The sequence below is a fragment of the Xenorhabdus bharatensis genome (assembly GCF_037996705.1).
GTDB classification, from domain to species: Bacteria; Pseudomonadota; Gammaproteobacteria; order Enterobacterales; family Enterobacteriaceae; genus Xenorhabdus; species Xenorhabdus bharatensis.
Genome location: NZ_JBBMXG010000019.1, coordinates 1 through 57,671, shown reverse-complemented (window position 1 = coordinate 57,671; position 57,671 = coordinate 1). Strand labels below are relative to the sequence as shown.

Below are 57,671 nucleotides of genomic sequence, written 5' to 3'. Positions count from 1 at the left end.
CTTCCCGGGAGTTAAAGCAAATGAGCGAGTTGATTATGCCTTGTTTTGTCAGGGTGTTCCTGTGATGTTTATCGAGGCGAAGGGATATAGCGAAAAACTGGATAATCATTGTCCTCAACTATCTAGATACTTTAACTCCACTCCAGAAGTAACCATTTCAGCAATTACGAATGGTTTAGAATGGCGTTTTTTCACTGATTTAAAACAAAAAAACGTAATGGATCCTACTCCGTTTTTACGCATCAAAATGGATGAAGTTAGTGATGCCGATGCAAGTCAGCTTTTTCGTTTTAGGCACGATAAATTCAAGCCAGAAGCATTAAGGACTCTTGCAGAAGAAAGCGTTTATTTATCTGCCTTTACGAAAACGATTAGTGCTAGTTTGAGAGATATAGATAGTGAATTCGTGAGATATGTTGCAAGCAGATCTAACGTAGAACGCCAGCTAAATCAGAGATTTATTGAATCAATTACCCCTTTAGTAAAGCAGGCTGTTGAAAAATCTGTTAGTGCCATGGTGGTTTCCGGTCTTTCAAATAAACATACCCCAATTGATGGAGTTCAAGATGGGGTAGAGCCTCAAGAAATACTGAAAGAACCAGATGAAATAGTAGATCCAGACAATCCAAATATTGTGACTACGAAAAACGAGTTAACGCTATTTGAGAGAGCAAAATCAATTGTTGGTGAGCCTATTGATTTGCAATATAAGGATACGGAATCCTACTTCAATATTCTTTATCAGGGAAAATCAAATAGATGGTTAATAAGGTATTTCGATAAGAAGAATAATCCTTATATCCAAATTCCTATTGAATTAACTGACATATTGCTTAACGAAATAAACAGGGCTGGACTATCAGCCAGTAACTCGAGAATATTTATAGAGGCGCCTGAAGATATTTTAAGGATAACAGGCATAATACTTGATGCTTTTGAATTTGTGAAAAATGACGATAATTTTAGGAAAAAAGCCCAATAACCATAATGGCCACCACGTTGGTGGCTTTCCGATTCTCTCAAAAATACTACGCCCCAAAAGATCAATAACACTTATTTTTTATAAAGTTAAACTTGTACGTTTAAATCATCGAACAGGCAAGATGCCCACGAAGTAGCCGCCAGTGGCATATAAATAACTGGATGATTCGATAACTAGCCTGAACTTCGTATAAGCTCTTCCCCTGTATTGCAAGAGAGCTTTTCAGACAAAAGAACAAGGTAGCTACGCTTAAGAAAGGAAAAACAAAAGGGAACTAAATACCTGAGACACGATCAAAGTTTTTACTTAAAAAACAAAATAGTGGGGATACTCAGACTATGGTTACTTTAGAATAACTTTTCTGTTACATCGATGACTTTTGCCAAAAATCTATTCCCCTGTGGAAATAACAGCTCATTGAGAATAATCAGCTCAAGCATTATCGCGCCACTGGCTGTTTTCCTCGCTGATGCCAAGCCTGATAACTACTACGATGAATCCCGAACAGTTGGCAAAGGGAAATCACAGGATAATGCACTCTGAATTGCTCAATTAACGAAAAACTATTCAGATTTTTTAAGGCTTCTTTTTCTATTTCAAGGCGTTGGAATTTCCTTTTCAGTTCGCGTATTTCAATGTGCTCCGCATGATGGACGAGGCTTTGGGGGATTAACCTTGTCTCTCCTGCTTTAATTGATAAATCCATCGCAGACTGACTGACATTCATAGTTCTGGTGGCTTCGGCAATGCTGTAGTTTTGATCCAACATTAATTGGGCTGAAACTTCTTTTCATCATGTCACCTGTTGAATTATCGAAGTAAGAATATCACCTCTATGGCGGTAACTAAAATTAGGCTGCCATATCACTCCGGTGATCCAGTAAAAAGAACCAAAGAAATGGGCGATGCTTATTTTGAAGGTACTTGCGATATTGAACAGAATTTCGATAAAGCCATCATGTGGTATAAATTTTCACTCAATTATGATCGTGAATATGCGTTAAAGAGCCTTTATAACGCTTATACATGAATTTATTTTCAATAAAATGGTATCCTCATGACTCATTCCGTGGTACCACAGAATGATAAATATATACTCACAACAGCACCACAATGTTAAAGCAAAGGCAATCATGCTATAGCAAGGTCATTAGTTTTTTACAGATAATTGCATTGAACGTGGAGGTATTGCCACGTTAATCAATCAACTCTGTGGCGTATACAATACCAGCATCGGATCCCAACTTTTATTTTTGGTAATACCAATCCTGAGGAATATAAAATTTATTCCTCTTTTATTTAAGAAAATGGATCGCCATATTTATTACAGTAATTATAATAACCTACCTTGAATAGCTCGTGTTCCTTCTCTATTTCTTCTTTTTTATTGCTATATATTACTTTCAGGATTTGTTCAGAAAACTCTATTGCGGCTGTTCCATTTGCAGTAATAAGGTTTCTATCAGTGACGGATTGTTCTTTGATGAAATTTTTTCCATTTTTATACTCTTGGTATCCATTCCATAGATATTGCGAATTACCCGTATGCTGAAAATGATTTAATAAACCATTTTTAGCTAAAAAGTCTACCGCACCACAAATTGCACCAACAATAACTCCCGAAGTGAGGTAAAAAGTTATCCGGCTTTTCAGTTCGCTATTCTCTATATTCCATGAATTACCTCCAATTAAGACAAAAAGATCAATATCATGAGGGATCATAGCTAAAGAGTAGTCAATAACTGTGTTAAAGCCTCCTATTGATTTACAGGTTCCTTTGTCTAAAGAGGCGGTTTACACCAGCCATTCTTTGTTTATATTCAGTCTGGAAGCAAGATACGCACTTTCCCAATCAGCATAATCATTCAATAAGAAAAAAATGGCTTTTTTCATACATTATCCTTTCGTATAAGATATCTGGCTGGCAATAGACTGAATTAACTGGTTATAACCCATGGATAAAGTACGTACTAATTGTGCATAGCCATTTTCTGTCTGCTTCAACTCTAAGTTAAATGCCCGCTTAATCGTCTCTTTTTGATTAGATAAAACCCAGTATCCCTGAATGATAACCCGACCATCATAGCGCCCATGAAAAGCGGTTATTGTGATATCCAATATGTCGGCATTTTTTTCCAGAAGCTGGTCAGAGACCAGCCTTTGCGGAAATGCGGCACTCAACTGAGTAGTCAGAATTTGTTGTAACTGCTGTTCCAGCGGGCTAGCCCATAAATGATTCGAAGCATTAACATAGCTAACATCCCCTGTTTGATAAACAATGCTCGGTGATGCAAGGTAATCGGCAAGACTGATTTTTTTTATCCATAGTTGAGGTTCATGTTCGATATTTACCCGTTTTACCTCTGAGGATTTTGTGACAACAGGTAGTTGATAATAAGTTTTCTGCGGTTGGCTGCTACAGCCTGAAAGTAACATTCCCCCCATCAGCAAGAAACCAGCAGGTATAAAAAATGCCAATCTTAACATCAGTTTTTTCATTAATTACGCGCCTTTTTCGGTTCAGGATCCTGTGCAGTTTCCGCTTCAAATACCAATGCGTTGCTCTTATTGTTCAGTGTCTTCAATATCGGCTGCAATTCACGCAAGACCTGATCCAACCGTTGCATATTATCAACCAGTTTATTGTAAGCCTGTGAACCCGGCTGAATCCCCTGCATACTACGGTTTAATTCATTCAAGGTATTATGTAGATCTTTAGGAAGCCCCTGCGCTTCTTTGCTCGCGAGGATACGATTTAACTCATCCATCGTCTTCTTCGCTGCCTTAACGGTTTTCTGGCTCTCTTCTAATGTTTGTGTTGCCTGAATAAAGAGAGGTTCAATCGGCATTTGATTAATTTTATCCAGAGCCATAGTAACTTTTTGCTGAATCTGAGCAAGACCGCTGCTTGTGGTGGGTAAAATCTCATAACCCGCTATTTCTCTCGGGCCTTTCCATGCCTTTTCACCAGAGTAAAAATCCAGATCGATGAACAGTGCCCCTGTCAGTAAATTGCCGGATTTCAGAGAAGCCCTTAAGCCCCGGGAAATAATTTTTTCCAGCTCTTTATCGGTGTAAAAGCCATTACCAATTTCTCTCTCAAATCTTTCAGGCTCCATATGAATTAAGACAGGAATGCGGAAATCGTTATCAAGACGTTGCTTGATCCCGTCAGCGTAAAAAGGAACTTTGGCAACTGTACCCACTCTTATACCCCGAAACTCGACAGGCGCTCCCGGCTGTAGGCCTCTGATTGAATCAGAGAAGAACAGCAAAAAATCCCTGTGTTCGGTATAAAGTGAGTTCTCTATATTTCTTTCGTTATCGTAAAGCCTAAATATTTCTTTTTCTTGTACCGGTTTGCCTAAATCCCAACCTTTGGGCACATCAAAACTGACTCCTCCGGCAAATAAAGTCGATAATGCCGCGACCTCAACCCTGACTCCCTGTGATGACACATCAAAAGCCACACCACTGTCTTTCCAGAATCGAATATTGGTTGTTAATAATCCGTCATAAGGTGAATTAATGAAAATCTGATATCTGGCGAGACGGGATTTAGGATCAAAAGTACTTGTTTCTACTGAACCAACACGATAACCCCGAAACAAGACAGGATCGCCAGCGGATAATCTTCCTGCTTTTTCACTGGTTAAAATCAGCCGCATACCTTTTGCATCAGGTGAGGCTAATGGTGGTGAATCCAATAGTGAAAATTTTCTTTCTCCACTGCCTTCGCTACCGGGCTGTAATTCAATAAATACTCCCGATAACAATGTACTCAGGCCAGAAACTCCTTCACGACCAATTTGAGGTTTAACGACCCAAAACGCAGTATCTTTATGTAATAGCCGCTCCATACCATCATTCAGCCGAGCTTTGATAATCACTTCACCCAGGTTATCGCTTAATGATACTCTTTCAACCACACCAACATTCACACTGCGACTTTTTATTTTTGTTTTTCCGGCTTCAATACCTTCAGCATTAGAAGTTATCAATATGACTTCAGGCCCCTGATGGCTAAAGTGATAAAATAGTATCCAGGCACCAATAAGCACAGTAATAATTGGTACGATCCATATAGGTGACCAACTCTTAAGTTTGCTGATCTTGGCTTGAGCCAAAGTTTCTTCTTTATCCGTCACCTTATGATTCCCCATTATTCCGTAACTCAAATTTTTTATTTGCTTTGTCCCATGTCAGGCGCGGATCAAAGGTCATTGATGCAAACATGGTTAAAATCACCACTGAAGCAAACAGTATTGCTCCCATTGCGGGGTAGATACTCATAAACTGCCCCATACGTACTAATGCCGATAATACAGCGATAACAAAAACATCAATCATTGACCAGCGACCAACAAACTCCACTATTTCATAAATAAAATGCATAGTTTCAGAGTTGTATCTACCATGTCTTTTTGCATCCCAGCATAACCAGCAAATGGCAAGCATTTTCAGTAAAGGCACCATAATACTGGCGATAAAAATAACCAGAGCAACGGGATAAGAACCCGTGCTCCAAAGCAAAATAATACCTTCCAGAATGGTTGAATTAATGTCACTTCCTAATGATTGTGTCACCATAATCGGTAACATATTTGCTGGAATATAAAGTATGGCTGATGTAATCAATAGTGCCATCGTCCACTGAAGACTGTAATGGCGGCGGGCATGGCCTTTTGAGTGGCAACGGGGGCATCGATGTTTCTGCGCTGGTAGAATAGCTGTGCAGCACTGACATAGCCTGACCCCTTGAATTAGGCCGGGTTTACCCGTTTGTAGAGGAATACGTATTTTCGGCGCAGATTTTATATCATTCCAGATCCAGTACCGATCCAGACATTGAAAGGCCCTGATCTGAAACAGGCAAAAAAGACAGTAAGGCAGAAAACTGAGGCCAACCGCAATATCGCCATAAGCCATGAGCTTAACAAAACTGACTAACACGCCAGCTAAAAATATTTCGGCCATGCACCAAGTTTTCATCTGAAATAAAATACGCGCCAGCTCAATTTTCAGCCGAAGCGCCATTTTTATGTTCTGGCATAAAAGGATGATAGAAAGCATGCAGAATGCAGGTACAAGCTGCACAAAGATCAGGAAGAATACAGCTAGACTCGAATAATCCTCACTGAACATGGTCTTGGGGATTTCTGTCAGTGTAATTTCACTGACAATCCCCGCAACATTCATGCTGACGAAAGGGAACAGACAGGCGAGGAATAACATAAATAATGCACTGACTGCATAACCTGTCGGTTGATTACGTGGTTCTTTCCACTTTGCAGTCAGTAAAGTATCACATCGTGGACAAACAGCCTTTTTTCCTTCTTCCAGATCAGGCAATGCCACCAGCATATCGCATTGGTGGCATAGAACCAGCCTGTCATGCTGATGATTGTCAGAACACAAAGTGCCTCTCCCATAAACAAAATCAATGCTGCCCTTTATATCATCAGGTTGTCAGATTACCGCGGATATCGCGGCAATCTGTACACTGTCGGATATCACCGGCAAGCATTATCCATTTTTCATCATTTCCAGTTCCTGCCAGCGATCAAAAGCTTTCTCTAACGACTGCTCTTTATTTGCCAGATCCTGTAGAACATTTTGTGTGACTTCGTGTGACTGATTGAAAAAATCAGGATCACTGACCTTAGCTTGTAACTGTTCTATTTCTTGCTCTAACGTTTCCAATAATGATGGTAGTTGTTCTAACTCTCTGAGTAAATGGTAACTTATCTTATTATTTGAACGTTTTGTGGTTTCTTTAGCCTTAGCCGGCTTGCTCTCTGCCTTCTCTTTTTTTGCAGAAGACTGACGTAAAGAAACAGTTTGTTCCCGCTGTTGCTGAGCATCGAAATACCCGCCAACATAGTTATTGATTTCACCGTTGCCTTCAAAAATCCAGCATTCTGTCACTGAGTTATCAACAAACTGACGGTCATGGCTCACCAGAATGACGGTACCCGTGTAACCATCCACTAACTCTTCCAGTAACTCCAGTGTTTCAACGTCAAGGTCATTCGTCGGTTCATCGAGAATAAGCAGGTTGCTCGGTTTCAGAAATAATCGAGCTAACAATAAACGGTTACGTTCTCCGCCTGAAAGAGCCCGCACAGGTGTCATTGCGCGCTTAGGATGGAAAAGGAACTCTTGCAGATAGCCTAAAACATGGCGCGGGCGACCGTTCACCATGACTTCCTGTTTGCCTTCGGCAAGGTTATCCATCACTGTTTTGTCAGGATCAAGTGCAGCACGGTGCTGATCAAAGTAAGCAACTTCCAGTTTTGTACCACAATGAAGCCGCCCACTGTCTGCCTTCAAATCCCCCAGCATCAGTTTCAGTAATGTTGTTTTACCGCAACCATTCGGCCCCACTAAAGCAATTTTGTCACCACGCTGAATCTGAGCCGAAAAGTCTTTAACTAATGTTTTGTCGCCAATCTGGTAATTAACATTTTCCAGTTCAAATACAATCTTGCCGGAACGGGTTGCTTCCTCAACCTGCATTCTGGCACTGCCCATAACGTTACGGCGTTCTGAGCGTTCCACTCGCAACGCTTTTAGTGCTCTCACCCGGCCTTCATTACGCGTACGGCGGGCTTTAATCCCCTGCCGGATCCAGACTTCTTCCTGAGCCAGTTTCTTATCAAATTCCGCGTTCTGTAGTTCTTCAACCCGTAATGCTTCTTCTTTTCCCTCAAGGTACTTATCATAATTTCCCGGCCAAGAAGTCAGTTTTCCGCGATCCAAATCGATAATACGGGTCGCCATACTGCGAATAAATGAACGGTCATGGGAAATAAAGACCAGACTGCCATTAAAATCTTTCAGGAAATTTTCCAGCCACTCAATCGTCTCAATATCCAGATGGTTTGTTGGCTCATCAAGGAAAAGAACTTTCGGTGAACTGACCAAAGCTCTCCCCAAAGCTGCTTTGCGTAACCAACCACCGGATAGAGAAGATAGTTTCGCCTCCGCAGGTAAAGCAAGTTGCTTTAATACATCACTGATACGGCTGTCCAGTAACCAGAGGTTACGGGTATCCAATATTTCCTGTAACTCTGCCAGTCGGTTGAGGTTTTTCTCACTAGGGTCTGTTTCCACCAACCGTGAAGTATGGTGGAATGCCTTAATGTATTCCGACTGCTCTTTGACACCTTCCGCGACAAAATCAAAGACCGTACCTTCCACATCACGAGGCGGGTCCTGCTGTAACCGGGCAACAATCAGATCCTGTTCATATATAACCTGCCCGTCGTCCAGTGGCTGCTCTTTCGCCAACACTCTCAGCAGGGTCGATTTCCCTGCTCCATTGCGGCCAACCAGACATACTCGTTCATTTTCTTCAATATGTAGTTCAGTATCATCCAATAATGGCGAATCACCGAATGACAGCCAAGCACCCGATAGATTAATCAATGACATAATATTATTTTCCCTCGCCAGCGTGACGCAGTAGCCAGCAGTTGTGGATCTGGCGGTTACGGGCAAAATCCTGAGACAGGGTTTTTTCTGTAATATCTTCTGCTACCAGACCTAATTTCTCCAGTTCAGCAAAATCCATTTTAAAACCACGCTTATTATTGGAGAACATTAATGTTCCTCCGCGACGGAGTAAGCGCTTTAATTGCTTCATTAGTTCGATATGATCGCGCTGAACATCAAATGTATCTTCCATACGTTTAGAGTTGGAGAATGTCGGAGGATCAATAAAAATCAGATCAAACTGTTCGCGTGTTTGGGCCAGCCAACCCAGACAATCTGCCTGAATCAGACGATGCTGACGGCCAGCCAGACCATTTACCTGTAAGTTTTTCTCCGCCCACTCAAGGTAAGTTCGGGACATATCCACTGTGGTCGTTGAGCGCGCACCACCCAGTCCGGCATGAACTGTTGCCGATCCGGTATAGGAAAACAGATTAAGGAAGTCTTTACCCTGACTCATTTCGCCGAGTTTTTTACGGGCAATACGGTGATCGAGGAATAACCCTGTATCCAGATAATCTGTCAGGTTAACCCAGAATTTCGCACCATACTCATTCACCAAAAAGAATTCTTTCTTTTCAGCCAGTTTTTCATATTGATTTTTGCCTTTCTGGCGCTGACGGGTTTTCAGAATCAACTGATTAGATTGCAGCCCGAGCACATTCATTGTTGCGCTAATGACGTCAAACAAGCGCTGGCGGGCTTTATTGGCATCTACCGATTTAGGCGGAGCATATTCTTGTACAATAACTTTATCAGCATAACGATCAACAGCGACATTATATTCCGGCAAATCTGCATCATATAAACGATAACAATCAATTCCTTGCTGTTTAGCCCATTTACTGAGTTTCTTTTCATTTTTACGCAGACGGTTAGCGTAATCTTCGGCAATACCGCTATCGAGTGCCTGAGGTTTATCTGATGCTTGTTCATTTTGCTGAATTGCATCATTTTTTTGAATAGAATAATTCTTCTGAACACAATCTAAAGGACCATTTTTCGCTTTAAACTCGCGCTCAGCACGCAATTGCAGGCAACTTAACAACTCTGGTGAAGCGCTGAACAGGGATAAACGCCAACCCGGAAAACGGTTTTTTATGATCCGACCGAATACATTGTGCAAAGCAATCAATGCCGGTTCACTTTCAAGGCGCTCTCCATACGGCGGGTTACTTAAGATCGTACCTGTTACCCCTTCCTGCACTGGGTTTTCAAGCCTACTCGCATCGCCCTGCTGAAATTCAATCAGCTGCGAAACGCCCGCTCTGCGAGCATTTGAACGCGCCATATCCATAACACGACGATCAATATCCAGCCCCCAAAAGCGTGATGAAGTTTCCTGTAATCCTCTACGGAAACGCACCTGTGCCTCAGTTGTGACTTCACGCCAAATAGCTTCATCGAATTTCAGCCACGATGTGAAGCCCCAACGCTGACGGTTTAAACCCGGTGCGCAATCAGCTGCCATCATTGCCGCTTCAATCAACAGTGTCCCTGAACCACACATCGGATCAACCATTGGTGTTCCCATACTCCAACCGGAACGCAACACAACTGCGGCAGCCAAAGTTTCTTTCAGTGGAGCCTGCCCGGCTAAATCACGATAGCCACGAATGTGTAGCCCTTCTCCACTCAGATCGAGTGATACGCTAGCTTTTTCTTTATTAAGAAAAACATTGATACGCACATCTGGAAGTTGTTTAGCAACATCAGGGCGCTGCTTTGTTTTCCGCATAAAACAGTCAACAATCGCATCTTTGACTTTCAGTGCTCCATATTGTGTATTTCTGATTTCTTCATTTGTCCCACTGAAATGGACTGCGAATGTGCTATCTACTGAAAAAATTTCAGTCCAGTCAATAGACTGGACACCAAGATACAGATCAAGATCGCTATAAACCTTAAATTCATTAAGCGGTAGCAGGATACGGGAGGCTAATCTGCTCCAGAGCAGGCTTTTATACATCACCCGTTCATCGCCTTTAAAATGAACCCCACCCTGGGCAATCTTACAGGATTGTGCCCCCAGCGTTTCCAGTTCGTTCTTTAACAGTTCTTCCAGTCCGCGTGCCGTGCTGGCAAAGAGAGAGTTCATGTATTATTCACCAAGACTATTATTTACTAAAAAATGTACCACCAAAAAATTGCCGCCATTATAGCTAATACCAGCAACATGTCATAAGATTGCTCGCTTCAGGTAAAAATAAAGATGGAAAAGGGCCTGCTGCACAGTTTTGAAGCGTTCATATACGGAAAATTCCAACGGTTTTCGATGGTCAGGGATGAGTTAAGATTGAGAAAAAGAAACGGTCAGCCTTTAGCTGATATTGAGATCATGTGTACTGGGATCAATCATGGAGCTGGATTAATAAATAATTCTTTAAATCGCCTTATCATATATAGGAGCCTGAGTTGGTTCAGGATAAGGCATTAAACGATCGTTCATTATTTTTATCGGGTCACAGAAATTCATTACACGATCCCCGAGATCTAATTTTTGCTCTGCTAATAAACAAACACTGGCATTCTCTCCCGCTTCAGCAACCATAAATAATGCTTCTGTGCCATCGTCCTGCAAACGAACCTGAATCATTTCACCCTGTTCAGGTTTGCTTATCAAAGAGCAGATAGAAAAATACCAACTTTTAGGCATTTGTGGTTTCATAAAGCGGAAAGCAACCAATCCATTTAAAGCTAATTCAGCCCTGAGTTCTGGCCCAATATTAATACGGCGGGAATATTCTTCGAAAGTATAATAAAGCGCTGCATCATCGACAGAAAAATTAATTTCTTTCATTGTGGTGACATAAGCGGTCAACATTCTGGCAGGAAAACGAGACCGAAAAACCATACCATTAGCAAGATCGAGCATGACACGGTTATGCTCAGTATCAAAATACCAGCGCCATTGATCATCAGGCCTAATTTTCATTGGTTACCCTTTTCTGCTCAAAATCGTTTATTTGTTTAAAAATAAGCACCGCCCTAATGGGAATTTTAAAAAGTTGATAAACTTTTAATCTGTCAAACAAAATATAGACGAGTTGGGAGCAGAAATAAACCCCCAACACCTTTAATATTAACCCTTAAACACCAGATTGCAGGAAATATTCAGATATGATTAACAATATCTTTGATTAATTTCGGCCCTTTATAAATAAAGCCGGAGAATATCTGAATCAATGAAGCACCTGCTTCCATTTTTTCTCTGGCTGAAACTAATGAATCAATTCCACCCACGCCAATAATGGGAATCTCACCTTTTAATTCCTGAGAAAGACGACGAATAATTTCTGTACTACGCAGCTGCACCGGACGACCACTTAAACCACCAGCCTGCTGGTAGTGATTTAACCCTTCAATCATCTTCCTGTCCAACGTGGTATTCGTTGCAATGACTCCATCAATTTGATGGCGCATTAAACTATCTGCGATTTCTACTAATTCAGCTTCGGTAAGGTCTGGCGAGATTTTTACGGCAACAGGAACATACTTTTGATATTTTTGTTGTAGTTCATTTTGTTTATTTTTAATCGCAGACAGAAGATCATCCAGTGCTTCACCATACTGTAATGTTCTCAGGCCCGGCGTATTAGGTGAAGAGATATTAATCGTAATATAACCAGCATGAGGATACACTTTATCCATGCAAATTAAATAATCATCTTTACCATTCTCTACCGGAGTATCTTTATTTTTGCCAATATTAATTCCGATAATTCCGTCGTATTTTGCTTTCTTAACATTCTCAACCAGATTATCAACGCCGAGATTATTAAAGCCCATCCGATTAATAATGCCTTCTGCTTCCACAACACGGAATAATCTCGGTTTATCATTCCCTACTTGTGGACGTGGAGTTACTGTACCAATTTCAACAAAACCAAAGCCCATTGCACCAAAGGCATCAATGCAATCACCATTTTTATCAAGGCCGGCGGCTAAGCCAAGAGGATTCTTAAATGACAACCCCATACAAGTAACGGGTTTAGTAGCAACTGATTGGCGGATGAGGAATTCGAAAGGAGTACCGGTAACAAGTTTGAGCTGGCGAAAAGTAAGCTCATGGGCCTGTTCCGGATCAAGCTGGAACAATGCCTTCTTTAGAAGCGGATAATACATGCAATCTCCTGCGAGCATAATGACAGGTTGTGATGACTGTGAAATAAGCGCGGAGCATCTTAAAGAGATATTGTCAAAATGTAAATGTAACGCAGAAGATATTTTCTTAATTTCCTCCGGCTAAAGCCGGAGGAAATATCATTACTCAACTTTCCAATGCTTTCGTGATTTTCTCAAATAAATCACCTGATAAGTTTTCCAGTGTTTTCAACTCTTCTAACGTTGTACGCATCAACGCCTGACGTTTTTCATCGTAGCGTTTCAGGCGGATTAATGGCTCAATGAGACGCGAAGCGACTTGCGGATTACGCGTGTTCAAATCAGTCAGAACTTCTTTCAGGAACTGATAACCGCGACCATTCTCAGCATGGAATGCAACTGCGTTATTGGCAAAGAAGGTTCTCAGCAGTGAATAAGTGCGGTTTGGGTTACTCAGGCTGAAAGAGCGATGGTTCATCAAACTACGTACTTTATCGAGTACATCAAATGCCGGGCTGGTTGCCTGAAGAATAAACCATTTATCCATGACCAACCCATTCTGATGCCAGCGCTGATCAAATTCATCCATTAATTGATAACTGCAAGGCAATTCTGCCGCCATTGCCGCAGATAGTGCTGCAACAGTATCAGTCATATTATCTGCCTGATAATACTGAGTGGCGACTAATTTATCAGCCAGCGCTTTGTCTTCAATAAAGGCCAAATAATGCAGACAAATATTACGCAATGACCGTTTAGCGATATCCTGATGATTCACACGATATGCCCCTGTGTGAATACTATGGTAAACAGCTGCAAATTCATCTGCCATTTCGTTTGCCAGACTATGAGTGATTGCATTAAGCACTTCATGAATAGCCTGTGGATCAATCACTGTAAACAGCTCTGCCACTTCATTTTCAGACGGCAGTGTCAGGATCAGGGCCGCCAGTGCCGGATCAATATCTTTATCCAGTAATACTGCACGGAATGCATCAATAACATGTATTGGCAATTCTACCGGCTGAGATTGTTGATAACGGGTAACATTCAGTTTTATATAATTAGCTAACAGTGCCTGTGCCGCATCCCAACGAGAAAATTCATTGCGGGCATATTTCATCAGGAAAGTCAGTTGACTGTCACTATATGAATAATTCAGTTTTACTGGCGCAGAGAATTCACGTAATAAAGAAGGCACCGGCTGTGACGGTACATCATCAAATACAAATGTCTGTTCTGCACTGATAACATTCAGAACATGATGCACAGGCTGACCATCCCGACGCAGTGGAATGACATGACCATGTTCATCATACAGTTCGATATCTAACGGAATGTGCAGAGGCAATTTCTCTTTCTGATCTGCAGTGGGGGGTGTCATCTGACTGACATGCAACAGATACTGCTGTTTTTCCGCATCATATTCATCACGCACGGTCAGTACTGGCGTACCCGATTGACTGTACCAGCGGCGGAATAGTGTCAAATCAACGTTTGAAGCATCCTCCATTGCCTGTACAAAATCATCACAGGTTGCTGCGCTGCCATCATGACGGTGTACATAAAGCTGGATACCTGCCTGAAATTGCTCTTCACCCAGTAAAGTATGGATCATCCGAATGACTTCTGAGCCTTTTTCATAAACAGTCAGCGTATAGAAGTTATTCATTTCCATCACCTGCTCAGGGCGGATAGGATGCGCCATCGGGCTGGCATCTTCAGCAAACTGAGCTGCACGCATAATACGCACATTATTAATACGATTAACAGAGCGTGAACCCAAATCAGAGCTGAATTCCTGATCACGGAATACGGTCAGCCCCTCTTTCAGGCTTAACTGGAACCAGTCACGACAGGTGATCCTGTTTCCTGTCCAGTTATGGAAATATTCATGTCCAATGACAGCTTCAATGCCAAGATAATCTTTGTCTGTTGCTGTTTCTGTTTTCGCTAAGACATATTTGGAGTTAAAGACATTCAGCCCTTTATTCTCCATTGCCCCCATATTGAAGAAATCAACGGCAACAATCATGTAAATATCAAGATCATATTCCAGACCGAAACGGCTTTCATCCCACTTCATGGAGTTTTTCAGCGACGTCATGGCCCAGCCAGCACGATCCAGATTACCCCGGTCAACAAACAATTCCAGCGCAACTTTACGGCCACTACGGGTAATAAAAGTATCATGCAGGACATCAAAATCCCCTGCGACTAACGCAAACAGATAAGATGGTTTCGGGAATGGATCCTGCCATTTAACCCAATGACGGCCATCACTCAGCTCTCCCTGTTCAATACGGTTACCATTGGACAATAAATACGGGTATTTGGATTTATCCGCAGTGAGACGAGTAGTAAAACGAGCCAATACATCCGGCCTGTCCAGATAATAAGTGATATTGCGGAAACCTTCAGCTTCACACTGGGTGCACAAAGCATCACCAGATACATACAGCCCCTCAAGTGCACTGTTAGCCGCAGGATTATTCTCATTTACTATTTTCAGGGTAAACTGAGCAGGCAGTTGTTCAATGATTAATTTGCCATCCTGTTCCTGATAATGTTCCCATGCCTTATCATTAATATGGATACTCTTTAATGTCAGGTTTTCTCCATCTAAAATAAGTGGAGTGATATCATTAATCAGGCGTTTTACTTGACTGGTTGCTGTTACAGTTGTTTTATCTGCATTCAGGTCAAAATCGAGATCAATATCTGTAATAGTATAGTCTGGCGCTTTATAATCCAGACGATGCTTAATAACCCGCTGATGTGTCATAAGAAACCTTTTTTCATTATTTAATGTGAGAAGCTAACGCTGCCACAGAGATTCCATCCTTTCAATCCGGAAATCTCTTTTTTCAGATGTTAATCATTTATTAAATAAAGGTATAAAACCTGTTTTGAGAATATTAGTACTTTTGTGCTACTTGCCATCTCATATTGTATTTAACATGATATCATCTATAAATTGATCAACCTTAATCTGTATTGTCCGGAAAAATATATGCGATTATGTAGCTTTAATAACAGAATAATCACGGTATACTCTTCCGACTTTATCGATTTAGCAGATACATATGCTCCGCGAGGATGCCTGACGCGCCATGACTTTAGACGCTACCCCGATTATCAAATCACTGCTTGATACTGATGCTTATAAATTTCATATGCAGCAAGCAGTGTACCACCATTACAACGATATTCATGTTGTTGCAGAGTTCCGCTGCCGTGGTGATGAACTACTCGGTAAATACGCCGGGGCATTACGCCAGCAGATCAATATGATGGCTGATCTGACTCTGACAGAACAAGAAGCTGAATATCTGTCTGGTTTACCATTTTTTAAACAAGATTATCTGGATTGGTTCAAAACCTTCCGTTTTAACCCTGAACAAGTAGAAGTTTCTGTTACTGATAAAGGACAGCTTGCTATCAGAATTTCAGGTTTATGGCGTGAAGTGATCCTGTGGGAAGTGCCGCTGCTTGCCCTGATTAGTGAACTGGTACACCGCGATCGCTCGCCTGAAATTAATCCAGAAGCGGCAGTCAGTCAGCTCAGAAAATTAATTGAGTTGTTCTATCAGGATGCCGCAGCAGAACATATCGATTTATCTGGTTTCAAACTGATGGATTTCGGCACCCGCCGCCGTTTTTCACACGAAGTGCAATATGCCATTGTTAAGGAACTGAAAGAGAGTTTTCCTTATTTGATTGGAACCAGTAATTACCAGCTGGCGCAACAACTTGACTTGGCTCCGCTCGGTACGCAGGCTCACGAATGGTTTCAGGCACATCAACAAATCAGCCCGGAACTCGCTAACAGCCAACGCGCGGCATTGCAAACTTGGCTGAATGAGTATCCGAACCAGTTAGGCATTGCCCTGACAGACTGTATCACGATGGATGCTTTTTTACGGGATTTCGATAAACCTTTTGCTGTGGCCTATAACGGTCTGCGCCATGATTCCGGTGATCCCGTTGACTGGGGCGAAAAAGCGATTGCCCATTACCAGTCATTGGGTATCGACCCGCTGACTAAAACACTGGTATTTTCGGATAGTCTGGATTTCCAAAAATCTCTGGCTCTTTATCGTCATTTCCATCAACGAATCAATGTCATGTTCGGTATTGGTACACGTCTGACCTGCAATATTCCCGGGATAAAACCGCTGAATATTGTGATCAAACTGGTTGAATGTGACGGTAAACCTGTAGCCAAACTGTCTGATAGTCCGGGAAAAACTATCTGTGAAGATGTCGAATTCATTAACAGATTACGCAGAGCATTTGATATCCCTGAAATGAAAAAAGCTGTGTAATTTCCAGGATAGTTTGTACCGAACTTTAATCGGCGTAATCACTCTCTTTCTGGTTACGCCGATAAAAAACAACTTTTCCTTTTATTTCCGCTTTAACCCCCTTAATTTCTACTTGTTTCCTGTGAAAGGACAAGTAAGATAAGGAGTCATCGTGCCGCTTGGCACGATTTACAGTAAGTCTAATTATCTATTATAAAGAAGAGAGAAATTTATGAGCGTAGCGCCTGTAGTCGATGTACTGCAAGGCCGTGTTCCGGTTGGCAGCGAAGTCACCGTCCGCGGCTGGGTACGTACAAGGAGAGATTCTAAAGCTGGTATCTCGTTCCTCGCCGTTTATGACGGCTCCTGCTTTAATCCCTTACAGGCCGTCGTTAATAATAATTTGCCTAATTATCAGGATGAGGTTCTGAACCTCACAACCGGCTGCTCTGTAGAAGTAACTGGTACTGTTGTGGAATCACAGGGTAAAGGCCAGAGTTTCGAATTACAGGCAACCAACATTGTGGTTGTTGGTATGGTAGATGATCCCGATACTTATCCGATGGCAGCAAAACGCCACAGTATCGAATATCTGCGTGAAGTCGCTCACCTTCGCCCACGTACTAACCTGATTGGTGCAGTAGCACGTGTCCGTCACACACTGGCGCAAGCACTGCATCGTTTTTACCACGAGAAGGGTTTCTTCTGGGTATCTTCCCCACTGATCACAGCCTCAGATACAGAAGGTGCAGGTGAGATGTTCCGCGTTTCCACTCTGGACATGCAAAACCTGCCATTGACTGATAAAGGTGACGTTGATTTCAGCAAAGACTTCTTCGGGCGCGAAGCCTTCCTGACTGTATCCGGTCAGTTAAACGGTGAAGCTTATGCCTGTGCATTAAGTAAGGTTTACACTTTCGGGCCGACCTTCCGTGCTGAAAATTCTAATACCAGCCGCCATCTGGCCGAATTCTGGATGCTTGAACCAGAAGTGGCTTTTGCTGATCTGAATGATATTGCCAAACTCGCTGAAGAGATGTTGAAATATGTCTTTAAAGTGGCTTTGGAAGAGCGAGCTGACGATCTGGCGTTCTTTGCAGAGCGCGTTGACAGCGAAGTTATTACCCGACTAGAAAAATTTGTCGATTCTGACTTTGTCCAGCTGGATTACACTGATGCCATTGAAATTCTGGAAAACTGCGGTCATAAATTCGAAAACCCAGTTTACTGGGGTGTAGATTTATCATCTGAGCATGAGCGTTATCTGGCAGAGAAGCACTTTGGTGCGCCTGTCATCATGAAGAACTATCCAAAAGATATCAAAGCGTTCTACATGCGCATGAATGAAGATGGCAAAACTGTCGCGGCAATGGATGTTCTGGCACCGGGCATTGGTGAAATCATCGGTGGTTCCCAACGTGAAGAGCGTTTGGATGTACTGGATGCGCGTATGGAAGAGATGGGGCTGAATAAAGAAGATTACTGGTGGTATCGTGATCTGCGCCGTTATGGCACTGTTCCTCACTCTGGTTTTGGTCTGGGCTTTGAACGTCTGGTGGCTTATGTCACGGGTGTCTCAAACGTACGCGACGTAATCCCATTCCCAAGAACGCCAAGAAACGCAAGTTTCTAATGAATCCGTTCGAAAAATAACCAAAAATCAATCCTGAGAAAAGCCAGCGAAAGTTGGCTTTTTTCATTTTATCGCCAAAACAGGGCAAAAAAAGTTCCTTGACATTTACATTTTGTAATATGTTTTTTCAGTTTGTTACTAATTTTGTACTTTTGTAGCATTTTGAGGGTGGATAAAAGCCATAACCAATGGAACACTGAGCGCAGATTAATAAGACACCTGATGCCCATAAATAGTTCCAAAAATTTTAGTGTTCTGTTTTCAATGTGTGCCAGATGTCTAAATAACACCAATGAGGGTAATAATAATGAAGCGCAATATTCTTGCAGTGGTAATTCCAACTTTGCTGGTTGCTGGTACAGCAAACGCAGCTGAGATCTTTAACAAAGACGGCAACAAACTGGATCTGTACGGTAAAGTAGACGTTCGTCACCTGTTAGCAGATGAAAGAAGCAAGGTTGAAGGTGATGATTCTTACGCTCGTATCGGTATCAAAGGTGAAACTCAGATCTCTGACCAACTGACTGGTTTCGGTCGTTGGGAATACAACATGAGCGCTAGCGAAGCAGAAGGTAAACAATCTACTAAAACTCGTTTAGCTTTCGCTGGTCTGAAATTCGCTAACTATGGCTCACTGGATTACGGTCGTAACTACGGCGTAAACTACGACATCAACGCATGGACTGACGTACTGCCAATCTTCGGTGGTGACTCCATGGCTAAAACTGACAACTACATGACTGGTCGTTCTACTGGTCTATTGACTTACCGTAATACCGACTTCTTCGGTCTGGTTGATGGCCTGAACGTTGCCCTACAGTATCAAGGTCAAAATAGCGCACGTACCAAGAATAGCGGTGCTCGTGATGAAAAAACTGCGAATGGTGATGGCTACGGTCTGGCTGCCACTTATGACGTAGGTTACGGTGTCAACGTTGGTGCTTCTTACGCTAACTCTACTCGTACAAATGCACAGTGGGCTTCTAAAGCTTTCGGTAAGCGCGCTGAAGCATGGAATATCGGTGCTAAATACGATGCAAACAACGTATACCTGGCTGCAATGTACGGTGAAACTCGTAATATGACATTTGGAAATGGTGTCGACAAACGTGATAGTTTCAGTGGCATCGCAAACAAAACTCAAAACGTTGAATTGGTTGCACAGTACCTGTTCGCTGACTATGGTCTGAAACCATCTCTGGCTTATGTTCAGTCTAAAGGTAAAGACTTGAACCGTAATCATCATAACGCTGATGAAGGTATCAATGCAGATCTGGTTAAATATGTTTCTGTAGGTACTTATTACTACTTTAACAAAAACCTGTCTACTTATGTTGATTACAAAATCAACCTGCTGGACAAAAACGATGGCGGCGTTGCAAACGAAAACGCTCGCAACGTATTCGGTGTTGGTCTGACTTATCAGTTCTAATTACCGCTGATAAACAGTTTAGCGAAAAGTTAAACCATTTATCTCAGAAAAGCAGCGCTCCGGCGCTGCTTTTTGCATTTCATCTCCCTGTTTTTTCAGACGCTTTTCTCCACTCCGTAAACTACTTCACAAGATTTTATTCTTTTTGCTACAAGTGGTTGGCAAATCGATTTCTTAGGGTTACCCTGAGCAGCGTATAATTTATTTCGGGCTTAACTCTCCAAATTTTGGAATAAAAAAATGTTTGAAAAAATCACAGCAGCGCCTGCCGACCCTATTCTTGGTTTAGCTGATAGCTTTAAAGCTGATCCCCGCGAAAATAAAATCAATCTGGGTATCGGTGTCTATAAAGATGAAACCGGTAAAACGCCTGTCCTGACCACCGTTAAAAAAGCAGAGAAATTCCTGCTGGAAAACGAAACTACTAAAAATTATCTGGCAATCAGCGGATTACCGGAGTTTGGTCGTGTGACTCAGGAACTGCTCTTTGGCAACACCAGTGCCATCGTTACTGAAAAACGTGCCCGTACCGTACAAAGCCCAGGCGGAACAGGCGCACTGCGTACTGCCGCTGATTTTATTGCCAAGCAAACTAACGCTAAACGTGTTTGGATCAGTAACCCAACCTGGCCAAACCATAAAGGTGTTTTCTCCAGCGCAGGTTTAGAGATCCGCGAATATAACTATTACGATGCAGAAAAACACGCGCTGAATTTCGAAGGCATGCTGGCAAGTCTGTCTGAAGCACAAGCGGGTGATGTTGTTCTGCTGCATGGCTGCTGTCATAACCCGACCGGTATCGATCCTACTCCTGAACAATGGCAGAAACTGGCAGATTTATCTGCGGCAAACGGCTGGCTGCCTGTATTCGATTTCGCTTATCAGGGCTTTGCTAAAGGTCTGGATGAAGATGCTGAAGGTCTGCGTATTTTTGCCAAAAATCATAATGAATTGATCGTTGCCAGCTCTTACTCCAAAAACTTTGGTCTGTACAATGAGCGTGTTGGTGCCTGTACTATCGTTGCAGCAGATAGCGATACCGCAGAGAAAGCATTCAGTCAGGCTAAATTTATTGTACGTACCAACTATTCTAACCCGCCAGCTCATGGTGCTTCTGTTGTTACGACGATTCTGTCCAACGAAGAACTGAAAGCAGAGTGGATTCAGGAACTGGCAACAATGCGTGAACGCATTCAGCGTATGCGTCAGTTGTTCGTCAACACCTTACAAGAAAAAGGTGCAAAACAGGATTTCAGCTTCATCTGTGCTCAAAATGGTATGTTCTCATTCAGCGGTCTGACTAAAGAACAAGTTGAACGTCTGCGCGAAGAATACGCTGTTTATGCAGTCAGCTCCGGCCGTATTAACGTAGCGGGTTTAACACTGGAGAACATGGTTCCTCTGTGTGAAGCGATTGTTGCTGTACTTTAAATTCAAAATTTCATTGAAGTACACAAACCTATATTGGTATTAAGCCGCTGAAAAGCGGCTTTTTCTTTCCAATAACCTGTAAAACTGAGAAATGTTGAATCAAAAATTATTGGTCAGTTTTGTAAGAACGGATTCGTTTTCCGTTCATGCCCCAACGTTGACATTGGGCCATGACCCGGAATGAATTGATAATCATCCCCCAAAGCCAGAACTTTTTCTTTGATGGATTGGATCAACTCATCATGATTCCCACCCGGGAAATCCGTTCGGCCAATACTGCCTTTGAACAACACATCTCCCATCGAAATTAATTTATCAGCATGATTGGCAAAAATAATATGCCCCGGAGTATGTCCCGGACAATGTAAGACAGAAAGCTGAATATTACCGACTTTTACAGTATCCCCATCATCCAGCCAACGCTCAGGGGTAAAAGATGGGCATTCTTTAACGCCAAACATCTGGCATTGAACCTCTAACGCTTCTATCCAGAAAGCATCACCTTTATGTGGCCCATGCACCGGTACATTAAAATGTTTAGCAATTTCAACGGTTGCACCAACATGATCAAAATGACCATGTGTCAACAAAACTTGGGTTAACTTTACTCCCCGGTTTTCGATCTCTGCGATCAGTTTTTCAGCTTCACCTCCCGGATCAACAATTGCAGCTTCCAGCGTTTCATCGCACCAGATCAACGTACAATTCTGCATCGCAACGGTGACAGGCATTATGTGGTATTTCATTGTATTGTTCACACTCCACAATCAGGACAAATTCTTAATATATTCATCGTCTTTCAAGCCATTTTACAGCCAACTTGAAATATGAAAGATATAATAAGATTACCACGTCCTGACCGGGCCTGTATCAATATGAATAAAATTACTTTTCGGGTAAAATCCAACTCCACCAGCTTTCATTTTCAATGCAGCTTTACGGATATGTGATAACTCCATGCCATCAATATGGAAATCCATTGCCCGACCACGGGTGTGATAACTGTGTTTTGCCACACCTGAACTTGCATGACGCAACATATTATTTGTCTTTAATGAACGATATCCTGAAACTAACTGAACTGGTTTATTTATTCCCATCATCATTTGTAACAGGTAAATTTGATCAAATAATTTTGGATCAATTTTCTTTGTTTCATTTTGGCGATAATCACGGAATAAATAATTCAGTCTAATAAGTTCAGATTTATTATAATGACGCCCGTCAAAGAACTCGGCTTTAATTGTTTCTCCGGTATGGAGGTTATCTACCCGTAAGATTCTGGGACGTGGTGTTGTTAATGTGGCTAGTGCATGTTGGGGTAATAAACCTAACCCTAATGCAACCATACTGACGCCGAGCCACTTACGGCGGTTATGATCAATATTATTCATGTATTGTGCTCTGCTGCTTTCTCTGATTCTTAGATAGTTTCAAAAATATATTAACAGTTAACACCAATCAATTAACAAAACCGCAACAAACAAAAAGTAGGTTTTACTATTTTTTGTACATTAATGTAAATTTTTTAGTTGATGTTTTTATTCTGATTTACAGAATAGAGTTTTTATACCTATTCAACTTCAAGATGCATGTTATATCTCCCCGCGGCGTGGGGAGATATAAGGACTCACTTCATATTACCCGTTGTAACTTGAAGTTTATCGAGTATATTAAACTGAATTTAAATATTTATATTTGGTTAATGCAAGCTATTAATTTAGTAATTGTGTAATAACTAAAAGAAAAAATCAAAGTATGGGAGAGATGGCAGGTAAAAAAATAGCAGTGAGGCTATTCCTCACTGCTAAGATATATTATTCATTTTTTCCATTCACAATTTAACAAAAGTCAAAGTATTATCTGGCTGTCAAAACCTGAGAGATCAGTTCAGATTTTTGTCTGGCATGACTATCATATTCATAAATATCAGCACGATATTGTGGTTTTCCTTTTTCATCAACCCAGGCTGTTTGATAATAAAGGAATACTGGAATTCTTTTCGGTATATTCACATATTTTGTTGCCCACGACTTTAAAGAATTATTGACCTTTCCTTTATTCCAACCAGCATCACCTAACAACATATTGGCTAATTCAGGCGCTTTATTAACACGGACACAACCTGAACTGACCGCTCTCATTTCACGCTTAAATGAGGCTTGATTAGGTGTATCATGCAAATATATTGCTTCCGAATTCGGCATATTAAACTTAAATCTTCCTAATGAGTTTGTTGGGCCGGGTGCCTGCCGTATCCGGTAAGGAAAATTGCCGGGTGTTATGACTCCCCAGTTTATTGATGAAGGGTCGACAACGGCTGCATCACTGCTCCAACTGGAAAAAACGGTATAACCACGGCTACGGAAATAGTTAGGATCACGCATGGCTCTCGGTGCTATATCTTTACGGGTCATACTGACAGGAACCGTCCAGGGAGGGTTAATCACGACATTATTCAGTTCACTACTCATAATCGGTGTTTTTCGGCTTGGACGCCCAACCACGACTTTAGAGCTTAATGCCTCTTCGCCATTCAAATAATAAAATAACGAATAATCAGGGATATTCACTAAAATTGCGGTGGGAAGGTTATCAGGAATGATGTGCAACCGTTGCATATTCAATGCCATGATCCTTGCGCGGGTTTTCGGGGTGGTATTTAACCATACTCTTGTTGATTGCCCGATGACACCATCAGCCGCTAAACCGTGTAAAGACTGAAAACGCTTTACTGCTGCAACTAACTCTTTGTTATAGAATCTATTCTCTGGGCTAACGGCTGAAGATTCTAACGTACCTGAACGGACTAATATATTTCTCAGCGCAATAACACTCTGGCTATTTTGCCCCGGTCTTAATGTTTCTTTCATTGAAAATTCAGACCACGGCTGTTTGTCCTTCAATTGCTTTAGCATTTCACTGCGCATCTTTTCGTACATAGAATGATTAGGTGATAACGACGAAATGTAATTGCTGAGATTATTATCCTTAACGTGCTGTTGCCACTTTTCAATTAAATTATTCGGGGGTAAATCGATTTTATATGGAGTTTTACCATATAACCATGAATCCCCTTTATTATGAATATTATTAATGTAGTGAAGATAACCTAACATAGCATCAGATAGAACAATATCCCGCCCCATTTCAGTTAATTCGGGTGAATTAAGTTGTATCATCCATTTTCCGAATTGAGGCTGAAACCCAGCTAACGATAAATCAAATAATTGTTCTTTAAAATTTTGTATGGCGGTTTCATCCTGCCATAACGGTTTCATATTATTGACTGAATATAATCTTGATAATTGTTGATAATATATCGGTTTTACTTGTTTAGGTAATAATTCTTGTAACTGAACTTTGTTTTCTTCAGGAGAACTTAATAAAGAGACAGGCGCCATTTGAGTAGAGGTGACATCAGTATCTACTTTTTTTTGCTCCCATGATAATGACGGGGCATCATTTGCTGTCAATTCGTTTTGTTGACTTGCAAAGGCTCCCTCTGATACTACTAAAACACTACAGATAAAAGAAACTTTTAGTAACCTTACCGTATTCTTTGCCATAAGAGTTCACCTCGCTTTTATGTATACCCCCTTTTTCATAGTGACAAATTTACCGACTGTATTTATCAGCCATGAAACCGTACATGAAATTTACTGGGTATATTTGGCTATCCAATGACTTATTCTAATTATCGGCAGACCAATGTTATCAGAAGAGAATAGTAGTAATTATATACATAATTACTTATTAAGACAGAAAGCCCCCCGATTATATCCAATTACATGAACTAAAAGAAAATTATTGCTATAATAAATTAACTTATATTAGTTATAAAAAAGAAAAGGCACTTAAAGTGCCTTTAATAATAAATAAACATGATAAATGTTTAAATTAATATTCTGAGTTAATAACGACTTCTTCTCCAAATTTTCCTGCTTTAGGCAAAGGCTGATAGGAGGAATTTGATGCTCTCAAAATACGAATACCACGAATATTTAATTCACGGGCGGCGGCAATATCCGCATCGGCATCGCCATAATAGATTTTCAGGTTATGATCCCCCATCCAACTGATTTTATTATTTTTACCGGGATCATCTCCTGCAAAGATAACAGCATTCATTTTATCGGCAGGAATATGGAGGTCTTCCTGTAAATATTTAGTGACTGTTTCTGTTTTAGTTTTGGTACGGCCAGTAATGAAATAAATGTCATCACCACGCTTCAGGTGCATCTGAACTAAATCGATGCCAACCTGTTTCGGCATACTGAATTTATCCCATTCGTTATTCATTTTTTCCCAGAATTCCGGGTTTTTCAGATAGCTATTCTCATTCGGCGAATATTCCAGTTGACCTCGATAAAAACCGGGGCTGGAAAACAGTACTGTATCATCTATATCGAATCCCACAGACATAGGTGGTTTATTTTGCAAACTTTTTTCAATCTGCTCCACTGAAACCCAGTGTACCGCCTGACGTTGGGAAAGCTCTACTGTAGTGACCCCTGAGCTGACTTGTTCCGGTACCTGTACTTTTGCCTGAGCAGTACCGCTTAAGCCGACAGCAAGGGCAATTGCACTAAATGCTAATACTACTTTACGCATTGTTTTTCCTTCTTCTCATCCTGATCACAATGGGAGGGAATGATAAGCACTCTTATTTCAAGAAAATGAGATTTAATGCACATATTTCAAAACGTGATTATTATCGTCATTAATTAAAAAGCCGTCATATAATCAATGACGGCTTTAAATTACTCACTCAGGGAGAAGTTATTTTCAGAATATCGCCTGAGCCTGTTCCTGCCTCTGTTCAAGAGCCGGAGTTTCCTGCCCAAAGCCACGTAAACCAACAACATGCACATGTTCCTGATTATTAAAGATCTTACGCACTAATTTATACGTAGTTCCTTTCTCCGGACTGATATTTTCCGGGGCGGCAATAATCAACTGCATCTGTAAGCGTTCACATAATTCAAACAGTGTGGCGATAGATTTCGCATCCAGACGCGCTGCCTCATCAAGGAATAGCAAACGACATGGGGAAATATCTTTCCCACGCAGACGGCGGGATTCCTCTTCCCAGCTTTGCACAACCATAACCAGAATCGACATCCCTGTACCAATGGCCTCACCGGTAGAAAGCGCTCCGCTTTCCGCTTTTAACCAGCCATCTGATCCACGATTCACCTCAACGTCTAATTCAAGATAATTACGATAATCCAGCAACTCTTCACCAATTGTCTGAGGTAAGCGCTGCCCCATATCAATTTGTGGATTTAAACGCTGATAAAGTTTGGCCATTGCTTCAGAGAAGGTCAGGCGCTGGCTATTAAACAGATCCTGATGTTGTTCCTGCTGTTCAGATAACACATCCAATAAAACAGCGTGGCTTTCACGTATATTCACATTCAGGCGCACACCACCAACCTGACCAAAGGAGACCATTTGTAATCCCTGATTCAGCATCCTGATACGGTTTTGCTCACGCTGAATAGTCTTACGGATGATATTAGCTACGCTCTTAGAGCTGATCGCCAGTTTTTGCTCACGTGCCGTTAACTCTTCGGTTAAACGCGCCAGTTCGATTTCCATCTGCTCAATCGCATCAACCGGATCATCAGTACGAATAATATCCTGACGGATCCGCTCACGCAGATGCTGATACACAGCCACAAAGAACTGAATCTTACGCTCAGGACGTTTTGGATCTTCAGACAAACGCAGCGCATCACGTAAATGTTCATTATCTGCTACGGCAAGACGCAGTGCGCCCAGCGCTTTATCCGACATTGAACGTAGTGCATCAGCATCCATGTAAGCCAGTTCGCGGCGATGAAGACGGCGTTCAACGCCATTATCTTTCACCATCCGCATCACAGCACACCAACCCGCTTTAGAGGATACGACTTGCTCACGTTTCTGATAATAATCACGTTCTGATTTGCGCAGTTTCTTCTGGAGGTTTTCCATTTCCGCCTCACAGAATGCGATCTGCTTCTCAAGCTGATTGACTCGGGAACGATTGGCCTGTACTGCGGCATGAAGCTGATCACGGCGTTCACGGGCACGATTTTCCGCATTAGCGTCAGCCTGAACACCGATATCTTTCATCTCCTGTTCAAGTTCTTTCAACATATCCTGCTTGGTGTCATAAGAACTCTTCAGGGAAGCCAGTACCTGACTAAACTGAGCACTTTGTGATTGCTGCTGACGAAGTTGTTCACGGGCGCGGCGGCGATCAGATTCTGCGTGTTCAAGGCGCTGACGCAATTTATCATTCAGGTCACTATTTTCACTGAGCATTCCCGCTGAATCGCTGTAACTGAAGTGCACACGGCGCTGTACAACTTCAGTCAGGGCAAATGCCTGTTGTTTGGCTTTTATTTGACTGTGTTTCGCTATTTCATAATCCCGCTGCAATTGCTCATGCTGACGAGGATCACTTTGTAAAACCGATACCATCGGTTCAAGTTTATTCAGCGTATTGCCGTGCTGTTGTAGGAAACGAGCCGCATCCTGTGCCTCACTCATTTCTTCACGTACAGCTTCCACCCGATCAATCAGGGTTTCATCCAGCAAAATCGTAATCTGTGGAATCAAGCGATTGAGTACGGACAAGCTCTCTTTTACCTGAGCCAGTTTTTGTTGATTCTGTTGTGTGTGGGACTCAAACTGTGACAGCTCCCGTTCCAGCTCTGTTCTCCGATGGTTCAGGGTACGGATTTCCAACTCTGGATCGCTATCAAACGCCACCGACAAATGTTTACCGACAAAACGGCTGAAGGCCTGATGTGCCCGCTGGATTTTCTGCACATCAAATGAGAGTGTTGCGTAACGCTCTGCCAGCGTATCACGCTCCAGACTGAGCGCTTCCAGACGATTTTCCCTTGCCGCTCGTCCGAATAGAGGGACTTCAGGATAGCGGGAATAACGCCACTGACGATCAGAGGATTTAACCAGAACAGCATTTTCCTGCTCTTCAAAATCAAACACGCTGTCATCAAACGATTGTGGATCACCTTCGATCAGGTAGAGATCTTCCGGGCAATCCTCCAATGATTCCAGATGCGGGCGTACTAATGAAAAATCCGGTACAACAATCGCATGACGTGCTGAGCCGTAGAGCGCAGAGAAATAAGGTGCATCATCAATGGTGATGTCATCATAAATTTCTGACAGCAATACACCACCGAAACGCTCAGCCAGTGCCAGCAAGCGGCTGTCTTCCGCACCACTTGGTTGGCTCAGCCGTTCAATCTGTTTTTCCAGTTCACGTTTCTGTGTTGAGACATTATCACGTTCAACAGTGATTTCACGTTCCTGCTCCAGCAATTGCTGCATATATTCCGTGACATCATTGCTGTTTTCGAAATTTTCACCACTCTGCTCACAAAGCTGATCCAGTGTTTCCTGTGCCGCCAACCAGACTGGGGCACGAGCAGTCAACGCCTGTATTTTCTGTTTGAGCTGTTCGAGTTCCTGACGCACCTGCATGCGAGATTCACCGCTTTCATTCGCAGTCAGGCTTAATTCTTCCAACTGAGCTTCTAGCTCACCCTGCAACATTTCCAGATCTTCTGGCTGATATTGCTGCTGATGGCGCTTACAGAATTCTTCCAGCATGCGTTCTGCATTTTGCTGACTGTTAAGGCGCTGTTCCAGCTCAGCCAATTGAATACGCAACGGTTGAACCCGATCTGACAGATGGCGTTGAGATGACCATTCGCGCAAGACTTCACGGGCACTGTGCCATGCTTCACTACGGCTGACTTCACCAACAATATTTTTCACCAGTTGATAAGCCTGCTCAAACTGACTATGAGCAGCATCAGCCACACTGAGCTTTTGTTCCAGTGCTAACAAAGTTTCCGTTGCCTGTTGTTCTTTGGCCTGATAAGTCTCCTGCCACTCATCGGCATTCTCTGCCGATAATTCAGGAAGCTGGCAAAGCTCACGGGCTCGCTCCAGCGCTTGCAGTGCCTGTTGATACTGAATAGCGCGGGTCTGCTGAACATCCAGTGCCTGCTGATAATCAGCAAGCTGGCTTTTTAATTCATCAACTTCCTGCTCTGCAGCCTCAGACGCAACTTCATATTCCGCCTGCATCTCTTTCGCTTCTTCAACGACTTCAGTCTGTTCTTCCAGTCGATAAGTCAGCTCTTCAATATCAGCCTGATAACGGTCAATTTTTTCCTGCTGACGCATGGCTGTCTGAACCAGATTCAAATGATCGCTGGCTGCCTGATAATCCATTTCCAGATCAGAGGATGCGCCACTTTGTTCTGTCAGCTCCCGCGCCATTTCTACATGACGGTATTGTTCCGTCACTAGTTGCCGCCGACTGCCAAACAATTCACTGCGTAAAGCCAACGCTTCATCCAGATGAACGCGACGTTCATTGGCATGGCGCATATAGTCAGCAGAAACATACGCTGTCGCTTCGGTAATAAGATGCTTAAACAGGTCACGGTCAGATTGAGTAACGCGGATAGCTTCCAGTGTTATGCGGTTTTCACGCAAAGCCGCTTCCATATCCTGAAATGCTTTCCTGACTCCGCTATTTTCTGGTAATAAGTAGTCACGCAATGAACGTGTAATCGCGCTAGAAATACCACCATACAACGATGCTTCTATCAGACGATAGAACTTGCTGCGATCACTGGCAGAACGTAAGCGTTTCGGGATCACCCCCAAATCAAACATCAGGGCATGATAATCAGTGATGGAATTAAATTGCTTGAACTGAACACCATCCATTTCTTCGACGCGCTCTTTCAGTTCATTCAATGGCAGAACCCGCGCCTGACGTTCGTTGATGTTTTCAGTCAATAGTTGTGTTGGCTGTATTGAGGCAGGGACACCCTGAATCATGAAGGGCTTGATATCAACTTTCCGATCTCGCCCTGCGATTTGTTGTAAACGTACACCTGCAATAATTCGCTGGTGGCGGGAGTTCACCACATCCAGTGTAGAATAACAGACCCCTGCCCGCAGTTTACCGTGCAGACCTTTATCACGTGAACCACTGGTTGCACCTGCTTCCGTCGTATTACGGAAATGCAGTAGCGTTAAATCCGGAATTAATGCCGTGACAAATGCTGCCATCGTGGTGGATTTACCCGCACCGTTACCCCCGGATAAAGTCGTTACCAGTTCGTCAAGATCAAATGTTCTGGCAAAAAAACCGTTCCAGTTAACGAGCGTCAGTGAGCGAAATTTACCGCGTTCAATCATGACTGTTCATCCTCCGCACCTGCTGCTGAACCTGTTGGTGCTTCTTCTTGTTCATTACCTTCCTGCGATAAACTGCTTTCCACTGGCATTGCTTCTCCATCACGGATCATCCGTAACTGAGCTTCACGTGGATCATCACCGCTACGTACATCTGCACCGAAACGAAATACTGCTTCGGTAATCATAAATTTGTTGCTGTCATTTTGTAGGAAATAGGCCATCCCCAAACGGCGCAGACGGTTCAGGGAAGTACGTACTTTTTCCTGTAATTTTTGTTTATCCAAATCTGAACCAGTTGAACGCTGATTCACCAATTTCATCAGTCTGTTTTCATCCGCAAGTGACAACAGCTCTTCATGCAGTTCCTGAAAGGTGAATATTCCCTGATTAGACAAGCGCTCCGGGCTGAGATAGAGATAACACAGAATTTTACCCACCATCATGTCCAGCTCAGATAAAACAGAACGGGAGATCAGCGTATTTGAACGCGGCCGCAGGTAGAAAAAACCTTCTGGTGCACGGATCAATTCGACGTTATAACGCGAGTAAAATGTTTCCAGCTCTTCCTGAAAATCCATCAGAAAAGCATGATTATCAAGATCATCCATTCCAATATGACGCCCTGAACGAAGCTGGCTGTCTAATTCTGGAAAAAGTGTGTTGGATAATGCCTGAGCCAGTTTAACTGGCATAAATTGTTCAATATGTGTCGATGACATGTGCCTGCACCTTGGCTCCGTAATCATTAATCGCTAACCATTCCGCTGGTAACCCAGAGAAATCTGCTTCTGCAACGCCCAGTCGTACTGCCTGATCCACCAGAATACGTGCAATATCAAAATGACGTGTGTGTGGATATTTGGCAAGGTAATCACGCAATACAGCGCCCAAATCCAGAGGGAGTTTAGCCTGTTGGTAAATTGCCAGCGCCTGTTCTACCATTTCCGCCAGTTGCTCGTGAATTTCATTAAATTCTTCGTATTCCATTTCTGGGGGCAGTTCACCCATGACTTCTTCATTGCGTAACGTCAATTCTTCATCACGCATATCCAGCAGACGCTCTGCGCTGGCAACATTCAGCACCCACGGGTGATCAAAGTAATTCTGGATAGACTGGCGGAGACGCTGAGAAAAAATGCGGTTTTTATCCATATCAATCGCAGTTCGGATGAACTTATGAACATGTCGGTCGTAACCAATCCAGAGATCGATGGATTGCTGCCCCCAGCTAATAATGCGGTCAAGTTTGTTTTGCAGATCAAAAACCAGCTTATCAACCAGTTCAGAACCCCCGCTCATCATGTTGGCATCCTGAATACGCAGCAGATTAGCCTGTAATTTGTCGCCCGCTGCCTCCAGAGTATCCTGAAGCTCCCGCAGCGTTCCGGAAGTCTCGGACAATAATTGCTCACAATTCGCTATCGCAGCCTGCCAATCCTGATTGAGCAAGGCTGCAATATCTGCTTTTACACTGTTTTGCTGCTCATCCATGATGCGCTGTGACAGATCAATACTGTCAAAAATTTCAGCCACCGAATATTTAAGAGGAGCAAATACATTGCGGTGCCAGTGAAACTCATCACCACCTTCTTCAGCCGCTTCGGCCGCACGATGTAGCTCATTGGCAACAATGGAAAGCTGCATGGAAAGACGCAACGTGGAAAATTCACGCTGACGAATATAGTAGTCGCTAATGCCGATGCCTAATGGCGTTAAACGATAGATAGCGCTACCATCCGCCAGTTCACTGGTAAACCTGTTAAGTAGCTTTTGCCTTACCATATCGTTAATTGCATTATTTGCCCTGACCGCTACGGCTTCTGAAGTCTGTTCAAAACCTTTACAGACTTCCCGGAAAGCATCAATCAACTCTCCTTCGCTCATTTCGCCATCAAGACGTTCACTGTTCAGTACGGCAATTGCCATTAAAAAAGCCAACCGCTCTGGTGGCAACGAAATGGAAAAATCATTCTTTCTGGCCCAGGACACAAGTTCAGGAACAGTCTGGGAATATTCACTCATAATTCGCTCTTTAAGGTAGGCTTGCGTGCCGTCACATGAATATAGCGCCCAAGGCTGATATAAGGCTCTTGTCTACAATAACGCTGTTCAAGTTCAAGCAGCGCCGGAAAATCTGTATTTTGCAATTGGCGGCTTTGCAGGTAGTCATGAAAAACCCTGACTCCGGTTTTACCCATTATTTCCATATTAAGTTCAGTGAGCCACTGATATACCTGTTCAGGTATTAATGGATTCTGTGGCGATAGGGAACGTTTCCGGCGACGCTGAATATTTGGCGTTGCTAAATGAAAATTACCCAGAACGGCATTGCGCATAACCAGCCCATTAGCATTATAAAACATTAATGAGAGTGCACCACCGGGCGTAATAATATCACCCAATATTTCTATCACGTCTTTTTGATCAGTGATCCATTCCAATACCGCATGGAACAGGATTAGATCAACAGGTTGAGTAATATGTTGGTGAATATCCTGTGCCGGGCTTTGAATAAACTGCATCTGCTGAAGAACTCCCCGCTCTTCAGCATTATTTTTTGCCCGTTGGATCATTTCTTCGGAGAGGTCACATAATATAACCTGATGACCTAATTCAGCGAGCTGACAGGCCATATTTCCTTCACCGCCCCCTGCATCCAAAATACGCAGAGGTCGTTGAGGCAAATGATTCAGCAATTCTTCGATATCCTGCCAGACAACGGCCTGTCTGATTTTACCTTTGGTGGTGCCGTAAATATTACGCGAAAATTTGTCTGCAATATCATCGAAATTGCGATCCCGCATGAAAAAACGCCTCATTAATAAACTAAGCTTGATGTATCTATTGATGTATTTATAGGGTCTATCGAGTAGAGATAGTGTCTAGTACTATTTTTGCTACCGTTATTCTGGCACAGTAATCGGTAAATTCACTACTTTTACCCTTGAATTTACCCCTGTGCGGTGATAATTCAATCAGATTAAGGCCTGTTGATGCTATTTCTGCTAAAAAAATACGTTGGTGCGCTATTAATGCCGCTCCCTTTAATTATTTTAATCGCTTTCGTTGCTTTATTCCTGCTGTGGTTTACCCGATGGCAAAAAACAGGGAAAACTCTTCTTTCACTAAGCTGGCTTATCTTACTTTTATTGAGTTTACAGCCTGTTGCAGATAACTTACTACTCCCTGTCGAAGGAAAATATACTCAACGTTACGAGCCTGATGCGATACATGCGTCTCCGGTAAAATACATTGTTGTTCTTGGCGGCGGCTTCACTTATAACCCGGAATGGGCACCCAGTGCCAACCTTATCAGTAATAGCCTGCCCAGAGTCACCGAAGGTATCCGCTTATACCACCTTAACCCCGGCGCTAAAATGATTTTTACCGGTGGTAAAGGCGTTAATTCAATCAGCAGTGCTGAAATCGCGGCTATGGTAGCACAATCACTGGGGGTTCCTGTAGCTGACACGATAGCATTAAAAAATCCGCTGGATACAGAGGAAGAAGCAGCCGAAGTCGAAAAGGTTATTGGTCAGCAACCTTTTATTCTGGTTACATCCGCAAACCACATGGCCCGTTCACTGAAATTCTTTGAACAACGCAGTATGCATCCTATTCCCGGCCCGGCAAATCAACTGGCAGTCACAACGCCACTATATAACTGGGAAAAATATATTCCGTCGTCCTATTATTTTTCTCACACGGAGCGGGCATGGTATGAAACTTTGGGTAGTATCTGGCAGGCAATTAAACCTTCCGGTACAAATAAAGATGAGAAGACTGAGGGTTAATTATACTGATTATTGCTGAGTAGTCGTAAAAAATTAGGCGAGTTTAATCGCCTAATTGCTATTACTCTGTTTTGATATTTTTTATATCAGGCCACAAAAGTTTTTCTGACTGCTTCCAAATCTTCCGGGGTGTCGACCCCAGCCCCCGGAGCCTGTAATGCCTTCGCTACATGAATTTTTTCTCCATACCAAAGTACACGTAATTGTTCGAGCATTTCGATATTTTCCAGTGGACTTGGTTCCCACTGCACATAGCGGCGTATAAACCCGGCTCTGTATGCATAAATCCCAATATGACGCAGGAAATTATCCCCGATAGTCTCTTTGGACTGCATAAAACGATCCCGCTCCCACGGAATGGTTGCACGGGAAAAATAGAGGGCATAACCCTGTGCATCCATAACCACTTTCACGGCATTCGGATTAAATGCTTCTTCTGCATTCTGGATCTGAACAGCAAGTGTTGCCATACCAGCATCACTCCCCGCCAGATTATCAGCAACCTGTTTGATTATTTGCTCAGGAATAAGCGGCTCATCACCCTGAACATTGACAATAATTTCATCATCAGCGAATTGGTATTTATCAATAACCTCTGCCAGACGCTCTGTACCTGAATGATGATTTTCACTGGTCATACAGGCTTCACCGCCCGCAGCCGTGACTGCATCAAAAACAGCCTGATTATCTGTGGCTACAATCACGCGACCGGCACCGGAACGGGTAGCTCGCTCCATAACCCGCACAATCATCGGCTTACCATGAATATCAGCCAACGGCTTTCCGGGCAGGCGGGATGAAGCAAAACGTGCGGGGATAATGACTGTAAACATAAGTTATTTCTTTTCCTCGGTTGGCAAAGCACGTGCTTCATGCTCGAGCAGCACAGGAATACCATCACGGAAAGGAAAAGCGAGACGGTCAATTTTGCAAATCAGCTCAAAGTTTTCTTTATCGTAACTGAGTTTGCCATGACATACCGGACAAGCGATGATTTCGAGTAAACGGTGATCCATACATCCCCCAAATGACGGGTTTTTGAAGTTTAATGTGGCTCAGAATACCACAAGCGATGTATCACCGTTAACTCTGTTGTTTTATTTAATATTTGCCTAACGTTACAGCGTTACCGGCAAGATTCTGAGCTTCATGTAATAATAAACACAAGGTCGGGAAATAACTGCCGCTATGTTCTACCATTCGTTGGCTCAGGGATTAAGGTGCAAATTTCATCCAGCAATTTTTCCCCTTGAACTTCCGGCAAATAAGCTGATACGGGTAAATACCACCAATTATCCTGCGCAAATCGGGCACATTTAACCGCATCTTTTTCTGTCATCACTAGACTCTGCTCAGTGTTGGTTAAAGCCAACAATTGTGCCTTTTCATAAGCCTGATGATCAGCAAATGCATGTGTCGCCTGTAAATCCACACCTAATTGCTGCAATGCAGCAAAAAAACGAGGTGGATGACCAATTCCCGCCATTGCAACTGCATTCGGAATACCACTGACTTTCCGCTTTTCTCCGGTCAGGAGATTAACAGCAATTTCTCCTTTTAACGTCATCGGTAATTCGCCGATTTCTGCTGTTCCACCGTTAACGATAATGGTATTTACGGTATTTAAGCGCCCTGAAAGCTCCCGCATCGGCCCTGCCGGTAACCAATAACCATTACCAAAACGGCGAGCACCATCAATCACAACGATTTCATAATCACGCTGCAAAGCATAATGTTGAAGACCATCATCGGTGATAACAATATCAAGGGAAGAATGTGCCAATAGTTTTTTGACTGCATCAATGCGTTTTGGTGCAACTGCAACTGCGACACCTGTGCGGCGATGAATTAAAACCGGCTCATCTCCCGCTTGCCCAGTCGTCACCTCATCCGTTACCAGCAAAGGGTAATGTTCAGATTTCCCACCATAACCACGGGAAACAACACCTACCCGATAACCTTTCTGCTGTAAATGTTCCACCAGCCAGATAACTACCGGTGTTTTACCATTGCCTCCGGCCGTTAAATTGCCCACGACAACAACAGGAACGGAGGCTTTCCATGAACGGAATAATCCTGACTTGTAACCCAGCTTACGCAGGCCACTCATCAGCCCATAAAGGGCTGATAGTGGTAATAACAGGATATAGAGCCATGAACGGCCCGACCAAATGCGCTCAATCATAGGCCAAACTGCATTCGGTGTAGCTGAGCATATGCGCCATTTTTCTCCAACAGAACGGAATGGTTGCCTCTTTCGATAATATTGCCATCTTCAATAACAATAATTTCATCAGCACTTTCAATAGTAGAAAGGCGATGTGCAATGACCAGAGAAGTTCTGTTTTTCTGCAATTCATCCAGTGCTGCCTGAATCGCACGTTCAGATTCCGTATCCAGTGCCGAAGTCGCCTCATCCAAAATCAAAATAGGAGAATCGCGCAGTAAAGCGCGGGCAATGGCAATACGCTGGCGCTGCCCGCCAGAAAGCAGGACGCCATTCTCACCAATCATCGTATCCAGGCCGTTATCCAGTTTCTTGATAAAGTCCATTGCGTAAGCCATTTCCGCTGCACGCTCAATTTCTTCACGACTAAACTGACCTTCACTGGCATAAGCAATGTTGTTAGCCACGGTATCATTGAACAAATGTACATTTTGCGATACCAGCGCTATCTGATTACGTAAAGAAGACAGTGTATACTCACGTAAGTCATGACCATCCAGTGAAATACTCCCTTCACTGACGTCATAAAAACGGGTCAGGAGGTTGGCAATTGTTGATTTGCCCGAACCAGAACGCCCGACCAAAGCAATAGTTTTACCTGCCGGAATTGCCATAGAAATATTTTTCAGCGCAGGATTATCTTTGGTTGGGTAACAGAAAGTCACATCACGGAATTCAAGATCACCTTTCGCTTTTTTAATGTCCCGCTTTCCGTCGTCTTTCTCCTGCTCCATATCCAGAATAGTAAATAACGTCTGGCAGGCTGCCATACCACGCTGGAATTGTGCATTAACATTAGTCAGTGATTTCAGCGGACGCATTAAAGCAATCATGGATGAGAATACAACTGTAATTTTACCCGCAGTCAGTGCGCCCATAATTTCAGGAAAGCTGGCAGCATACAGGATAAATGCCAGAGCAAATGAAGCGATAAGCTGAATAATAGGATCTGAAACAGAATCAGCGGAAACCATTTTCATTCCCTGTTGACGCATATGATTACTGACTTTATTAAAGCGCTGTGTTTCAACTTTCTGACCGCCAAAGATTAAAACCTCTTTGTGGCCTTTCAGCATTTGTTCTGCACTGGTTGTCACCATTCCCATACTGTTTTGCATATTTTTACTGATACGACGAAAACGTACAGAAACCAGACGAATAACGCCCGCTACAATCGGAGCAATCACAATCAGGATCAAAGACAGTTCCCAACTGTAATAAAACATCAGTGCAAAAAGGCCGATAATTGATGCCCCTTCCCTGACAACGGTCACCAGCGCACCAGAGGAAGAAGATGCAACCTGCTCTGAATCATAGGTAATACGGGAAAGTAGCGTCCCCGTAGATTGCTGGTCAAAAAAGGAGACTGGCATGCCCATCATATGGTTGAATAAACGACGGCGCATCTGCATCACAACTTTACCGGAAACCCAGGAGATACAATAACTTGATACAAACCCAGATATGCCACGCATAAGCATCAGCCCAATAACCACCAGTGGCATCCATTTCAATACACTCATGTCTGCCTTGCCAAACCCTTCATCAAGTAAAGGCTTTAACAAAGAAAGCATTAATGTATCACCGGCAGCATTTATAACTAGCGCAACCGCCGCAACTAACAATCCGGCCTTAAATGGTGTGATGATCGGCCATAGTCGGCGAAAGGTCTGCCAGGTAGAAAGGTCTTTATCATTCATTATTGAGTTACCAAAACCAAAAGAAATAGCGGCTTATTCTACTCATGATCACCGCGAATACCAAACCACTGATGATACCACCGTGACATTAACTGTTGTCTGTATCTTTTTAATTTAATGTGATCATGATAAATATAACCCGTGATCTGGCCTGAAACTGCTGTGCTATTCCATTGAATTCCTGCATTTTTATAACGGCCTTTGACTTTCATTGAAGGAAGTTTCCAAGGGCTGTAGCGGGCTACTGAAGTTAAGGCATATTCAGGACTGATTCTACGTATAAATGCCGCTGTCGATGAAGTATTGCTCCCATGATGGGGAACCTGTAACACAGTTGAATGAAGATTTTCCTTTTCAAGCCCAATCAATTGATATTCGCCTTGTTTCTCCAAATCACCTGTTAATAATAAACTATACTTGCCATCATCAATGCGGATAACACAAGATTGGTTATTACCCACATTTTTTGCTTTTTCCGGTGGCCAGATAGCCCGAAAAGTTAACCCTTGCCATTCCCATTGCTCGCCACGAACACAGGGCAGATGGTCTGATTTACTGGAAGGGCTGCGAATATGAATATCTGGATTTTTTTCATATAAGTACTCCATTCCCCCCGTATGATCCAGATGATCATGGCTCAGGATAATTTGTTCAGGCGTTAGTTGGTGCCAACGTAAGTAAGGCTGAATAACTTTTTCCGCTATACTCCCCGTCTCCCAGCGGTTTCCTGTATCGAATAAAATCGCCTTTCCGCCTTTATCGATAACAATAGCCAAACCATGACCAACATCCAGCATGGAAAAGCGCCATAGGTATTCATCTTCACGCTTAAAATAATAGAACGTCATTCCGGCAAAAGCACATAACAGCCCTATATATGATTTCCACCAGCCAAAACGCCAGATAACAACGGACATCCAGCCGGCAAAAGTAATAAAAAAAGGAATATGGCCTGTTTCAGTCCATGAATGAACAAATGCAGGCAAAGGCATTAAAGCAAACGAAATAGTGTAATCAATCAATTGCCAGAAAAATGGCTGAAGAAACTGACTAAAAGGTAATAATACACTGAACAATATCAACATGATCAATGGTACTGTCAGAAATGAGATTATCGGGACAGCCCATAAATTCGCAATTAATGAAGCAATATTAATTCCCTGAAATAGCAAGAGTTGCAGCGGCATTAACATAAGCATCATTCCCGATTGCATATGTAATCCACGTAACCAGACCCAACGCCACCCATAACGGATCCTTTCTGGCAAAGGCACCCAATGAAACCAGAATAACAGTGCCATAACGGCAAAGAATGAAAGCCAAAAGCTGTCAGAGAGGATTGCCAGTGGATCAAAAAGCAAAATCAACGCAGCACTCCATAAAACCCACTGCCATGAAAAGCAAAAATGCCCCCTGCATCGTAAATAAATCCAGACTGTCAGCCCTAACATTGCCCGGATAGCCGGAAGCCCCCAACCAGAAAGCCACCCATATAACATTGCAGTTAGCCATCCCACAATAAGTGGAAAATGGAATCCGACCCACTGCGCAGGAAGCAAGAACTGAATTCCTCTGGCAAAAGCCCAACCAAATAAACTTGCTATCGCAACATGTAACCCTGAAATCGCCATCAGATGTGCGATTCCCGTTTGTTGTAACAATAAACGAGTTTGTTTCTCCAACCATCCTCTTTCACCAAATGTAAGTGCAAGAGCAATACCCGAATGTTTCAGCAAACGTATTTCCGGGGTCAGTTTATAGATTAACCGCTGCCTTACACTACAAGTGTCATCCAATAAATTTGCTTGAATAATTTTTCCATTAAGCGGTTGGCGGATTGATAGCGCATAACGCTGGCTATCATAACTTCCTTGATTTAATTGAGTATGAACAGCTCTGAGTTTCATTGTGACCAACCATTTTTGGCCTGCACAAAGTGGTGTTGGGGAATGTTGCAGTGCTGAAGGATCCCATAACACTGAGGCATATAAAGCAGGAAAAATATATTTTCCCTCACTTTCAATTAACCTAACCCTATAACGTGGTTTCTCATCTTTATCTGTTTCATTTAATGCTACGCTGTCAACCATAATAATTGCTGATCTTGTCGCATCGCTAAAATAGGTTATTTGATCCAGAATTTGCTGACCATTCCAACACCCCCAAAGTAATGCCCATATTATCAACGAAATCAGCCGACCTAATTTATAAGCAATCAGCCATAAAACAATTGCTGCTACGGATAAGAGAAACATTCCTCGTGGTTGAGGTAATTCAGGCAGTAATAAAAGAGGGAGAATTCCCAATACAACGGCTATAGCTGCTTGATTTAGGCTAATAATAGATATTGGTTTTCTCCAGATAGAAAAAAGTGGAGAAAAAAGAAACTGAAGAGCCTGCTGCATCCGTATCTATCCCTGCATTTAAATTCCATTTATGCGGAAAAGACTATTCGATGGTATGCAATACTGCCAGTCAGATAAAGTTTATTTTGGAAACACTTCGCAAGTTAATTTCAAATGAAAGAACATACATTAAGAAGATGAGAGAATAATCGCAAAAATAAAAAATAATAAAAAGAACGGCACCCTAAGGTGCCGTAGCAATTAAGTAATAACTTCTATCTTAGCTGTCGCTATAGATATTCACGCGGTCGCGTAATTCCTTACCTGGTTTGAAGTGAGGAACGTATTTACCGTCCAGTTCCACTTTATCACCTGTTTTTGGATTACGACCCACACGCGGAGCTCGGTAGTGAAGAGAAAAGCTGCCGAATCCGCGAACTTCAATACGTTCACCGGAGGCCAGTGTTTCTGCCATATGATCAAGCATTTCTTTCACTGCATCTTCAACGGCTTTAGCCGGCATATGAGATTGTTGCTCAGCAAGTCTTTCAATTAATTCAGACTTGGTCATGGTACCTCCCTAAACTACCGTGTTCGGGTAATATTATCGTAACCGAAAATATTACCCGCCGTTATTGACTTAGATTATTCGCCTTTAGCTGCTTTGAAAGCTTCAGCCATTGCGTTGTTAGCAAAGTTTGCGTCTTCTTGCTTGTTCACAGAAGCGATAGCGTCTTTTTCATCAGCTTCGTCTTTCGCACGAACAGACAGGTTGATTACGCGGTTTTTACGATCAACACCAACGTATTTAGCTTCAACTGCATCGCCAACGTTCAGAACTTGAGTTGCATCTTCAACGCGGTCACGAGAAGCTTCTGATGCACGCAGGTAACCTTCAACACCGTCAGCTAATTCAACTGTAGCACCTTTTGCGTCAACAGCAGTTACTTTACCGTTAACAATAGCACCTTTCTTGTTTACAGACAGGTAGTTATTGAATGGGTCTTCTGCCAGTTGCTTGATGCCCAGAGAGATACGCTCACGCTCTGCATCTACTTGCAGAACTACAGCAGCAATTTCGTCGCCTTTCTTGTATTCACGAACTGCTTCTTCGCCTGCAACGTTCCAGGAGATGTCAGACAGGTGAACCAGACCGTCGATGCCGCCGTCCAGACCGATGAAGATACCGAAGTCAGTGATTGACTTGATTTTACCTTCAACACGATCATTTTTGTTGTGAGTTTCAGCAAATTGCTGCCAAGGGTTGGATTTACACTGTTTCAGACCCAGGGAGATACGACGACGTTCTTCATCGATATCCAGAACCATAACTTCCACAACATCACCAACGTTAACAACTTTGGATGGGTGGATGTTTTTGTTAGTCCAGTCCATTTCTGAAACGTGTACCAGACCTTCAACGCCTTCTTCGATTTCAACGAAGCAGCCGTAGTCAGTCAGATTAGTTACGCGACCAGTCAGTCGAGTACTTTCTGGGTAACGCTTAGCGATTGCTACCCATGGATCTTCACCCAGTTGTTTCAGACCCAGAGATACGCGAGTACGCTCACGGTCGAACTTCAGTACTTTAACTGTGATTTCATCGCCCACATTGACGATTTCGCTTGGGTGTTTAACACGTTTCCAAGCCATATCAGTAATGTGCAGCAGGCCATCAACGCCGCCCAGATCAACGAATGCACCGTAGTCAGTCAGGTTCTTAACGATACCTTTAACTTCCATGCCTTCTTGCAGGTTTTCCAGCAGCTGATCACGTTCTGCACTGTTTTCAGATTCGATTACAGCACGACGAGAAACAACTACGTTATTGCGTTTCTGATCCAGCTTGATGACTTTGAACTCAAGCTCTTTGCCTTCAAGGTGAGCAGTGTCGCGAACTGGACGAACGTCAACCAGTGAACCCGGCAGGAACGCACGGATACCGTTCAGTTCTACAGTGAAGCCGCCTTTTACTTTACCGTTGATAATACCAGTAACAGTTTCAGCTTCTTCGTATGCTTTTTCCAGCATCAGCCATGCTTCATGACGTTTCGCTTTTTCACGGGACAGGATAGTCTCACCGAAACCATCTTCTACCGCATCCAGAGCTACGTCGATTTCATCGCCAACCTGGATTTCCAGCTCGCCCTGAGCGTTTTTGAATTGCTCTACAGGAATCGCAGATTCTGATTTCAGACCTGCGTCGACCAATACAACGTCTTTATCGATAGCAACTACAACACCACGTACGATTGCACCTGGACGAGTTTCGATAGTCTGTAGGGATTCTTCAAAGAGTTGAGCAAAAGATTCTGTCATTTTAATGATCTTCAAGGTTTTAAATTAACGTCCATCTAGCATCCGGCCGAATGGGGTTGTTTTACATACCTCGCAACTATTCCCTGTTACAAGGTGTTTTAGTATGCCAGCATATTTCACTACTCACATACCAGAATTCTATATACATCGTCTTGATGTGCCGTTGCAATAGCATTATACGCGAAAATAAGCAGATTAAGCGGTTAATGCTAATGTATTTCTCGCATAATTTAGTGCCTTATCAATAACTTCTTCGATAGACATACTGGTTGAATCCAGTATCAAGGCATCCTGTGCAGGCACTAACGGCGCAACTGCCCGATTACGATCGCGGAAATCCCGCTCCTGTATTTCGGACAAAAGGCTTTCAAAGTTAACACTAAAACCACTTTCCTGCAACTGTAACATGCGCCTGCGGGCACGTTCTTCTGCACTTGCGTCAAGAAAAATTTTCACGGGTGCGTCAGGAAAAACAACCGTTCCCATATCACGTCCGTCAGCAATCAGCCCCGGGAGAAGGCGAAATGCCCGCTGCCGACGAAGCAATGCTTCACGTACCCGAGGAAATGTTGCTGTCTGTGAAGCGGTATTACCCACCGCTTCAGTGCGGATTTCATTGCTGACATCTTCACCTTCGAGAATAACCCTGAGCCTGCCGTTTGCAGGGACAAAGCGAACATCCAGATTTGCAGCCAGAGGAACCAGTGCGTCTTCAGACTTGATATCCACCTGATGGTGAATAGCGGCCAGTGCCAGCACGCGATAAATGGCTCCTGAGTCAAGTAATTGCCAATTCAATGCTTCAGCCAGTGCCTGACATAGAGTTCCTTTGCCTGCACCACTCGGACCATCAACGGTTATTACCGGGGCTATTATCGTCATTCATTCTCCTCCTTTTTGCTTTGCATGGCGCTCGTCCTCTCTTTTCTACACGGAGCATTTTCCTATACAGAAAACAGGTCATTCACCTAATGCAGAACACTGCTCAATAAGTGAGCAGCAGAAATATGAGCTTATTATACCTACTCGGAGAATGAGTGGAATAAATACATCATCATTAATCAACAATTTTTACTGTGAGTATCACTGATAGCGTTAAGTTGCTTAAAATAGTCGGGGAATGTCTTAGCTGTACAGCCGGGATCAAGGATCGTCACAGGCGTATCCGAAAGGGCCACTAGTGAAAAACACATTGCTACCCGGTGATCATTATAGGTTTCAATTTCAGCATGGTTCAGTTTTGCTGGTGGAATAATACGAATATAATCATGGCCTTCTTCTACTTCGGCTCCCACTTTACGCAGTTCTGTTGCCATCGCATTAAGACGATCAGTCTCTTTTACCCGCCAGTTATAGATATTGCGGATGGCTGTTTCACCTTTAGCAAACAGTGCCGTTGTTGCGATAGTCATGGCTGCATCAGGAATGGCATTCATATCCATATCGATACCCGTCAGTGTGCCACGTTCACATTCTACGAAATCATCACCCTTACGTATGATCGCGCCCATCTTTTCCAGAACATCGGCAAATTTTGTATCACCCTGCAAACTGTTTTTACCAATACCTGTAACACGCACGGTACCGCCTTTAATTGCTGCGGCAGCAAGAAAATAAGATGCGGAAGAAGCATCACCTTCAACCAGATAGTGCCCGGGAGACTGATACTTCTGTTGCCCTTTGATCCGAAACACCTGATAGTGATCGTTTTCTACGGTTACACCGAAACTGTTCATTAATGCCAACGTAATATCAATGTAAGGTTTGGAAACCAAATCTCCTTTGATATAAATTTCGCTATCATTCAATGCCAAGGGAGCAGCCATCAGTAACGCCGTCAGGAATTGACTGGAAACACTGCCATCGACAGTGACTTTCCCACCTGAGAAACCACCGCTGATCCGCACTGGTGGATAATTTTCCTGCTCAAGGTAGTCAATTTTCGCCCCGGCCTGACATAACGCCTCCACTAAATGACCAATCGGACGCTCTTTCATCCGTGGTTCACCGGTTAACACTATGTCATTATTTCCGAGACACAATGCCGCAGCTAGTGGGCGCATCGCTGTTCCTGCATTTCCCAGAAACAGTTCCAGCCCGTTTTTATCGGTGATGACTCCACCAACCCCATCAACCTCACAGGCGGTACGATCTTCAGATAACCGATAAGAAATACCCAGTGCTGTTAACGCATTGAGCATATGGCGAATATCATCACTATCCAATAAATTGGTCAGGTGTGTTGTACCCTGAGCAAGAGCAGCGAGTAACAGCGCACGATTGGACACGCTTTTAGAGCCGGGTAAGTTAATAGTTCCATGAATGTGAGAGATGGGTTGTAACGTCAGGGATTGCATAAACGGCAGGATCTCCGGTTGGTCATTCTTTTTATTTTTAATTGGTTATCGATTGAAAAGATTCATATCGGGGGATTCACCCCCGATAAAGAAAATCATTATGCATTACGCCGTTCAAAATCAGCCATAAACTCAACCAATGCCAGCACCCCTTCATGAGGCATCGCATTATAAATTGAAGCTCTGGCACCTCCGGCAACTTTGTGCCCTTTCAAAGCGTGCAGACCATGCGCATAGGCTTCTTCTAAAAACTTACCATCAAGAGCAGGGTTAGCTAACTGGAAAGGGACATTCATAATAGAGCGGTTTTGTGACGCAACACGGTTGATATACAACTCACTGTTATCAATCGCGTGATACAGAGAGCCCGCTTTAGCGTGATTGCGTTTTTTGATTTCTTGTAATCCACCCTGCTCTTTCAGCCACTTGAACACCATACCGGAGAGATACCATGCAAAAGTTGGTGGTGTGTTATACATAGAATCGTTGTTCACCTGCACGGTGTAATCCAGAATGGATGGGGTGTGCTTATGCGCCTTACCCAATAAATCTTCACGAATAATAACGACAGTAATCCCAGCCGGACCGATGTTTTTCTGAGCACCTGCATAAATAACCCCGTAGCGGCTCACATCGATTGGTGCAGAAAGAATGGTTGAAGAGTAATCAGCAATGACAATTTTATCATCACCAAAATCAGGCTCTTCAAAAATAGCAATACCACCAATGGTTTCATTAGGGCAATAATGCACATAGGCCGCATCATTACTCAAATCCCATTCATTCATTGGCTTCACACTTTTAACGCCATCTGTTTCGGTAAGAATATTAATAACATTGGGTGTGCAATATTTTGCGGCTTCTTTAGCTGCACTTTCAGCCCAATAACCGCCAACGATATAGTCTGCTGACGTTTTATCGCCAAGTAGATTTAATGGCAGAGCTGAAAACTGACCACGGGCACCGCCATGGCAGAACAGCACTTTGTAATTTTCAGGTATCGATAATAAATCCCGGAGATCTTTTTCTGCTTCAGCCGCAACTGACATAAACTCTTTACTGCGATGACTGATCTCCATAACGGATGTTCCCAGTCCATGCCAATTACACAGTTCCTGCTCTGCACGGCGTAATACTTCTGCTGGTAACATGGCTGGACCAGCACTGAAATTATATACCTGACTCATTAACTCCACCCTATCATTACGGATACAATAAAAATCGGATGCATTGGTTTTATCACTCCCGCCCTGCCTCTGCAATGGTTATTACCAGATTGTTACCAACTACAGTGTAACAACTACCGGATAGTACTGTTTATAGTCAAAAATTCAGGAATTAAATAAAAACACATTTAACTATTCTTCATAAATATTGTTTCTCTGATTATGTAAAACCACCCTATTTAAATAAGAACATTGATATCAAATTATATGTAACACGGATTTAAATCAAACATAATAAAATACCAATTAAGCATACTCCGTTAATCTGATGATGCTTAAGAATAACTTTATATTTTATTGAATTAAATAGGGTATTTATTTTTTAGCTCTATATTTCAACACAAATAAAACGCATTAAAAAAACAAAAACAATAACTTTATATTCTCAACATTATAAAAACAATTTTCAACACTTTAATAAAGGTGTAATTATGACTAACACAGTAATGAACGAAACTCCTCATAATTTTTGGAGTAAATTAATCTATCCTGATAACTCTGATTTAATTAATATATTAATTCAAAAAGCGATAGAGCATCCAGAACATCCCGCAATAATTTCCGAAGGGAAAACTATCAGTTACCGCGGGTTAATTCATCAGGCACGTTCTTTAGCATTCTATTTATATAACCTTGGCGTAAAACATGAAACGCCTGTTGGTATTTTAATGGAACCCGGAATAGAACAAATCATTAGCCAGGTTGCCATCCTGATGGCAGGAGGAAGCTGCGTACCTCTCGATCCGACTCTGCCAGATGCCAGGCTATGTTTTATGCTGCAAGATTTGCAAGTCAAACTGACACTCACAATTCAGGAATATAAAGATCGTATCTTACCCACAAATTTTATTATGATTAATCAAGAAGTTCTGGAAAATTCAATCATTGTCTATTTTCCGAATATTCACAGAGAAAAGAATCATCGCACCCATATTTTATTTACTTCCGGAACAACAGGTAACCCTAAAGCGGTTGAAATAGAAGCGCATGGTATTCTTCGCCTGACTATCAATCCTAATTATATAGAATTCGCTGCTGACGATAGGATTGCAGCTATTGCTAATCCCGCATTTGATCTCTCCTTATTAGAAGTTTGGGGAGCATTATTAAATGGCTTATCCATTGTTGCCATCCCGCGGAAAATAATTATCGACCCTTATCAGTTCGAAATCGCCTTAGAAAAATTTTCCGTAACCTGTCTAATGATAACGACATCTTTATTCCACTTAACTGCCTATACACGTCCTCAGGCATTTCGTCACTTACGTTACCTTGCCACAGGTGGTGAAAAAATAAACCCTCAGGCTGTGCGTCAGGTTTTCCAGTCAGCCCCTCCGCAACATTTAATAAATGGTTACGGGCCGACTGAATGTACTGTTTTTGCTATAGCTCATGAAATTACAAGAGATGACGTAACAGAAGAAAATATCCCTATAGGCAAGGCAATCAGTAATACTAATATCTATATTTTGAATGACCAACAACAGCCAGTCGCCCCCGGTCAGATAGGAGAAATATATATTGGTGGGGAAGGCGTCGCACGAGCTTATTGGAATCGTCCGGAAATTAACGCTCAGCGTTTCCTCATGATGGATGTTGAAAAGAATGGTCAATTGAAAAAAGTCTATCGCACCGGAGATTTAGGCTGGCAACGTTCTGATGGTATTTATATGCTGGCAGGCAGGATAGATAATCAGATAAAAATACGCGGACATCGTATCGAAATTGAAGAAATTGAAACTCAGTTGTTGAAAAGTGAACTATTACAATCAGCCGCTGTATGTGTAGTAAGAAAAGAGAATATAGAACCTTATCTGATTGCTTTTATCATTCCTAAAGAACCGGAGGTATTTTCAAAACCCACGCTGCTTCAGTTTATTAAACGTTATTTACCTGATTATATGTTACCCCGGCTTACTGTTATCGAACATATGCCTCTTACTCCAAGTGGCAAAATGGATAGAAACCGTTTACTGACCGAATATATAAACAATCAGGAGCAACAATTATTATCTCAGCCAAATACAACAATGAGAAAAGAAGAATCAATTGTTTTAAGTATTTGGAAACGAACTTTAGATAATAATGATATTACACTGGACAGCAACTTCTTTGAGTTGGGAGGAAACTCATTACAGGCCTCAAGACTGATGCTTGAACTGGGAGAGCATATACAGAAACGTCTGCTAGTCCAGCTCCTGTACGACTTTCCGACTCCCAGAACGCTGGCGGCAAACCTGAATCAAAATGAAAATCTGCTCGAAGATCTCTACTCTTCTATGCTCAGAGACAGCATACTTCCCCCGGAGATTCAGCCACTACCTCACACTGCTGAAACGTGGTTAAGCCCAGATGCAGGGCGAGTCCTGCTCACTGGTGCAAGCGGGTTTTTGGGCGCATTTTTCCTGCGTGACCTCTTACTTCACACCGGAGTTAATCGGGTGACTTGCCTTGTACGTGCCCACAGTGATGAAGCGGCTTTATTACGAGTTAAGGAAAATCTGCATCAATATGGATTATGGCAAGAAGAATTCCTTCCGCGATTACAGGTTATTGCCAGTGATCTTACAAAACCTCAGTTAGATCTGAATCAGCAAAATTATGAGCAACTTTCTTCTGAATGTGATGCTATTTTTCATTTGGCCGCTCACGTTAATTATATTCAACCCTATTCAATGCATTACGATGGCAATGTTCTGGGAACACTGAATATATTACGCCTTGCGATCAACAAGAAAGCCAAACCCTTGCACTATGTCTCTACGGTTTCTATTTTTGGTCCCGCTGGGATTTTCTCATCAGTGCACAGCTTATGTGAAGACGATGATATATCACCTTATCTGACCGGATTAAAATATGATTCAGGATATTCGCAAAGTAAGTGGGTTGCTGAGCGCATGATATGGCAGGCCAGAGACAGAGGAATACCGCTTTCAGTATATCGCCCCGGTTTCATTATGGGTGACACTCAGACAGGCGCTAATAACCCTAAAGATTTTGTTTCCCGATTAATCAAAGGCTGCATCAAAATCGGAGCCTATCCACTGTTAGCCAATCTAAGAGAAGAGTTCGTTCCTGTTGATTATGTCAGCCAGAGCTTACTTAATATTTCTATTAATAACAAAATGTTAGGAAAGGCTTACCATCTGGTATCACCTGATCGTAAACAGTCGATGGATTTAGACCCATTTTTCGCATTACTCAAGCAGCATGGTTACCAACTTGAAGGTGTGCATTATTCTGAATGGCTGAAAAAACTGGAAGCAGATGACGAGCTGACAGATAACCCATTAATGCCATTACTGCCCATGTTATCTGAAAAGGTCTACGATGAATTCTCTCGATTAGAGTTGTACAAAGATATGCCACCATATGATGCAAAAAATACAGAAGCAGCACTAAAAGAAACCCCAATTAGGTACACGCCTATGGATAGTCATCTGCTCGAACTTTATCTTGATTATTGGCAACAAATCAATTTCTTACCATCACCCATTTTTATGACCGCGTAGTATTTTGCCGTAATATCGTTTTTTAGATTTAAAAAATAGAAAGACGCCTAAAAGCGTCTTTCTGTATATTTAATTCAGGAATTAATATTTAGAAAACATTTCCTGAATTTTTGCTGTGTCAGAAGTCTGAGTCAGAGCCAATTGCAGAAGAACGCGAGCTTTCTGTGGGTTCAGGCGTTCTGATGCAACAAAACCATATTTGCTGTCATTAACTTCAGCATTCTGAGTGGTGAAACCGAAAGGAATACGGCTAGAACGAACAACAACAACACCATCTTTAGCCGCTTGTGACAAAGAGTCCAGAATAGACTTATAGATGTTACCGTTACCTACACCAGCACTGATAATACCTTTATAACCATTCTCTACAAATGCTTTTACCGGCAGATCGGAAGCATTAGAATAGTTATACACAATACCTACTTTTGGCAGTTCAGTCAGTTTGCTGACATCAAAAACAGCTTTATCTGCTTTCACTGGTGCTGCAGAGTAGTAGTTTACTTTACCGTTATGAATGAAGCCTTGTGGGCCTGCGTTCACGGCCTGGAAAGCCTGAACTTCAGTCGTGCTCAGTTTGCCGATGTCACGTCCATGAATTACAGAATCATTCATAGCAAGTAAAACACCACGGTTTGAAGAGTCTTTATCTGACGCTACAACAACAGCATTGTAGAGGTTCAATGGACCATCAGCACCCAGAGCCGTTGATGGACGCATTGCGCCAACCATTACGATAGGCTTATGGCACTGCGTAGTCAGATCGAGGAAATAAGCAGTTTCTTCCATGGTATCAGTACCGTGGGTGATAACAAAACCATCAGTTTTATCACAGTCTGCATTGATCTTTTTCGCCAGAGTCAGCCAAACCTGATCGTTCATGTCCTGAGAACCGATGCTAACAACCTGCTCACCTTTCAGATTAGCAATGTTTTTGATAGCAGGAACAGCATTCAGCAATGAATCAACACCAACTTGACCCGCAGTGTAGCTGGATTTAGTCGCAGATTCACCACCACCAGCGATTGTACCACCCGTTGCCAGAACAGTAATGTTTGGCAGAGCAAACGCAGAACCACTGACTAAAGCCAGAAAACTGGCTATTGCTGTTTTTTTAATACTTTTCATCATTCAACCTCTTGTAAAAAAAGCTATTCTAGTATGTATTGGGGAAATAAATAAACTCTAATTAACAATAATTTTTGGGAATTAAATAGAGGAGACAAAAAAAACGCCGTATGATATGTAACTCTTTACAGAAATCAAAGTGAATCATGATGACGCAGACCTACATTCCAGGCAAAGATGCCGCATTAGAAGACTCTATTAATAATTTCCAACAGAAACTGAGCACACTGGGTTTCAATATTGAAGAAGCCTCATGGTTGAACCCTGTTCCTAATGTCTGGTCAGTGCATATCCGAGATCGTGACTGCCCACTCTGTTTTACTAACGGCAAAGGCGCCAGTAAAAAGGCGGCATTGGCCTCTGCGTTAGGTGAATACTTTGAACGTCTATCAACTAACTATTTTTTCGCGGATTTTTATCTTGGTAAAGCCGTAGCTCAGGGGGATTTTGTTCATTATCCGAACGAAAAGTGGTTCCCTTTACCAGAAGATGATTCCCTGCCAGCGGGTATTCTGGACGAACATCTGCACCGTTTTTACAATCCTGCTAATGAACTTTATGCCAGCCAACTGGTTGATTTACAGTCCGGTAATGAAGAGCGTGGGATCTGTGCTCTGCCTTTTACCCGCCAGTCTGATAATGAAACCATCTATATCCCAATGAATATTGTTGGGAACCTATATGTTTCAAATGGCATGTCAGCCGGTAATACCAAAAATGAAGCCCGTGTTCAGGGGCTATCCGAGGTATTCGAGCGTTATGTGAAAAATCGCATTATTGCAGAATGTATTAGCCTGCCTGAAATTCCACAAACTGTTATGGATCGCTACCCCGGTGTTGTAGCATCAGTCAATAAATTACAGGAAGAAGGCTTCCCGCTTTATTGCTACGATGCTTCTCTGGGCGGTCAGTTCCCGGTTATCTGTGTTGTTCTGTTTAACCCGAATAACGGTACCTGTTTTGCCTCTTTTGGTGCTCATCCTGAATTTGGTGTTGCACTGGAGCGTACCGTCACTGAACTTTTACAGGGCCGCAGCCTGAAAGATCTGGATGTCTTCACTGCACCAACTTTTGATGATGAAGAAGTTTCTGAGCACACTAACCTTGAAACCCATTTCATTGACTCAAGCGGAGCAATCAGCTGGGATCTGTTTAAACAGGATGCTGATTACGAATTTGCCGACTGGAATTTCAGTGGTACCACCGAAGAAGAATTCGCAACCCTGATGGGCATTTTCAATACGCTGAGTGCCGAAGTCTATATTGCGGACTATGAGCACCTTGGTGTTTATGCCTGCCGCATTCTGGTGCCGGGTATGTCGGATATTTATCCGGTTGAAGATTTGCACATTGCTAATAATACGATGGGCACTCACCTGCGCGATACCATTCTGGCCTTGCCGGATAGCCAATGGCAACCTGAAGAGTATCTGGCGTTTCTTGAGCAGATAGACGAAGAAGGGCTGGATGATTTTACCCGTGTTCGCGAATTGTTGGGTATCGCCTCAGGTAAAGACAATGGCTGGAGCAATTTAAGGATTGGTGAACTGAAATCCATGTTGGCGCTTGCGGGTAATGATCTGGAGCAAGCTCTGATCTGGGTTGAGTGGACACAAGATTTCAACGCTTCTGTCTTCACCGCAGAAAGAGCAAATTATTATCGTTGCCTACATACATTATTGCTGTTAACTCAGGAAGAAGATCGTAATCCGAGCCAGTATTATCAGGCATTTGTCAAAATGTATGGTCAGGATACAGTCGATGCGGCCTCTTCAGCCCTGACCGGTCAAAATTGTTTCCACGGGCTGTGGTCTGTCGATTCAGAATTAAAAGCATTACCTGCTCATCAGGCATTATTAAATGCTTATGAAAAACTACAAAAAGCTAAACGTACTTTTTGGTGTAAATAATCTGAAATATATAAACTGTTAAATTAATGCTTATTAATTAACAAAAGTAAAAATCAGGTTAAATTGGATTTTATTTAAAACAACAAATAAATGACAATTTAACCTGTTATTTTACCTTTCATCTCTTTCACGCCAAATTCCTTATATAAAATTTTTTTATAAATTTTAAAAAATATTTTTAATTTAAAAATCAATTTGTTAGAATAGAAAAACGTTATTTGGCTGGTCATATCTCATCAAACTTTCAATTTAATATGATCCATATCAAATTCATGTCAGTGTCCGTTTGTTACTATCATTACGTGCTATAATTAACCAAAGATAAAGAGAGTGTTAGTATGAAAACTGACGACACTTTTAACCTATTTCCACCTGCTGTAATGGCACAAATTGCTGATGATAGTGGTGTCTATAAAGTCAACAAAAATCCAGCAGTGACTTATTTATCAGCGATTATGGCTGGTGTATTTATTTCCATTGCATTTGTTTTTTATATTACGGCTACGACAGGAACTTCTTCTATTCCCTATGGGTTAGCAAAATTAACCGGTGGGATATGCTTTTCCTTAGGGCTGATGCTGGTTGTCGTATTTGGTGTCGACCTCTTCACTTCCACAGTATTAACGATTGTTTCGAAAGCAACCGGTCGTATTACCTGGTCACAAATGTTCCGAAACTGGCTGCACGTTTATATCGGTAATCTGATCGGTGCCCTATTCTTTGTCACCTTAATGTGGCTGTCAGGACAGTATGCCGTTGCTAATGGTTTCTGGGGGCTGAATGTATTACAAGTCGCTGACCATAAAATGCACCATACCTTTTTCGAGGCTTTGTGCTTGGGTATTCTGGCTAACCTGATGGTATGCCTTGCCGTCTGGATGAGCTACGCAGGCCGCAGCCTTATTGATAAATTATTTGCATTAATTCTACCAATTGGAATGTTCGTTGCCAGCGGCTTTGAACACAGCATTGCTAACATGTTTTTAATTCCTTTCGGAATTGTTATTAAAGAATTCGCTCCAACTGAGTTTTGGGAAAAAGTCGGAGCAACACCAGAGCAATTTCCCCAACTGACAATTTCAAATTTCATTACTGATAATCTGATCCCTGTCACGATAGGTAACATCATCGGCGGTTCGATATTAGTTGGGTTGACTTACTGGTTTATTTATTTACGTGGCAGCCGTTGATCTGCATTTGCTTCCACACCCAATTTTTTACAAGTTCTACTGTTAAAAGGTAAAAATATCATGTCCGAGTTAAATGAAAAATTCTCCGTAGCATGGCAAGGCTTTAACGAGGGTAACTGGCAGAATGAAGTCAATGTTCGTGACTTTATTCAGAAAAACTATACTCCGTATGAAGGTGATGAATCATTCCTTGCGGGTGCCACAAAAGCGACAGATATTTTGTGGGAAAAAGTCATGGAAGGGATCAAAATTGAAAACCGCACTCATGCGCCGGTTGATTTTGATACTCACGTTGCGTCTACAATAACCTCCCATGATGCTGGTTATATTGAAAAAACTCTGGAACAAATTGTTGGCCTGCAAACTGAAGCACCTCTGAAACGTGCCATTATCCCATTCGGCGGGATCAAAATGGTTGAAGGTTCCTGCAAGGCATATGATCGGGAACTTGATCCGAAACTGAAACAAATTTTTACTGAATACCGTAAAACTCATAATCAGGGTGTATTTGATGTTTATACCCCTGATATTCTGAAATGCCGTAAATCAGGTGTATTGACGGGTCTGCCAGATGCTTACGGTCGTGGTCGTATCATCGGTGATTATCGTCGTGTCGCTCTGTACGGTATTGATTTTCTGCGTGATGAAAAATATGCACAATTCACTTCATTGCAGGAAAAACTGGAAAACGGCGAAGACCTTGAAGCAACTATCCGCCTGCGTGAAGAAATTTCAGAACAATACCGCGCTCTGGGCCAGATTAAAGAGATGGCCGCAAAATATGGCTACGATATCTCTGCCCCGGCGACTAATGCCAAAGAAGCAGTACAGTGGACTTATTTCGCTTATCTGGCAGCAGTAAAATCCCAAAATGGGGCTGCGATGTCTTTCGGTCGTGTATCCAGCTTTCTGGATATCTACATCGAGCGTGATATACAGGCAGGAAAACTGACAGAGCAAGACGCGCAAGAACTGATCGACCATTTGGTCATGAAACTGCGTATGGTTCGCTTCCTGCGTACACCAGAATACGATGAGCTGTTCTCCGGCGACCCAATTTGGGCAACTGAATCCATCGCAGGTATGGGGCTGGATGGCCGTACCCTTGTTACCAAAAACAGTTTCCGTTTCCTGAATACTCTGTACACCATGGGGCCATCTCCGGAACCTAACATAACCATCCTGTGGTCTGAAAAACTACCTGTTCACTTCAAAAAATATGCAGCAAAAGTATCCATTGATACCTCATCTCTGCAATATGAAAACGATGACCTGATGCGCCCTGATTTCAACAGCGATGACTATGCTATTGCATGTTGTGTCAGCCCGATGATTGTTGGTAAACAAATGCAGTTCTTCGGTGCTCGCGCAAACCTGGCAAAAACCATGCTGTATGCCATCAACGGCGGTATGGATGAAAAACTGAAAATGCAGGTTGGTCCAAAAGAAGAACCAATAAAAGATGACGTTCTGGATTATGACACCGTCACCGAACGTATGGATCACTTCATGGACTGGCTGGCAAAACAGTATGTCACCGCGCTGAATATCATCCACTATATGCATGATAAATACAGCTATGAAGCTTCTTTAATGGCACTTCATGATCGTGATGTCCACCGCACTATGGCATGTGGTATCGCAGGGTTATCTGTAGCAGCCGATTCTTTATCCGCGATCAAATATGCAAAAGTAACCCCAATTCGTGACGAAAACGGTCTGGCTGTTGATTTCAAAATTGAAGGTGAATATCCACAGTTTGGTAATAATGACGCGCGTGTTGATGATATCGCTTGTGATTTGGTTGAACGCTTCATGAAGAAAATTCAGAAGTTACAAACCTATCGCAATGCAGTTCCGACTCAGTCTGTGTTAACAATTACTTCTAACGTTGTTTATGGTAAAAAAACCGGTAACACACCAGATGGACGTCGTGCAGGCGCACCATTCGGCCCGGGAGCTAACCCAATGCATGGCCGTGACCAAAAAGGGGCAATTGCTTCACTGACTTCAGTGGCTAAACTGCCATTTGCTTACGCGAAAGATGGTATTTCTTATACCTTCTCCATCGTGCCTAACGCGTTAGGTAAAAATGATGACGTGCGCAGATCCAACCTTGCCGCGCTGATGGATGGTTATTTCCATCATGAAGCCAGCAATATTGAAGGAGGCCAACACCTGAATGTTAACGTCATGAACCGCGAGATGTTACTGGATGCAATGGAAAATCCTGAGAAATATCCTCAATTGACAATCCGTGTATCCGGCTATGCTGTACGCTTTAACTCTCTGACTAAAGAACAGCAACAGGATGTTATTACCCGTACATTTACCCAGACAATGTAAACATTCTGCTGCGTATTACCTCAAAAATGTCATTGTTTTAATAAGACAATTTTGATGAAATGAAACAGCATACACTTAAAGGCCCCTTTGTAACCGGGGCCTTTATTATCCTGTCAGTTTTTGGAGAGATCTTCCCATGCCCGTACTTGGCCGTATCCACTCTTTTGAATCCTGCGGAACCGTTGATGGCCCGGGTATTCGTTTTATTGTATTTTTTCAGGGTTGCCTGATGCGTTGCCTTTATTGCCATAATCGCGATACATGGGACACTCACACTGGCAAAGCGGTAACAGTCGAAGAACTTATAAAAGAAGCGACAACTTATCGCCATTTTATGAATGCCTCCGGAGGCGGAGTGACAGCTTCTGGTGGAGAAGCAATCCTTCAGGCTGAATTCGTCCGTGACTGGTTCAGGGCTTGCCATGCCGAGGGAATTCATACCTGTTTAGACACCAATGGCTTTGTCCGCCGCTATGAGCCGGTGATTGATGAGCTACTGGATGATACTGATTTAGTTATGCTGGATCTGAAACACCTTAACGATGATATTCATCGGGAGCTGGTTGGCGTTTCCAATCACCGAACACTCGAATTCGCCCGTTATCTGGCAAAACGCAATCAAAAAACGTGGGTTCGCTATGTCGTTGTTCCCGGATGGTCGGATGATGACGAATCTGTCCATATGCTAGGTCAGTTCACAAAAGATATGAAGAACATCGAAAAAATTGAGTTACTTCCCTATCATGAACTGGGTAAACATAAATGGGTTGCTATGGGTGAAGAATATAAGCTGGAAGACGTAAAACCACCGTCAAAAGAGACGATGGAAAGAGTCAAAGAAATTCTGATGAGCTATGGTCATCAAGTTATTTACTAAATTAACCTGAATTCTGGATAAGAAATTGACGAGAGGCCTGTTTCAGGAGCAAAGTTTTGGTGAAAGCCTAAAACTACTCCGGGGAGGAACAGGCCATGGACAAGTTAGTTG

At 42.7% G+C, this 57,671-nt stretch carries 40 protein-coding genes and 1 pseudogene (1 of these 41 running past the window's edge); 12 read left to right on the top strand and 29 right to left on the bottom strand.

All coding sequences use genetic code 11. The annotated features are described in order from the left end of the window. Window positions 1–982: the 3' portion of a type I restriction endonuclease gene (locus AAC855_RS16640; protein ID WP_340611073.1), read on the top strand. The gene continues 170 nt to the left of window position 1, outside the view; 982 of the gene's 1,152 nt are visible here — the last part of the coding sequence; its start codon lies beyond the left edge, outside the window; it ends in the stop codon at window positions 980–982. A 439-nt stretch (window positions 983–1,421) separates the two neighbouring features. On the opposite strand, the gene AAC855_RS16635 is transcribed toward AAC855_RS16640, so the two are convergent. Continuing rightward, window positions 1,422–1,751: a hypothetical protein gene (locus AAC855_RS16635; RefSeq protein ID WP_340611071.1), complete on the bottom strand. Its 330-nt coding sequence runs from the start codon at window positions 1,749–1,751 to the stop codon at window positions 1,422–1,424. A gap of 66 nt (window positions 1,752–1,817) precedes the next feature. Here AAC855_RS16635 and AAC855_RS16630 point away from each other — a divergent pair, with 66 nt between their 5' ends. After that, the gene (locus AAC855_RS16630; RefSeq protein ID WP_340611069.1) at window positions 1,818–2,012 is read left to right on the top strand and encodes a hypothetical protein; all 195 of its coding nucleotides are present in this window, start codon (window positions 1,818–1,820) and stop codon (window positions 2,010–2,012) included. 269 nt (window positions 2,013–2,281) lie between these two features. Here the strand turns inward: AAC855_RS16630 and AAC855_RS16625 are convergent. From AAC855_RS16625 to pepN, 9 genes and pseudogenes are all read right to left on the bottom strand, one after another. Continuing rightward, a pseudogene (locus AAC855_RS16625) lies at window positions 2,282–2,764 on the bottom strand (DJ-1/PfpI family protein); the annotation flags it as partial. Window positions 2,765–2,878: 114 nt separating this feature from the next. Beyond that, window positions 2,879–3,481: a membrane integrity-associated transporter subunit PqiC gene (pqiC, locus tag AAC855_RS16620; protein WP_340611068.1), complete on the bottom strand. Its 603-nt coding sequence runs from the start codon at window positions 3,479–3,481 to the stop codon at window positions 2,879–2,881. After that, window positions 3,481–5,145: an intermembrane transport protein PqiB gene (pqiB, locus tag AAC855_RS16615; protein ID WP_340611067.1), complete on the bottom strand. Its 1,665-nt coding sequence runs from the start codon at window positions 5,143–5,145 to the stop codon at window positions 3,481–3,483. Before pqiB ends, pqiC begins: the two co-directional genes overlap by 1 nt. Then, a complete protein-coding gene (gene pqiA, locus AAC855_RS16610; RefSeq protein ID WP_340611066.1) occupies window positions 5,132–6,400 on the bottom strand; it encodes a membrane integrity-associated transporter subunit PqiA in 1,269 nt (422 codons plus the stop codon). The genes pqiB and pqiA overlap by 14 nt, the downstream gene beginning before the upstream one ends. Window positions 6,401–6,508: 108 nt before the next feature. Further along, window positions 6,509–8,419: an ABC transporter ATP-binding protein gene (locus tag AAC855_RS16605; RefSeq protein WP_340611065.1), complete on the bottom strand. Its 1,911-nt coding sequence runs from the start codon at window positions 8,417–8,419 to the stop codon at window positions 6,509–6,511. A gap of 4 nt (window positions 8,420–8,423) precedes the next feature. After that, window positions 8,424–10,577: a bifunctional 23S rRNA (guanine(2069)-N(7))-methyltransferase RlmK/23S rRNA (guanine(2445)-N(2))-methyltransferase RlmL gene (gene rlmKL / locus AAC855_RS16600; RefSeq protein ID WP_340611064.1), complete on the bottom strand. Its 2,154-nt coding sequence runs from the start codon at window positions 10,575–10,577 to the stop codon at window positions 8,424–8,426. Window positions 10,578–10,862: 285 nt separating this feature from the next. Beyond that, window positions 10,863–11,414, bottom strand: coding sequence for a cell division protein ZapC (locus AAC855_RS16595; RefSeq protein ID WP_340611063.1), 552 nt, complete (start codon window positions 11,412–11,414; stop codon window positions 10,863–10,865). A 179-nt stretch (window positions 11,415–11,593) separates the two neighbouring features. Further along, complete coding sequence (gene pyrD, locus AAC855_RS16590) at window positions 11,594–12,604, bottom strand: quinone-dependent dihydroorotate dehydrogenase (RefSeq protein WP_340611061.1); 1,011 nt, start codon at window positions 12,602–12,604, stop codon at window positions 11,594–11,596. A gap of 145 nt (window positions 12,605–12,749) precedes the next feature. Beyond that, the gene (gene pepN / locus AAC855_RS16585; RefSeq protein ID WP_340611058.1) at window positions 12,750–15,368 is read right to left on the bottom strand and encodes an aminopeptidase N; all 2,619 of its coding nucleotides are present in this window, start codon (window positions 15,366–15,368) and stop codon (window positions 12,750–12,752) included. Between the two features lie 328 nt (window positions 15,369–15,696). Here pepN and pncB point away from each other — a divergent pair, with 328 nt between their 5' ends. From pncB to AAC855_RS16565, 4 genes are all read left to right on the top strand, one after another. After that, window positions 15,697–16,911 carry a nicotinate phosphoribosyltransferase gene (pncB, locus tag AAC855_RS16580; protein ID WP_340611056.1) on the top strand — a complete coding sequence of 405 codons (1,215 nt, stop codon included), beginning with the start codon at window positions 15,697–15,699 and terminating at the stop codon, window positions 16,909–16,911. A gap of 211 nt (window positions 16,912–17,122) precedes the next feature. Then, window positions 17,123–18,523 carry an asparagine--tRNA ligase gene (gene asnS / locus AAC855_RS16575; RefSeq protein WP_340611054.1) on the top strand — a complete coding sequence of 467 codons (1,401 nt, stop codon included), beginning with the start codon at window positions 17,123–17,125 and terminating at the stop codon, window positions 18,521–18,523. Window positions 18,524–18,830: 307 nt separating this feature from the next. Further along, window positions 18,831–19,955 carry a porin gene (locus AAC855_RS16570; protein ID WP_340611053.1) on the top strand — a complete coding sequence of 375 codons (1,125 nt, stop codon included), beginning with the start codon at window positions 18,831–18,833 and terminating at the stop codon, window positions 19,953–19,955. A gap of 240 nt (window positions 19,956–20,195) precedes the next feature. After that, the gene (locus tag AAC855_RS16565) at window positions 20,196–21,386 is read left to right on the top strand and encodes an amino acid aminotransferase (RefSeq protein WP_228858712.1); all 1,191 of its coding nucleotides are present in this window, start codon (window positions 20,196–20,198) and stop codon (window positions 21,384–21,386) included. Window positions 21,387–21,499: 113 nt separating this feature from the next. Here AAC855_RS16565 and AAC855_RS16560 read toward each other — a convergent pair whose 3' ends face one another. The 8 genes from AAC855_RS16560 to cmoM form a co-directional block, all read right to left on the bottom strand. Next, window positions 21,500–22,132: an MBL fold metallo-hydrolase gene (locus tag AAC855_RS16560; protein WP_340611052.1), complete on the bottom strand. Its 633-nt coding sequence runs from the start codon at window positions 22,130–22,132 to the stop codon at window positions 21,500–21,502. Window positions 22,133–22,231: 99 nt separating this feature from the next. Next, the gene (gene mepK, locus AAC855_RS16555) at window positions 22,232–22,780 is read right to left on the bottom strand and encodes a peptidoglycan L,D-endopeptidase MepK (RefSeq protein WP_340611050.1); all 549 of its coding nucleotides are present in this window, start codon (window positions 22,778–22,780) and stop codon (window positions 22,232–22,234) included. A 465-nt stretch (window positions 22,781–23,245) separates the two neighbouring features. Next, a complete protein-coding gene (gene ldtD / locus AAC855_RS16550; protein ID WP_340611048.1) occupies window positions 23,246–24,955 on the bottom strand; it encodes a L,D-transpeptidase in 1,710 nt (569 codons plus the stop codon). 331 nt (window positions 24,956–25,286) lie between these two features. Next, window positions 25,287–26,000, bottom strand: a complete 714-nt coding sequence (gene aphA / locus AAC855_RS16545) for an acid phosphatase AphA (protein WP_340611046.1) — start codon at window positions 25,998–26,000, stop codon at window positions 25,287–25,289. Between the two features lie 174 nt (window positions 26,001–26,174). Continuing rightward, window positions 26,175–30,632 carry a chromosome partition protein MukB gene (mukB, locus tag AAC855_RS16540; RefSeq protein ID WP_340611045.1) on the bottom strand — a complete coding sequence of 1,486 codons (4,458 nt, stop codon included), beginning with the start codon at window positions 30,630–30,632 and terminating at the stop codon, window positions 26,175–26,177. After that, window positions 30,629–31,351 (bottom strand): chromosome partition protein MukE, encoded by a 723-nt coding sequence (gene mukE, locus AAC855_RS16535; RefSeq protein ID WP_340611044.1) that lies wholly within the window; start codon window positions 31,349–31,351, stop codon window positions 30,629–30,631. Before mukE ends, mukB begins: the two co-directional genes overlap by 4 nt. Further along, entirely contained in the window at window positions 31,332–32,654 is a 1,323-nt protein-coding gene (gene mukF, locus AAC855_RS16530) for a chromosome partition protein MukF (RefSeq protein ID WP_340611042.1), read from the bottom strand. The genes mukE and mukF overlap by 20 nt, the downstream gene beginning before the upstream one ends. After that, window positions 32,651–33,436: a tRNA uridine 5-oxyacetic acid(34) methyltransferase CmoM gene (cmoM, locus tag AAC855_RS16525; protein ID WP_340611040.1), complete on the bottom strand. Its 786-nt coding sequence runs from the start codon at window positions 33,434–33,436 to the stop codon at window positions 32,651–32,653. The genes mukF and cmoM overlap by 4 nt, the downstream gene beginning before the upstream one ends. Before the next feature lie 189 nt (window positions 33,437–33,625). On the opposite strand from cmoM, the gene elyC reads away from it, so the two are divergent. Then, complete coding sequence (elyC, locus tag AAC855_RS16520) at window positions 33,626–34,426, top strand: envelope biogenesis factor ElyC (RefSeq protein ID WP_340611039.1); 801 nt, start codon at window positions 33,626–33,628, stop codon at window positions 34,424–34,426. Between the two features lie 86 nt (window positions 34,427–34,512). Here elyC and kdsB read toward each other — a convergent pair whose 3' ends face one another. From kdsB to serC, 10 genes are all read right to left on the bottom strand, one after another. Further along, a complete protein-coding gene (kdsB, locus tag AAC855_RS16515) occupies window positions 34,513–35,259 on the bottom strand; it encodes a 3-deoxy-manno-octulosonate cytidylyltransferase (RefSeq protein WP_340611038.1) in 747 nt (248 codons plus the stop codon). A gap of 3 nt (window positions 35,260–35,262) precedes the next feature. Then, entirely contained in the window at window positions 35,263–35,442 is a 180-nt protein-coding gene (locus AAC855_RS16510; RefSeq protein WP_099110703.1) for a Trm112 family protein, read from the bottom strand. Window positions 35,443–35,612: 170 nt separating this feature from the next. Next, a complete protein-coding gene (lpxK, locus tag AAC855_RS16505; RefSeq protein WP_340611036.1) occupies window positions 35,613–36,611 on the bottom strand; it encodes a tetraacyldisaccharide 4'-kinase in 999 nt (332 codons plus the stop codon). Further along, the gene (gene msbA, locus AAC855_RS16500; protein WP_340611151.1) at window positions 36,608–38,356 is read right to left on the bottom strand and encodes a lipid A ABC transporter ATP-binding protein/permease MsbA; all 1,749 of its coding nucleotides are present in this window, start codon (window positions 38,354–38,356) and stop codon (window positions 36,608–36,610) included. Before msbA ends, lpxK begins: the two co-directional genes overlap by 4 nt. Before the next feature lie 35 nt (window positions 38,357–38,391). Further along, complete coding sequence (locus AAC855_RS16495; RefSeq protein WP_340611034.1) at window positions 38,392–40,758, bottom strand: ComEC family protein; 2,367 nt, start codon at window positions 40,756–40,758, stop codon at window positions 38,392–38,394. 220 nt (window positions 40,759–40,978) lie between these two features. Then, complete coding sequence (gene ihfB / locus AAC855_RS16490; protein ID WP_086953639.1) at window positions 40,979–41,269, bottom strand: integration host factor subunit beta; 291 nt, start codon at window positions 41,267–41,269, stop codon at window positions 40,979–40,981. A 74-nt stretch (window positions 41,270–41,343) separates the two neighbouring features. Further along, window positions 41,344–43,017, bottom strand: coding sequence for a 30S ribosomal protein S1 (rpsA, locus tag AAC855_RS16485; RefSeq protein WP_099110699.1), 1,674 nt, complete (start codon window positions 43,015–43,017; stop codon window positions 41,344–41,346). Window positions 43,018–43,212: 195 nt separating this feature from the next. Continuing rightward, window positions 43,213–43,899, bottom strand: coding sequence for a (d)CMP kinase (gene cmk, locus AAC855_RS16480; RefSeq protein WP_340611033.1), 687 nt, complete (start codon window positions 43,897–43,899; stop codon window positions 43,213–43,215). 179 nt (window positions 43,900–44,078) lie between these two features. After that, window positions 44,079–45,374, bottom strand: a complete 1,296-nt coding sequence (aroA, locus tag AAC855_RS16475) for a 3-phosphoshikimate 1-carboxyvinyltransferase (RefSeq protein WP_340611031.1) — start codon at window positions 45,372–45,374, stop codon at window positions 44,079–44,081. Window positions 45,375–45,472: 98 nt separating this feature from the next. Then, window positions 45,473–46,561 (bottom strand): 3-phosphoserine/phosphohydroxythreonine transaminase, encoded by a 1,089-nt coding sequence (gene serC, locus AAC855_RS16470; protein WP_340611029.1) that lies wholly within the window; start codon window positions 46,559–46,561, stop codon window positions 45,473–45,475. Window positions 46,562–47,031: 470 nt separating this feature from the next. On the opposite strand from serC, the gene AAC855_RS16465 reads away from it, so the two are divergent. Beyond that, window positions 47,032–50,112 carry an amino acid adenylation domain-containing protein gene (locus tag AAC855_RS16465; RefSeq protein ID WP_340611026.1) on the top strand — a complete coding sequence of 1,027 codons (3,081 nt, stop codon included), beginning with the start codon at window positions 47,032–47,034 and terminating at the stop codon, window positions 50,110–50,112. An 81-nt stretch (window positions 50,113–50,193) separates the two neighbouring features. On the opposite strand, the gene ansB is transcribed toward AAC855_RS16465, so the two are convergent. Continuing rightward, on the bottom strand, window positions 50,194–51,237 hold the full coding sequence (gene ansB / locus AAC855_RS16460) for an L-asparaginase 2 (protein ID WP_340611149.1): 1,044 nt from the start codon (window positions 51,235–51,237) through the stop codon (window positions 50,194–50,196). Between the two features lie 149 nt (window positions 51,238–51,386). Here ansB and ycaO point away from each other — a divergent pair, with 149 nt between their 5' ends. The 4 genes from ycaO (at window position 51,387) to pflA (ending at window position 57,560) form a co-directional block, all read left to right on the top strand. Continuing rightward, window positions 51,387–53,147: a 30S ribosomal protein S12 methylthiotransferase accessory factor YcaO gene (ycaO, locus tag AAC855_RS16455; protein ID WP_340611147.1), complete on the top strand. Its 1,761-nt coding sequence runs from the start codon at window positions 51,387–51,389 to the stop codon at window positions 53,145–53,147. 338 nt (window positions 53,148–53,485) lie between these two features. Further along, window positions 53,486–54,337: a formate transporter FocA gene (focA, locus tag AAC855_RS16450; RefSeq protein ID WP_340611024.1), complete on the top strand. Its 852-nt coding sequence runs from the start codon at window positions 53,486–53,488 to the stop codon at window positions 54,335–54,337. A 60-nt stretch (window positions 54,338–54,397) separates the two neighbouring features. Then, window positions 54,398–56,683 (top strand): formate C-acetyltransferase, encoded by a 2,286-nt coding sequence (pflB, locus tag AAC855_RS16445; protein ID WP_340611022.1) that lies wholly within the window; start codon window positions 54,398–54,400, stop codon window positions 56,681–56,683. Between the two features lie 136 nt (window positions 56,684–56,819). Beyond that, entirely contained in the window at window positions 56,820–57,560 is a 741-nt protein-coding gene (gene pflA / locus AAC855_RS16440) for a pyruvate formate lyase 1-activating protein (protein WP_340611021.1), read from the top strand. Window positions 57,561–57,671: the final 111 nt, after the last annotated feature.

Coding starts and splice junctions, on each gene's coding strand:
- AAC855_RS16635 (WP_340611071.1), bottom strand. CDS start 1,751: ATGTTGGATCAAAACTACAGCATTGCCGAAGCCACCAGAACTATGAAT.
- AAC855_RS16630 (WP_340611069.1), top strand. CDS start 1,818: ATGGCGGTAACTAAAATTAGGCTGCCATATCACTCCGGTGATCCAGTA.
- pqiC (WP_340611068.1), bottom strand. CDS start 3,481: ATGAAAAAACTGATGTTAAGATTGGCATTTTTTATACCTGCTGGTTTC.
- pqiB (WP_340611067.1), bottom strand. CDS start 5,145: ATGGGGAATCATAAGGTGACGGATAAAGAAGAAACTTTGGCTCAAGCC.
- AAC855_RS16605 (WP_340611065.1), bottom strand. CDS start 8,419: ATGTCATTGATTAATCTATCGGGTGCTTGGCTGTCATTCGGTGATTCG.
- rlmKL (WP_340611064.1), bottom strand. CDS start 10,577: ATGAACTCTCTCTTTGCCAGCACGGCACGCGGACTGGAAGAACTGTTA.
- AAC855_RS16595 (WP_340611063.1), bottom strand. CDS start 11,414: ATGAAAATTAGGCCTGATGATCAATGGCGCTGGTATTTTGATACTGAG.
- pyrD (WP_340611061.1), bottom strand. CDS start 12,604: ATGTATTATCCGCTTCTAAAGAAGGCATTGTTCCAGCTTGATCCGGAA.
- pepN (WP_340611058.1), bottom strand. CDS start 15,368: ATGACACATCAGCGGGTTATTAAGCATCGTCTGGATTATAAAGCGCCA.
- pncB (WP_340611056.1), top strand. CDS start 15,697: ATGACTTTAGACGCTACCCCGATTATCAAATCACTGCTTGATACTGAT.
- asnS (WP_340611054.1), top strand. CDS start 17,123: ATGAGCGTAGCGCCTGTAGTCGATGTACTGCAAGGCCGTGTTCCGGTT.
- AAC855_RS16570 (WP_340611053.1), top strand. CDS start 18,831: ATGAAGCGCAATATTCTTGCAGTGGTAATTCCAACTTTGCTGGTTGCT.
- AAC855_RS16565 (WP_228858712.1), top strand. CDS start 20,196: ATGTTTGAAAAAATCACAGCAGCGCCTGCCGACCCTATTCTTGGTTTA.
- AAC855_RS16560 (WP_340611052.1), bottom strand. CDS start 22,132: ATGAAATACCACATAATGCCTGTCACCGTTGCGATGCAGAATTGTACG.
- mepK (WP_340611050.1), bottom strand. CDS start 22,780: ATGAATAATATTGATCATAACCGCCGTAAGTGGCTCGGCGTCAGTATG.
- ldtD (WP_340611048.1), bottom strand. CDS start 24,955: ATGGCAAAGAATACGGTAAGGTTACTAAAAGTTTCTTTTATCTGTAGT.
- aphA (WP_340611046.1), bottom strand. CDS start 26,000: ATGCGTAAAGTAGTATTAGCATTTAGTGCAATTGCCCTTGCTGTCGGC.
- mukB (WP_340611045.1), bottom strand. CDS start 30,632: ATGATTGAACGCGGTAAATTTCGCTCACTGACGCTCGTTAACTGGAAC.
- mukE (WP_340611044.1), bottom strand. CDS start 31,351: ATGTCATCGACACATATTGAACAATTTATGCCAGTTAAACTGGCTCAG.
- mukF (WP_340611042.1), bottom strand. CDS start 32,654: ATGAGTGAATATTCCCAGACTGTTCCTGAACTTGTGTCCTGGGCCAGA.
- cmoM (WP_340611040.1), bottom strand. CDS start 33,436: ATGCGGGATCGCAATTTCGATGATATTGCAGACAAATTTTCGCGTAAT.
- elyC (WP_340611039.1), top strand. CDS start 33,626: ATGCTATTTCTGCTAAAAAAATACGTTGGTGCGCTATTAATGCCGCTC.
- kdsB (WP_340611038.1), bottom strand. CDS start 35,259: ATGTTTACAGTCATTATCCCCGCACGTTTTGCTTCATCCCGCCTGCCC.
- AAC855_RS16510 (WP_099110703.1), bottom strand. CDS start 35,442: ATGGATCACCGTTTACTCGAAATCATCGCTTGTCCGGTATGTCATGGC.
- lpxK (WP_340611036.1), bottom strand. CDS start 36,611: ATGATTGAGCGCATTTGGTCGGGCCGTTCATGGCTCTATATCCTGTTA.
- AAC855_RS16495 (WP_340611034.1), bottom strand. CDS start 40,758: ATGCAGCAGGCTCTTCAGTTTCTTTTTTCTCCACTTTTTTCTATCTGG.
- ihfB (WP_086953639.1), bottom strand. CDS start 41,269: ATGACCAAGTCTGAATTAATTGAAAGACTTGCTGAGCAACAATCTCAT.
- rpsA (WP_099110699.1), bottom strand. CDS start 43,017: ATGACAGAATCTTTTGCTCAACTCTTTGAAGAATCCCTACAGACTATC.
- cmk (WP_340611033.1), bottom strand. CDS start 43,899: ATGACGATAATAGCCCCGGTAATAACCGTTGATGGTCCGAGTGGTGCA.
- aroA (WP_340611031.1), bottom strand. CDS start 45,374: ATGCAATCCCTGACGTTACAACCCATCTCTCACATTCATGGAACTATT.
- serC (WP_340611029.1), bottom strand. CDS start 46,561: ATGAGTCAGGTATATAATTTCAGTGCTGGTCCAGCCATGTTACCAGCA.
- AAC855_RS16465 (WP_340611026.1), top strand. CDS start 47,032: ATGACTAACACAGTAATGAACGAAACTCCTCATAATTTTTGGAGTAAA.
- ansB (WP_340611149.1), bottom strand. CDS start 51,237: ATGAAAAGTATTAAAAAAACAGCAATAGCCAGTTTTCTGGCTTTAGTC.
- ycaO (WP_340611147.1), top strand. CDS start 51,387: ATGACGCAGACCTACATTCCAGGCAAAGATGCCGCATTAGAAGACTCT.
- focA (WP_340611024.1), top strand. CDS start 53,486: ATGAAAACTGACGACACTTTTAACCTATTTCCACCTGCTGTAATGGCA.
- pflB (WP_340611022.1), top strand. CDS start 54,398: ATGTCCGAGTTAAATGAAAAATTCTCCGTAGCATGGCAAGGCTTTAAC.
- pflA (WP_340611021.1), top strand. CDS start 56,820: ATGCCCGTACTTGGCCGTATCCACTCTTTTGAATCCTGCGGAACCGTT.